Raw genomic sequence first — 56,159 nt, forward strand, 5'->3', positions numbered from 1 at the left:
GCATAGACGCCTCGGCGTGGGCGAGTCCATTCAATTACAGGCAGGTTCGCTCCCACATTTGTTTGCTCAACGAGCTGGTATTTGTGACTACCTGGACGCCCCCTTTCTCTGCTCTACAGCAAGCTGTTTTCATGACAGTTTTGTTTCAATCATTTCTTTAGCTATGCGATGCTGGCGTCCAGACCGTTAGCCAACTACAGCTTAAGTACAGAACGTAGAAGAACGCGGCACCGTCAACTTGCCCCACTGGGGCGCTACCACCACAGGGGGCCTGCATGCTCACCCTGCTCAATTTGTTATCGGCCGTGGCCTTGTTGATCTGGGGCACGCATATCGTCCGAACCGGCATCCTGCGGGTTTATGGTTCCAACCTGCGCCACGTCATCGCCCATAACATGTCCAGACGCTGGCTGGCGTTTCTCGCCGGGATCATGGTGACCGCCATGGTTCAGAGCAGCAATGCCACCGCCATGCTCGTCACCTCGTTTGTCGGTCAGGGCCTGATGGCGCTGACGCCAGCCTTGGCAACCATGCTCGGTGCCGACGTGGGTACCGCCCTGATGGCGCGGGTACTGACCCTCGACTTGTCGTGGCTGTCGCCGTTGCTGATTTTTCTTGGGGTGATTTTCTTTCTGTCGCGCAAGCAAACCCGGGTCGGGCAGATGGGGCGGGTCAGCATCGGGCTGGGGCTGATCATTCTGGCGCTACAGCTGATCGTCGAAGCGGCCGCGCCGATCACTCAGGCGCAAGGGGTGAAGGTCATCTTCGCCTCTTTGACCGGCGACATTCTGCTCGATGCCTTGGTCGGCGCGCTGTTCGCGATGGTTTCCTACTCCAGCCTGGCCGCCGTTTTGCTGACCGCGACTCTCGCCGGTGCCAGCGTGATCAGTCTGCCAGTGGCCATCGGCCTGGTGATCGGCGCCAACATCGGCAGCGGCATTCTCGCCTTCCTCAGCACCAGCATGCAGAACGCGGCCGGCCGTCAGGTGGCGCTCGGCAGCCTGTTGTACAAACTGATTGGCCTGCTGCTGATCATTCCGGTCCTCGACCCGTTGGTGCACTGGATCGACAGCTTCAACTTCAGTGCTCAGGAAATGGTCATCGGCTTTCACCTGCTCTACAACACCGCGCGCTGCCTGATCCTGTTGCCCAGCGTCGAGCTGATGGCCAGGCTCTGTGCGTGGTTGCTACCGGAGCGGCCGGACATCAATGGCACGGCCAAACCGCGGCATCTTGACCCGACAGCCTTGGTCACACCCAGTCTGGCACTGGCCAATGCCGCCCGGGAAACCCTGCGCATCGGCGATCTGGTCGACAGCATGCTCGAAGCCATGCTCGACGTGCTGCGTGGCAAACAGACCGCCGTTACCCAGGAAATTCGTCGCCTGACCGATGATGTCGAAGCGCTCTACAGCGCCATCAAACTCTATCTGGCGCAAATGCCCCGCGAAGACCTCAGCGAGCAGGACAGCCGGCGCTGGGCGGAAACCATTGAGCTGGCGATCAACCTGAAACTCTCCAGCGACCTGATCGAACGCATGCTGCGCAAGGTTCAGCAGCAGAAAACCTCGCAACGCCGGTCTTTTTCCGAGGTGGGCCTGGAGGAGTTGGCGGGGCTGCACAGTCAGCTGATTGCCAACCTGCGTCTGGGGTTGTCGGTGTTCCTCAGTGCCGACCCGGAAAGTGCTCGCCAGTTACTGCGTGAGAAACGTCGCTTTCGCGCACAGGAACGCCGCCTGGCCCATGCTCATGTCAGCCGTTTAAACCGTAAGATCGTACAAAGTATCGAGACCAGTTCGCTGCACCTGGAACTGATTGCCGACATGAGACGCTTGAATTCGCTGTTCTGCAGCAGCGCTTATGCGGTGTTGGGCACTTCGGATACTGGCGCTCTGGCGGTCGACGATATGACTGACATCACGCATTCACCCTGAACGTCCACAGTTGCCTGAAGTCTGTTGAACTTACGCTGGCCGTACGGAAACTTGTTATGCGTTGTCTGCTGTTCGCTTGTCTGTTGCTCGGTTCACTGCCTTCATTTGCCCTGGATCGCTTTCAGGTCGAGGGCTACACCTTGCGCAACGGCCTGCAATTGGTCCTCAAACCGGGTACTGAGCGCGGGCATGTGGCGATCCGGTTGGTGGTTGGCGTGGGCCTGGATGATTTCAGCTGCGCCGACAAGGAACTCCCGCATCTGCTCGAACACTTGCTGTTCAGCGGCATCGACGCCACCGGCGAAGGCGGTCTGGAAGAGCGCATGCAGGCATTGGGCGGTGAGTGGAATGCCTATACCAGTAATGCCGACACGACCTTCGTCATCGAAGCCCCGGCGAAAAACCAGCGCAAGGTCCTCGACCTGTTGTTGGCGCTGCTGACCCAGACCCGTATCGACGACAATGCGATCAACGTCGCCAAGCAAGTGGTCGAGCGCGAAGACGGTGGCCATTACTCGCACCTGCAGCGCTGGCTGGATCGCCAGGACCTGGGCCATACCGCGAGTAATCAGTTGGCGGTGGAGCTGGGCCTCAAATGCCCCGAGCGCGCGCAAGTCGATCACCTGACCCGCGAGCAATTGGAGAAGGTGCGCGAGGACTGGTACGCGCCCAATAACATGACCCTGATCGTGGTCGGCGATCTCGACCGCCTGCTGCCGGCCTATCTGGAACGGGCCTATGGCGCACTCGAAGCGGTTGAGCCTAGCGCTCACCTGCCGCTGCCAGACATTCAGGCCAGCGCGGCCCACGAGCGCAATTTGAGTAACGGTTTCGTCGGTGGCGGTGCCAAGTTGCACTGGCTGGTGCCGGAACCGGTGCTGGAAGATCAGCACGACGAAACCTTCGACCTGCTCAAGGACTATCTCGATTGGGCGCTCTATCGCCAATTGCGCCTGGCCCATGGGCTGTCCTATGGTCCCTCGGCTGAGCGCGAGGTATTTGGCGGGGTGGGCTTCATGAGCCTGAACGCCGACCTTGATCGCGACGACGTGCTGGCAGCGGAACAGGTGCTGGATGAGCTTAAAGCCGATCTGCTCAAGAACGGTCTCGACGCCGCCACCTTCGCCCGTCTCAAGCAAGCCGCCATCGCTCGCCAGGCCTGGGCCGTGCAAGGTAACAGCGCCCTGGCGGACTATTACTGGAGCGCCCTCGGCGACTACGAGGACGGCCATTTCGTCAACCCGGCCAAGGCACTGCAAGACGTGACACTGGCCGAGGCGAACAAGGCAATGCGTGAGTTGCTGCTGCAGCCGGGGTATCTGCGGATCGAGAAGCCGCTGATGAGTTATGACCAGGTGATGTGGGCGATTGTCGGGGGATTTGGCTTGATGGTGCTTGGATTGCTGAGCTGGCGCTTCCATCGCAGAAAGTAAGCGTTCCCTGTGGCAAGCCTCGCTCCCACAGAATTTTCGTCGCTCAAATTTCTTAACTTACCGGCATTGGGGCAAGCCCCCTCGTCACAGGACCTCTCGGGCGGTACCCTGTCGAGGATTTTTCCCACGACTATTGTGAATCGCCGAATGCCGAATCTGACCCTGTACGTACAGCGCATCCTCGAATTGATGAAGCGCTATCCCGGGGTCATTGCGCTTGGCGGTTTCATCTCCGGGGTCGGCAGTTTCATGCTGGTGGATCGCCAACAAGGTCTGGCGACGTGGATCACCACCATCATGCTGATCAGTTGGGTCTGGCTGATGCTGGAAAACAGCCTCACCAAGCTGTTTGCCAGGGTATTCAAGCGCGAAATACCCCAGCCCCTGCTGCGTTATGCGACGCAGATGATCCATCAGGAAAGCCTGTTCTTCGTCCTGCCGTTCTTTTTAATCACCACCACCTGGAACAGCGGTCAGTTGTTCTTCACGGGATTACTGAGCATGGCGGCGCTGATTTCGATCATCGACCCGCTCTACTACAAATGGCTGGCACCGCGCCGCTGGGCGTTCCTGGCGCTGCACACCCTGACCCTGTTCGCGGCCCTGCTGACCGCCCTGCCCGTCATCCTGCACCTGACCACCGCCCAGAGTTTCAAGCTGGCGTTGGGCATTGCCATGGTGCTGTCGTTCCCGAGCCTGGCCTCGATCTTCCCGATTCGCACCGTGCGCAATGCGTTGGCGATCCTCAGCATCACTGTCGGCATCGGCGCCGCCGGTTGGGTTCTGCGCTCCTGGGTTCCGCCGGCGACCCTGTGGATGACCGATGTGGCGATCAGCACCCAAATGCAGGATCGAACCCCCGGCAAGAGCCTGGAAGAAGTCAGCGCCGAGCAGATTCGCGGCGGTGGGCTGTACGCGTACACCGCAATCAACGCTCCGCGGGGGCTGGCCGAGCGGATCTACCACGTCTGGATATTCAACGGTAAAGAGGTCGACCGTATTCCTCTGGACATCCACGGCGGGCGCAAGGAAGGCTACCGCGCCTGGACCCACAAGCAGAACTTCCCCGGTAACCCCGCGGGCAAATGGCAGGTTCGGGTGCTCACTGAAGACGGCCAACTGATCGGCGTTCTGCGCTTCAAGGTCCTGGACAGCACACCCGTCAAAGAAAAGTAACGCGGTTCGTGCTATTAGTCAGATCTGCGTAATAGCCGAACAAGCACGGAGCTTATGACTAGCAGCACATTGCCCGGCAGTGCCCAACTGGACACCTCCCACAGCCCTGCCCTGTTGCGGGTCACGGGTGACTGGACACTCGCCCATTACGCCGATCTCAGCCGCCTGAGCGAAAAGCTGCGTGGCCAATACGACAACGACACCCACATCGATCTCAATGGCCTCGGCGCGCTCGATACGGCGGGTGCGTCATTGTTGGTGGAGTTGCTGGGGGCCGAGCGTCTGGGCAAATCTGCCGAACACCCCGAGTGCACCCTTTCTTCCGCTGATCGCGCCTTGTTGCAGACGGTGTACTGCTCGCTGACCGATTTCTGCGTGCCGATCAAAGAGCCGGAAATCAGCGTCGGCATTCAACTGCTGACCCGCATCGGCCGTGCGGTCGACGCAATCTGGCAGGACACGCTGCAACTGTTGGGTTTCATCGGCCTGATCCTGGAGACCATCGCTCGCGGGCTGTTTCGGCCCAAGCGCTGGCGTATTACCCCGATGGTCGCGCACATCGAACAGACCGGCCTCGACGCCGCCCCCATCGTCGCCCTGCTGACCTTTCTGGTGGGGGCTGTGGTGGCATTTCTCGGGGCGACGGTGTTGGCGAGTTTCGGCGCGAGTATTTTCACCGTGGACCTGGTGGCGTTCTCTTTTCTGCGGGAGTTCGGCGTGTTGCTCACGGCGATCCTGATGGCGGGCCGTACTGCCAGTGCGTTCACCGCGCAGATCGGTTCGATGAAGGCCAACGAAGAAATCGACGCGATCCGCACCCTCGGCCTCGACCCGATGGAGTTGCTGGTAGTACCCCGCGTCCTGGCGTTGCTGGTGGCGCTGCCGATGCTGACCTTTCTGGCGATGGTGTCAGGGATTGTCGGCGGTGGCGTAGTCTGTGCGCTGTCGCTGGATATCTCGCCGGCGATGTTCCTGTCACTGCTGCAATCGGACATCGGCGTTCAGCACTTTCTGGTGGGGATCGTCAAAGCGCCGATATTTGCGTTCCTGATTGCCGCCATCGGCTGCCTCGAGGGCTTCAAGGTCAGCGGCAGCGCCGAGTCTGTCGGCGCGCACACCACGTCCAGTGTGGTGCAGTCGATTTTCGTGGTGATTGTGCTCGATGCTGTGGCTGCGTTGTTTTTCATGGAGATGGACTGGTGAGTCGTTTACCCCGAGCGCCTTCAGAGGCGGTGATTGAAGTCCGCGGTCTGTGCAATCGCTTCGGCCGCCAGAGCGTGCACGAGAACCTCGACCTGGACTTGTACAAGGGCGAGATTCTGGCGGTGGTCGGCGGTTCCGGCAGCGGCAAATCGGTGCTGCTGCGCAGCATTGTCGGCCTGCGTCAGCCCAGCGAAGGGCTGGTGAAGGTCTTCGGCAAGAACTTGCCGAGTCTGTCGGAACACGAGCGCTCGCTGGTCGAACGGCGGTTTGGTGTGTTGTTCCAGAAAGGTGCCTTGTTCTCTTCGCTCACCGTGACCGAGAACGTCGCCCTGCCCCTGATTGAACACGCCGGCCTGAGCCGTGCCGACGCCGAGCACCTGGCGGCGGTGAAACTGGCGTTGGCCGGGCTGCCGTTGTCGGCGGCCGACAAATACCCGGCTTCGCTGTCCGGTGGCATGATCAAGCGCGCGGCCCTGGCCCGAGCACTGGCGCTGGACCCGGACATCCTGTTTTTGGACGAGCCCACCGCCGGCCTCGATCCGATTGGCGCCGCAGGCTTCGATCAACTGATCCTGACCCTGCGCGATGCCTTGGGCCTGAGTGTGTTTCTGGTGACCCACGACCTCGACACGCTCTACACCATCACCGACCGGGTGGCAGTGCTGGCGCAGAAGAAAGTGCTGGTGGCGGACGCCATCGACAAAGTGTCGGAAACCGATGATGCGTGGATTCACGAATACTTCCATGGCCCTCGCGGCCGCGCGGCCATGACGGCCGCTAACCAGCTCAACGAGGTCTGACATGGAAACCCGAGCCCATCACGTATTGATCGGCCTGTTCACCGTCATAGTGGTGGCAGGCGCCCTGCTCTTCGGTCTGTGGCTGGCCAAGTCCAGCGTCGATACCGAATTCAAGGATTACGAAATCGTCTTCAACGAGGCGGTCAGCGGCCTGTCCAAGGGCAGCGCCGTGCAGTACAGCGGGATCAAGGTCGGCGACGTGGTAACGCTGCGCCTGGACCCGAACGATCCGCGCCGGGTGTTGGCGCGGATTCGCTTGGGCGGAGACACTCCGATCAAAGAAGACACCCAGGCCAAACTGGCGCTGACCGGGATCACCGGGACCTCGATCATCCAGCTCAGCGGCGGCACGCCGCAAAGTCCGACGCTCAAGGGCAAGGATGGTAATTTGCCGACAATCGTTGCATCGCCCTCGCCCATTGCCCGGTTGATGAATGACAGCAACGATCTGATGGCGGGCGTGAACGTGTTGATGCACAACGCCAATCAGTTGTTTTCCTCGGAGAACGTCGCGAGCATCAGCAAGACCCTGGAGCACTTGGAGCAAACCACCGGCACCATCGCCGACCAGCGCGGCGACATTCGTCAGGCGATGCAGCAACTGGCTTCGGTTGGCAAGCAGGCCAGCGCCACCCTGGAACAGACCACCGCGTTGATGCGCAACGCCAACGGCCTGCTCAACGATCAGGGCAAGCAGATGTTCGGCAGTGCCGAGCAAGCCATGAAGTCCCTGGAACAGAGCAGCGCCACCATCAACACGTTGCTCTCCGCCAATCAGGACTCCCTCAACAGCGGCATGCAGGGCTTCAATGGCCTGGCACCGGCGGTGCGTGAGCTGCGCGATACCTTGAGTTCGTTGCGGACCATTTCCCAGCGACTTGAGGCCAACCCCAGCGGTTACCTGCTGGGCAGTGATAAAAACAAGGAGTTCACGCCATGAAGCTGGCTCATCTCGCCCTCCTCGCCGGTTTTGCATTGGTCGCGTCCTGTTCGATTTTCCCCAAGACCGAGCCGTCCGATGTCTATCGACTGCCGTCGGCACAGAGCAACGCACCGGCCCATCACGGCACGCCGCAGCGCTGGTCGTTGCGGGTGGCCAAGCCTCAGGCCAGCGAAGCCTTGAACAACCCGAAAATCGCCGTCATCCCTCAGGGTGACCTGATCAGCAGCTACAAGGCTTCACGCTGGAGCGACCCGGCACCGGTGCTGTTGCGCAATCGTCTGCTCGATGGTTTCCAGCGTGACGGTCGTGTGCCGTTGCTCAGCACCGATGACAGTAATTTCCAGGCGGACCTGGAACTGGGCGGCAACCTGCAAGCATTCCAGACCGAGTACCAGGGCACGGTGGCGAGTGTGGTCGTGCGCATGGATGCGTTGCTGGTGCGTGGGTATGACCAGCGAATCTTCGCCAGCCGGCGCTTTGAAGTGCGTCAGCCGTTGAGCGATGTGAAGGTGCCGGCGGTGGTGACCGGTTTTGGCCTGGCCAGCGACCAATTGACGGCGCAAGTGGTGGCCTGGACGGTGGAGCAAGGTCAGAAGGTTGCGCCGCCGCTGAGGCCTTGAAGACCTACACACATCAATGTGGGGGCGAGCAGGCTCGCTCCCACAGGGTTCTCGGTTAGCCGAAGAACCAGTAACAAACCCCGATCGCGCCAAGAACACCCGCCAACTCCGCCAGCAACGCACACCCCACCGCATGCCGTGCACGCTGAATGCCCACCGCGCCGAAGTACACCGCCAACACATAGAAGGTCGTTTCGGTACTGCCCTGGAGCGTCGCCGCCACCAGTGCCGGGAAGCTGTCGACCCCGGATGTCTTCATGGTTTCGATCAGCATTGCCCGTGCGGCGCTGCCGGAGAAGGGTTTGACCATGGCCGTCGGCAGCGCATCGACGAAGCGCGTGTCCCAACCGGCCCACTCCACCAGATGCCGAATCCCGTCCAGACCGAAATCCAGCGCCCCGGATGCTCGCAGCACGCCTACGGCACACAGCATCGCCACCAGATACGGCAGCAGGTTCTTGGCCACCTCGAAGCCTTCTTTCGCGCCTTCAATGAACGCCTCGTAGACCTTCACTTTGCGTAATGCGCCGATCACCAGAAACAGCATGATCAGCCCGAACAGCGTCAGGTTGCCGAGGATCGATGACAGGCTCGCCAGAGCGGTCGCCGAGAGCGTCGCCAGCAGCGCCATGAAGGCGCCGAGGGCCAGGGCACCGGGAATCAGGTAGGCGAGCACCACCGGGTCCCACAGGCGCAGACGCTGCATGAACGCCACCGACAACAGGCCAACCAGGGTCGAGCAACTGGTCGCGAGCAGAATCGGCAGGAACACCAGGGTCGGATCGGGCGCGCCTTGCTGGGCGCGGTACATGAAGATCGTCACCGGCAGCAGGGTCAGGGAGGAGGCGTTGAGCACCAGAAAGAGGATCTGCGCGTTGCTGGCGATGGTGTCGCTGGGGTTGATGTCTTGCAACGCACGCATGGCCTTGAGGCCGATCGGCGTGGCGGCGTTGTCCAGGCCCAGGCCATTGGCGGCGAAGTTGAGGGTGATCAGACCGATGGCCGGATGCCCGGGCGGCACTTCCGGCATCAGGCGCAGGAACAGCGGGCCCAGCGCCTTGGCCAGCCATTCGACGATTCCTGCCTTTTCCGCGATCCGCAGAAACCCCAGCCAGAGGGTGAGGGTGCCGAACAGCAGGATCATGACCTCGACCGACAATTTAGCCATGGCGAAAATGCTCTCCACCATCGCCGCAAAGATCCCGGCGTTACCGCCGATCAGCCATTGCGCCAGCGCCGAAACGGCCGCCACGATGAAGAAGCCAAGCCACAGGCCATTAAGCATCAGTCAAATCCCCCGGAAGATGCGGCGAATGATAGCGGGGTAGCCAGAAACGACAAACCCCGGATTTCTCCGGGGTTTGTTTGAGGCCCTTTGTGGGAGCGGGCTTGCCTGCTCCCACAGGGTTTCGTATCAGTTACTGGAAATCTCGCCAACCGGCAATTTTTCCTTGCTGCGCCAGTGCGGCAGGGAGTTCCAGTAGCGCTCGCCCTTGGCGTCGTCGTACATACCTTCCCAACGTGCGATGACCAGCACGGCCAAGGCATTACCAATCACGTTCAGCGCGGTACGGGCCATGTCCATGATGCGGTCGACACCGGCGATGAACGCTAAGCCTTCCAGCGGAATACCAACGCTGCCCAAAGTGGCCAGCAGTACCACGAAGGACACACCCGGTACGCCGGCGATGCCTTTGGAGGTGACCATCAGCGTCAGCACCAGCAGCAACTGTTGGCTGATCGACAGGTCGATGCCGTAGAGCTGGGCAATGAAGATCGCCGCGATGCTCTGGTACAGGGTCGAACCGTCGAGGTTGAACGAGTAGCCGGTCGGTACCACGAAACTGCAAATGGCTTTCGGCGCGCCATAGGCTTCCATCTTCTCGATCACGCGCGGCAGCACGGTTTCGGAACTGGCGGTGGAGTAAGCCAGGACCAGCTCATCCTTGAAGATGCGCATCAGCTTGATCACCGAGAAGCCGAACAGGCGAGCGATCAGGCCCAGCACCACAAAGGCGAAGAAGGCGATGGCGAAGTAAACCAGAACGACCAATTTGGCCAGCGGCAGCAGAGAGGCGAAGCCGAAGTTGGCCACGGTCACCGCGATCAATGCGAACACGCCGATCGGGGCGTAGTTCATGATCATGTGGGTGACCTTGAACATGCTTTCCGATACGCCCTGGAACATCTTCACCAGCGGCTCGCGCAGGTCCGATTGCAGGCTCGACAGACCGAGACCGAACAACACAGAGAAGAAGATGATCGGCAGCATCTCGCCGCGGGCCATGGCCGCGAAGATGTTGGACGGGATCAGGTTGAGAATGGTCTGGATGAACGCATGTTCATGCTGGACCTCGGCGGCAGTGGCCTGGTACTTGGAAATATCCACCGTACCCAGGGTGCTCATGTCGATGCCGGTGCCCGGATGGACCACGTTGGCCAACACCAGACCGACCAGAATGGCGATGGTGGTGACGATCTCGAAGTAAATGATGGTCTTCAGACCGATGCGACCGAGTTTCTTCGCGTCGCCCACGCCGGCAATGCCGACGATCAGCGAGGAGATCACGATCGGGATCACGATCATCTTGATCAGACGGATAAAGATATCGCCTGCCGGTTGCAGCACGTTGCTGATCCACCAGGCTTTTTCGGCACTGAAATGGTTGAGCAGTGCACCAATTGCTATCCCCAGAACCAGACCGATGAGGATCTGCCAGGCGAGGCTAAGCTTTGCCTTCTTCATATCTTTACCCTTACTTGCGTTTGACTCAGGCTGATGCATGAACTGAAACGCTCAATGGCGAATACGTCTTGCATTGCCCCCGTATAAGGTCCCCGCGAGCGAGCATTTACAGCTCTCAGGCAGCGAAAAAGGCGCAACTATTCCGATGCGGGGAAGCGCCGTCTAATGCCGTAAACGCCTACCCTATGCCGAATCGGCATGAGATTTTCCAACTGAAACCCACGTCCCAAGCGGTTCGAATACGACATTTACGCGGGCATAAGTGCCGTGAACCGGCCATTTCAGCGCAGGTCGATGTTTTTTAAATAGGCGTAAATTTGGGAAAAGGACTACGTTTGGCGGCGAATTATCTTCTAGATAAGGTCGGAGCTTTCTCGATATACGGTCACGAAGAAACACCGCGAAACGGTTTTGCGGAGAATATGCAGCAAGAACAGATGAGCAGAGTGCTCTAGATCAACGTTTTGCACGCTGAAGCTCTCCGCAAGTCCGTCGAGCCGCCCTGGCCCCGGCGAACTTGCGTCGCAGCTTTACCTGACCTGGCCCTTGCGCAGGTACTCCCTGTACCCGTAGGTCACTCCGACCCTGAAGCAGTCAGAACGTCCCGACCCCTTGGTCATGCGTCTACCGTCCTCGGGTAGCGCAGTGGAAAGAAGCGCTGTTGCCTCTTTCATTCGAAACTCAGTACCAATTCGGATCTTTCTTCAGTTGCTCCATCAACAACTTCTGCATGCCGTCGTCCGCCTTGCCGAGGAAGCGGTAATCGGCATGTCGCGTGGGCGACTTGTCGGCCGGCAGGCCCGCTGGCACTTCGACCAGCATGGCGTAGGCATCCTTTTTGTCGAAGCTGAATGCCACGATCAAGCGTTTGTTCAGACATGTCTGCCGGGTTTCGCAGAGCGGTCCGACCACATACTTGTCGCCATCCTCTTCGACGGCATTCATTTGCTCGGCATCGCCGGACAGGTTCATCACCCATTCCGGCAGGCGTTCTTCTTTCTTCACAACGCCTTGCCAGGTTTCCCGGTACTGCGGGTCTGCAGTGAGCAACTCATTGGCCCGCATCTGGCCATCATTGGCCGCCATTGCCATGGCACTGCCGCCCAGAAGCAGGGCGGCTGCCACTGTCTTTAACGAAATGCTCATGTTCAGCCTCGACCACGGCGGCCAAAGAAGAAGGAAGCAATGAACATCACCAGGAATACGACAAAGAGAATCTTGGCGATACCCGTGGCGGTGCCCGCGATACCACCGAAGCCCAATACTGCAGCGATGATGGCAATGATCAAGAATGTGATTGCCCAGCTCAACATGGTGATACTCCTTACGCTTCTATTTGAAGGTGTTGCTTGTGGTGCTTTTCCCGGCGCGTTGAGCGCGCCAAGTTCGTTTGCTTAAAACACCCAACGCTCCTGAGGTGTCTCGTCCACAGGCTGGGCCTGGTCGACGTCCATCATTCGCATCGAGTCGCTGTCAGCCTGGTTGCTGACGGCGCTGAAGTGGGTTTGGGGGGGAGGTGGAATCGACAGGTGCGGCGTCTCTGGCTGCTGGCTCTGCTCCCAACGCAAGAACTGCTGGCCGCCAATAAAGGTGATCAACAATGCCAGCAGGGCGAACAAGCCTTGCTGAATATGCAATGGCGAAATACGCAATTGGGCGGCACCTTGGCGAGTCATCCTGAAGTCCTCCCACTGTGGGTAGTTGGCGGGCACTGATTTATTAAATGCCCTGATTACTCAGACACTTGCAGCCTGCATGCCACCTTTTTGTCGGGTTTAATACGATTGAAATCAATGAGTTAACTGATATGTGAAAATCGGTTTGGACGCATCCTGCACGATGGCCCATTCAAGGCCGTGCGTAATGCACGATGAATTCGCCGAAACTTTCAATATTTTTGGAATTGAACGAAGGGCGCGGATGTCAGAAAGGGACGCAGGCAATCGCCGAAGAACGGTTCATTAATAAAAAATTAAATAAATCAGTGAGTTATCTTGTGGCGAAGTAGATAGCTCCGCTGATATGGCTGAAATCGGCCACAATCAATCATGCAAGTTGCCCGATTTTTTCGGGCATAACCAAAATTCAACAATTAAAGGAGCGTAGGAACATGGAATCAGCCACTGAGCATCAAGGCCGCATTCTTCTGGTGGACGACGAGTCCGCCATCCTCCGAACCTTTCGCTATTGCCTCGAAGACGAAGGCTATAGCGTGGCCACCGCGACCAGCGCTGCTCAGGCCGAAGCCTTGTTGCAGCGCCAGGTTTTCGATTTGTGCTTCCTCGATTTGCGCCTGGGTGAAGACAATGGGCTCGATGTATTGGCCCAGATGCGCATCCAGGCACCGTGGATGCGGGTGGTGATCGTCACTGCTCACTCGGCCGTGGACACTGCCGTGGATGCGATTCAGGCCGGTGCCGCCGACTATCTGGTCAAGCCTTGCAGCCCCGACCAGTTGCGTCTGGCCACTGCCAAACAGCTGGAAGTACGGCAACTCTCGGCGCGACTGGAAGCCCTCGAAGGCGAAGTGCGCAAACCCAAGGAGGGGCTGGACTCCCACAGTCCGGCCATGAAAGTGGTGCTCGAAACCGCGCGCCAGGTCGCCAGCACCGACGCCAATATCCTGCTTCTCGGCGAATCCGGCACCGGTAAAGGTGAGCTGTCACGGGCGATTCACGGCTGGAGTAAACGCCAGAAGAAATCCTGCGTCACCATCAATTGCCCATCCCTGACTGCCGAATTAATGGACAGCGAGCTTTTCGGCCACAGCCGTGGCGCATTTACCGGTGCCAGCGAAAGCACCTTGGGTCGTGTCAATCAGGCCGACGGCGGGACGTTGTTTCTCGACGAGATCGGCGACTTTCCTTTGACCTTGCAGCCCAAATTGCTGCGTTTCATTCAGGACAAGGAATACGAACGCGTGGGCGACCCGGTGACCCGTCGCGCCGACGTGCGAATCCTCGCAGCCACTAACCTCAACCTGGAAGACATGGTTCGCGAGGGCCGTTTTCGTGAGGACTTGCTCTATCGCCTGAACGTCATCACGTTGCACCTGCCGCCGCTTCGTGAGCGCAGGGAAGATATTCTGAACCTGGCTGACCGTTTCCTGGCGCGCTTCGTCAAGGAGTACTCGCGTCCGGCCCGCTGTTTCAGCGACGAGGCCCGCGAAGCGCTGCTGAGCTACCGCTGGCCGGGCAACATTCGCGAGCTGCGCAACGTGGTGGAGCGCGCGAGCATCATTTGTCCGCAGGAGCGGGTAGAACTCAGCCACTTGGGCATGGCCGAGACCCCGACCAACCACACGCCACGCATTGGTGCTGCGCTGAGCCTGGATGAACTGGAAAAAGCTCACATTGGCGCGGTTCTCGCCACGGCCGACACCCTGGATCAGGCGGCCAAGACCCTGGGTATCGATGCCTCGACCCTGTACCGCAAACGCAAGCAGTACAACCTGTGAGTCGTAACTGATGAAACTGGCGATGACGTTGCGCACCCGGCTGTTTCTGAGTATTTCCGCGCTGATCACCGTGGCGCTGCTTGGGCTTTTGCTCGGACTGGTCAGCGTGATGCAGATGGCAGGGACTCAGGAAGCCTTGATCCGTGACAACTTCGTCAGGCTGGATCTGGGCTTGAAGCTGCGTCAGACCCTGGGTGATCAACTGATCATCGTGCTTGACGAAAACTCTGACCCTGCGGCGTTCGAGGCATCCAGGCAACACGCCCTTGAATTGCTTGACGAAGGCATTGCTCGCGAGCTGTCCAGCGAGGATACCCAGTATGGTTTCAAAAAGGCCAAGGCTGATTATCAGAACTTGTTGCAGGCCTTTGATCTTTCCCGCGCTCCGGTACAGGTAGTCAATGATACCGAGGGTCTCACGGAAAAATTCAACGCGTTGCGTAACGGTTTGATCTCTGAACAGAAGCGCGCACTGGAAAACATCACTGAGATCGAACGCAAGGCCCGGGAGCGGGCACTGTTGATTGCCGGCCTGCTTGGGTTGGTCGGGGTGGCGGTGTTGTTTATCGGGTTCATTACCGCCCATGCGATCGCCCGGCGGTTCGGGGCACCGATCGAGGCCTTGGCCGCGGCGGCCGACAACATCGGCCAGGGTAATTTCGAAGTGACCCTGCCGATTTCCTCCGCGGTGGAAATGAACCAACTGACCCGCCGTTTCGGCATCATGGCCGAGGCACTGCGTGAGCACCAAGCTACCAATATCGACGAGCTGCTCGCCGGTCAGCAACGTTTGCAAGCGGTGCTCGACAGCATCGACGACGGTTTGCTGATCATTGATCGCCAAGGTCATCTCGAGCACCTCAATCCCGTGGCTCAGCGCCAATTAGGCTGGGATACCGAGCGTCTCGGCCAAGGTCTGGGCACGGCGCTTGAGCGTCCCGAGCTGGATGAACAACTGCAACTGGTATTGCGCGGCGGCACGCTGGAACGCGCGCCGGACGACTTGAGCATCGAGGTTGATGGGGAGTCGCGATTGCTGACGTATAGCCTGACGCCGGTCAGCCATACCCAGGGCCATATTCTCGGCGCTGTGATGGTGTTGCATGACGTCACCGAACAGCGCGCCTTCGAACGGGTACGCAGCGAGTTCGTCTTGCGCGCCTCCCATGAGTTGCGCACACCGGTTACCGGGATGCACATGGCATTCGGCCTGTTCCGCGAGCGGACGCATTTTGCCGAAGACTCCCGCGAAGCCGACCTGTTGGACACTGTCAACGAAGAAATGCAGCGCTTGATGCAGTTGATCAACGACCTGCTGAATTTCTCTCGCTATCAAAACGGCTTGCAAAAACTCACCTTGGCACCGTGCTCCATCGAAGACTTGCTGGATCAGGCACAGACACGTTTTGCCAGCTCGGCGCAGGAGAAGGGGATTGAGCTGCTGGTGGAAGTGCAGGGACCGTTGCCGCGTCTGCAAGCTGATCAGGCGCAACTGGAAAGGGTGCTCGACAACTTGATCGACAATGCCTTGCGTCATACCTCCCACGACGGACTGATCCGTTTGCAGGCCCGGCGCCATGGTGAGCGGATGATTATCAGCGTCGAGGACAACGGCGAAGGCATTGCCTACGGCCAGCAAGGACGGATCTTCGAGCCCTTTGTTCAGGTCGGCCGCAAAAAGGGCGGTGCCGGCCTGGGTCTGGCGCTGTGCAAGGAAATCGTGCAGCTGCATGGCGGGCGGATGGGTGTTTACTCGCGGCCGGGGCAGGGGACGCAGTTCTACATGGCGCTGGCGATATAAACCGGAACCTTCTCAGGCTTCGTCATCCAGACGTCGTGTGCTCAATCGACGGCCACGGGTAATCAGTTCGATGAACTGCACGGCGCTCAGTGCGTGGGCGAACAGCCAGCCCTGACCGAACTTCACCCCTTCGCTGCTCAGAAACACCGCTTGGGCTTCGTGTTCGATACCTTCCGCAATCACTTTGAGTTGCAGAGCCTGAGCCATGCGAATGATGTGCGGTGCCACGCCGCTGCTGGCGGCATCATGGCCCAGCGCGTCGATAAACGCCTTGTCGATTTTCAAGCAGTCCACCGGTAAGGTTTGCAGGTAGGCGAGGCTGCAATAGCCGGTGCCAAAGTCGTCGATCAGCACCTGATGCCCTACATCCCGCAGGGCTTGCAGGTTTTCTCTGGCCACCACCACATCCACCAATCCGCGCTCGGTCACTTCAAAGGCAATCTGCCTGGCCGCCACTCGGTGCACGCTCAGCAGGCGCGCCATCACCTGACCGATACGCGGCACCATGACATCGCAGGCCGCCAGGTTGACCGAGATGTACAGCTGCGGGTTGGACCGCAACAGTTGCCCGAGCTGTTCAAGCAGGCGTTGTAATACGAAGTCGGTCATCTGGCGGATCTGGCCGGTATTCTCCGCCATCGGAATGAACAGGTCGGGACTGGTCAGCGTGCCGTCCGGCCTTCGCCAGCGCAGCAGGGCTTCGGCACCGACGCAGTTGCGGCTGTCGAGGTCGAAGATCGGTTGATACAACACCTGTAACTCGCCTCGCCGCATGGCGCCTTGCAGTTCGGCATCCAGCGATTGACGCTGGCGTACCAGCAAAAACACCAGAATGCCGACACAGGCACTCAGCGCCAGGCTGGCCGGCAGTAGCCACCACCATACCGCCGGTACATGCATTCCAGTGCGTGGGGTGATCAGTACCAGTTGGTATTCGGGGGTGTTAGTGGGCATTCGGTAAATCAGGCGGGTATGGGTGACTTGCAGCGCATTGGGGCTTTTCGGGGGCCAGGGTTCCGCGGGGGGCCAGGCCTGCGCGACACCGAGTACCGGAATCGCCCGGGTGCCGTGGTCGAGCACCACCAACAGGCTGCTCCCCGGAGACAGATCGACCATGTCGGTCAAATGCCCGCGGGACGTCGCCACCCGGAAATTGCCACGCCCAAGCATCAGTGCGGCGCGGTTCTCATCGGGTTCGGTGGTGGTGTTGAGCCAATAGCTGTAGGTGGGGCCCTTGATGTCCGGCGGTCGGATCAGCGACACCCCTTCCTGGCGGGGGCGGTTGGAGCAGATTCGCGAAGTGTCCATATAAGCGGCTTCATAAACGAAGCGGTAATTGAAGCTGACCTGCTGCAGGGTGGCGATCATGTCATCATCGCAACCTCGCAGCGGCTGGGCTTCCAGGTCATCGAGGCTTTCGCGCAGCTGTCCGAACAGTTGCTCCAGGCGGGCGAGGAAGCGCTCACCTTGGGCATTCATTTCCTGGCTCTCGTTATGCTCGACCTGATGCATCGCCACGAACAAACTGCCGACCGTCAGAAGCGTTGCGCTCAAGGCAGTAGCCAGCATCGCCAAAAACCAAGGGCGATAGAACCAGCTATGCAGTCTCTCCCGAGCAGCAGGCATCATGGAATATCCGAAGAATTACCAATGAGTTATAGCTGCTGATTTGGAAAAAGCGCTGACCGTCGGGCGGGCGTCATTATTTTGTCTGATTCAACACCTGAAGAATCGCCGCGGTTTGTGCGTCCGGTGTACCGTCGAAACGGGAAGGGCGAAAATGCAGCTGAAAGGCTGCCAGCACATTACGTGTCTCTACATCCAGTTCGCCGGTTTGCGGCGTGGCGTAGCCCAGGCGGGCAAGCTGCCCCTGAAACCAACTGATGCTGGGTAATTGCACCGCGAACTGGGCTTGCTGGCGCGCCACGGCCTGCTCGTCCGGCCAGATCCCCAGGCCTTCGGCAGCCAGGCGCTTCCAGGGAAACAGCGGGCCGGGGTCAAGTTTGCGCATCGGTGCGATGTCGCTATGGCCAATGATATGGCGAGGGCTGATGCCTTGACGCTTGCTGATGTCTTTGAGCAGAAAGATCATCGACTGAATCTGGGCTTCGCTGTAGGGATACCAAAGACGCCCGTTCGGGGTGTCCTCAAAGCCCTGATTGACGATCTCGATGCCAATGGAACTGGAGTTCAACCAGGTCCGGCCTTGCCATTCGCTTTCGCCAGCGTGCCAGGCCCGGAAATTTTCATCCATTAGCTTATATATAGTGGCGCGCTTGTCGTCGCTAATCAGGTAGTGGCTGCTGACCTCGCCATGGGTCAGCAATTGCAGCGAGGTCTCCAGGGATGCGGAGGTGTAATGCATCACCACGAACTGAATGCGACTGTCGTGATTGGCTGAAACGTGGCTGGTATCGATTCGGGGGCCACTGGCACAACCGGCTAATAGAAGCAGGGACGCAATAAGAACGAGACATTTCATGGCAAGGGCAATACACGCGAGACAATAATGCAACAGTGTAACGTATTGCCTTGCGGCGCTGACGGCAAAATGCTCCTTTAAACAAAATGGAACAATTGGCTATCAGCCCAGTTCTACTCGATTTCGTCCGGTATTTTTCGCCCGATATAGCGCCTGATCAGCTCTTTTAAGCACAAGATCGCTATGTTCGCCCGGTCTGAAGGCAGTCAGCCCCATGGAAATAGTGATGGTGACTCGCTCACCCTTGAAGTGAAACGGGCAGGCTTCGATCGATGCGCGCAATGTTTCCAGTAGTTTCGCGCCAGCCATCGGTAGTGTGGCTGGCATCAGCAGCACGAATTCCTCGCCGCCAAACCTGGCAATGAAGTCTGTTCCGCGCAGACGCTTGCGCAGCACGTTGGCGATGATTTTCAGCACCTTGTCGCCCGCCAGATGGCCATAGTTGTCATTGATGCGTTTGAAATGGTCGAGGTCAAGCATTGCCAGCAACAGGGTATTGCCATGTTGTTTCCATTGACCGATTTCGTGCTCCAGGCGTTCGCTCCAGGCTGCTCGATTCGGCAGGCCGGTCAAGGGATCGATCAAGGCCTTCTGGCGCTGCTCTTCGAGATGCTCGCGGTAGCCCAGGGCTTCCTGCTCCATGTGAGCAACCCTTTCGGCCAGGCTTTGCAGGCGGGCGGCTACTTCCTTCTCACGTTCGTCGCGTTGCTTCTGGTGCTGATCCATCGTACCGAGCAGGCCTTCGAGATGGTTTTCCAGCATATGCTTGAGATCATCAAGGTCCGCTGCCTCCTGCATGCTGCTTTGCAAGCCGTCGACTTGTTCGCGAATCTGCGTGTCCATCGCGCGCGCGGCAGAGCTGTTGTCGGCGTGGCCTTCGCTGGCGGCCTGCAGATTGCTCTGAAATGACTCGAGGCGTTCGTTGAGGTGCTGTAGATACGCTTCGAATTCGTGCTGGCCGCTGTCGGTAATGGCCAGCATCAAGGTTGCCAGATCATCGAGGATGGGCAGCAGTTCATACCAGTTCAAGCCGTTTTGGAGGCGATGGCGCATTGTTTCGGCTTGCGGTCGATGACGCTCGGGCAGCGTCAGGTCGTCGAGAAGGCCCAGAAGGGTATCTTCGATGTGCTTGGCCACAGAGCTGTAGGACGGTTCAGGCGAGTCCGGCAGGGCATACAGAATGTCGTGTTCAGGCAGTTGCGGATCGACGGCTGCCGGGATCAGTTCGTCTGGGTTGATTGCCGGCGGAGCCTGAGTGGCGGGTATGGCGAACGATGGAGCCGGCTCTTGCAGTTGTTCAATGTTCGACGGGATGTGTAGCTCTGGGGTGTGGCCACTCGTCGTTTCTGGCTCCAGCACGGGCGGTTCGAATGCCACGATTTCAGCTGCGGTGACCGTTGCTGAAGTGGGTGCCGGAATTTCCACTGGCTCAGGAGACGCAATAGCAGGCAGGGTGGCTTCAACGGTTGGCATCACCCCTTGGGGGTCGTCCGCCACTGGCGCGAGATTGACTGTTGCGTGTGGGCGCGCGGCCAGCGGTACTGCAACCGGTTCGACGGGTTTCGGGGCAGGTATTGGCAATTCAGGGGCGGCGATCTTTGGCGCGATTTCATCCGCTTCCCGGTTACCGAACAGGCGCTGCAGCAAACCCGGGCGACCGGGCTCTACCGGGTTCTCCAACAGGCTCAAGGCTTTGCCTTGCAAGCCGCTCAGCTCGCTGAGCAGCAACGGGATTTCACGGGCCTGGCCTACGCGTCCGTCCAGCTGCTTGGCGAAATTTTTCAGCGGCCGGCTCACTTCCCGGGGCAAAGGCAGTGCTTGCAACTGAGAGACCAGTGCCGTCAGGGCGGCACTGACTTGATCGACCCGGGTTTCCCTGCGTTGCTCAGAGTCGAGCACGGCTTTTTCCAGGCGTGGCAGCAAGGCAGCCAGGCCGGCGTCCATGTCATCGGTGCGCACGACTTCGCGCATTTCCTTCATGCATTGATCAACGGCGCGATCAGTACCTTCTGCGGCCAGGGTGCTGCGCACCAACCCACGACGCAGCAGATCAAGCCGGGCGTCCCATCGACGTTCCAGTTTTTCTTGTTGTTCGATGCTTTTGAGGTATTTCTCTTTCCAGCGCTGTACTTCGTCGCTCATTCAGGCAGGACTCAACGCGGGCAATGCATCAGCCGTGAGCGAACCCGGCAGACGAATCTCTACCGCGACCGGCAGGTGATCGGAAATGGGATGTGCCAGCACTTCGACCTTTTCAAGGGTCAGGGTGGGGCTGAGCAGAATATGGTCCAGGCAGCGCTGTGGGCGCCAGCTGGGAAAGGTCGCTTCCAGTTGCGGCGCGAGCAGGCCTAAATCACGCAACGGGGAGTTTTGCAGCAAGTCACTGGCATGGGTATTCATATCGCCCATCAGCACCTGGTGTTTATAGCCGCCGATCAACTCGCGGATGTAAGCCAGTTGCATGCTCCGGGCGCGAGCGCCCAGCGCCAGGTGCATCATCACCACCACGAGTGCCTCCGGACCTTCGCCGAAGCGCACCAGAATGGCCCCGCGACCCTTGGGTCCTGGCAGTGGATGATCTTCGATCGCCCACGGGCGCAGGCGGCTGAGCACGCCATTGCTGTGCTGGCCGAGATGACCGAGATTGCGATTGAGTTGTTGATACCAATAAGGGAAGGCGCCGAGCTGCGCCAGGTGTTCGACCTGATTGACGTAGCCTGATCGCAGGCTGCCGCCATCGGCTTCCTGCAAGGCGACCAGATCGAAGTCACCCAGCAGATTACCGATTTTTTGCAGGTTGTCGGCGCGCCCGGTGTGCGGCAGCAGATGCTGCCAGCCGCGGGTCAGATAGTGCCGATAGCGCTCGGTACTGATACCGACCTGGATATTGAAACTGAGCAAACGCAGACGGTTGTCCACGGGCAACCCCGTCGATTCCAGGTGATGCTCGTTGACCCGCGGGTGATGCAGGCCAACGATGCGTTCAGTTCCCCAGCGGCGCATGGCAGGTGCCGCGCTTAGTTGGCGACGGCCTTGGTTGCCGCTCGCTCTTTGGCAACCAGTTGGTCGGCCAGTTTGAGCGCTTGTTCAGCTCCGCCAGCAGAGCCGATGTCAAAGCGATACTTACCGTTGACGACCATGGTAGGCACGCCGGAGATTTCATATTTCTTGGCAAGCTCTTTGGCTTTGTTGATCTGGCCCTTGATAGCGAAGGAGTCGAAGGTGGCCAGGAACTTGTCCTTGTCTACACCTTGGGTCGCCAGGAAGTCGGCCATGTCTTCTTTGTCGGTCAGTTTCTTGTGTTCTTTCTGAATCGCCTCGAAAACTGCCGCGTGCACCTTGCTCTCGACACCCATGGCTTCGAGGGTCAGGAACATTTGGCCGTGTGCGTCCCAAGGGCCGCCAAACATGGCCGGAATGCGCACGAAGTTCACATCCGAAGGCAGCTTTTCAGCCCATGGGTTAACAACAGGTTCGAAGGCATAGCAATGCGGGCAGCCGTACCAGAACAGCTCCACGACTTCGATCTTGCCAGGCACGGCCACCGGGACCGGATTGCTCAGCTCGACATAGGGCGCTTCAGGTTTTTCGGCGGCTTGGGCAGTCATGCCGAACAGGCTGGCAGCGACGAGCGCGGCGCTGATGATCAGATTACGCATGCTTTACTCCTGGACAATTGGGTCGCCTCGCGCGACCTGTTTTCAGACAGATCCTGGCGGGCTTGAGTTTGTAGTGTAACGGCAGCGGCCACAAAAAAGGGCAGCCAAAGCTACCCTTTTTATGTTTGCATCGACGGATTAATCGAGTGTTAACGTTGCAAGAGATGTACACCACTCACAACACTCGATCACAGGCCTTAGTGCAAGCCTTGAATATAGCTGGAGACTGCGGCGATATCTTCGTCGCTCAGCTTTTTAGCGATGCTCTGCATCGGTTTGGTGTCGCCGTCGTTGGTGCGGCCGCCTTCTTCCTTGCGGAATTCGGTCAGTTGCTTGGCGACATATTGAGCGTGTTGCCCGCCCAGATGCGGGAAGCCCGCTGCGGCGTTGCCGGTGCCATTAGGCGAATGGCAGCCGGTGCAAGAAGGCAGGCCCTTGGCCAGATCGCCACCACGGAACAGTGCTTCACCGCGAGCCACGACTTTCGGATCGGCGGCGCCGACGCTGCCTTTCTGGCTGGCGTAGTAGGCGGCGATATCAGCCAGATCCTGATCACTCAGATTGGTCAGCAGGCCGGTCATTTCCAGTACCGTGCGTTTGCCGGACTTGATGTCGTGCAGCTGCTTGTTCAGATAACGCTCGCCCTGACCTGCCAGTTTCGGAAAGTTAGGCGCCATGCTATTGCCATCCGGGCCATGACAGGCGCCACATACTGCGGCTTTCGCCTGACCAGCAGTCGCATCACCTGCAGCATGGGCAATGCCGGAGATCCCCACGGTCAACAGCAGACTCACGATCAATTTGTTCATCAGCTAATCCAACTACGGCTAAGGGTTAAAGAGTTATGGGCCGGGTTTACTCGCTCATCCAGTGGATGATGGCTCGGTAATCCTCGGCACTGCAGTCCATGCACAAACCACGCGGCGGCATCGCCTTGAAACCCTGGGTCACGTGTTGCACCAGCGTCTCCATACCTTTCGCCAACCTCGGCGTCCAAGCTTCCTGATCGCCCTTGCGAGGCGCCATGGGTAGTTGGCCGGAATGACAGGCACCACAAACACGGTTGTACACAGCTTCCGGATCCTGTGTAGCCTGAGCGCTGTAAAGCGGCATCAAGACACCGGCAGCTAGCAGCCATTTCGTCATAAAACGACCTTTTCAGGGTTGAGAGCGTGCTGCGTTCTAATGCGCAATCAAGGTTAATCGCTCTCGTGAACTTCATCCTACGCTGGGACAAAGCGCACACAAAATCTGCGGCATTATATACTGGCGTCACTGAAACGGAAACGACACTGCTTGCCGCGTCCATTCCCGGCGCCGCCCACATCGGAAATCCCATGCAACTCAAGAACCCCATCCTCGGTCTGTGCCAACAGTCCACCTTCATGCTCAGCGCCGCCAAAGTCGATCAATGCCCCGACGACGAAGGCTTTGAAGTGGCCTTCGCCGGGCGTTCCAACGCCGGCAAATCCAGCGCGTTGAACACTCTGACGCACGCCAGCCTGGCGCGGACCTCGAAAACACCGGGGCGCACACAGCTGTTGAACTTCTTCAAGCTAGACGATGAACGCCGTCTGGTCGACCTGCCGGGTTACGGTTACGCGAAAGTACCGATCCCGTTGAAGCTGCACTGGCAGCGTCACCTCGAAGCCTATCTGGGCGGTCGCGAGAGTTTGAAAGGTTTGATTCTGATGATGGACATCCGTCATCCAATGACTGACTTCGACCTGCTGATGCTCGATTGGGCCATGGCCAGTGGCATGCCGATGCATATTTTGCTGACCAAGGCAGACAAGCTGACCTATGGCGCGGCGAAAAACGTGCTGCTCAAGGTTCAGGCGGAAATCCGCAAGGGCTGGGGCGATACGATCACTATCCAGCTGTTTTCGGCGCCGAAACGAATGGGCCTGGAAGACGCCTACACTGTATTGGCGGGCTGGATGGAACTGGCGGACAAGGGCAGCGAGACTGCCGAATAAGGCTTGCAGGGAAAAAAGCCAGGCAAAAAAAACCCCGGACTTCATATGGGGAGGGAGAAGTTCCGGGGTTCAAGTTCCGGACCGCTAGGGCGGGGTCCAGATATCTGCCAACACTTAACACAACATAGGAGCATCGAAGGGCTTCACCAGCCATTCAGTATCTCTGAGTGGCGGTTCACGGATTTAGTTCAGACTATTTTCAAAAACCATTGGAAATAATCGTCGTTATTTTCCGCACTATAGCCCTTCGTTATTTTGTGCTGCGGCAAGAGGCCGCAGCACACACGTCCCTCAGGCGACTTAGTGCGCCTCATCCCAGTTGTTGCCTACACCTACCTCGACCAGAAGCGGTACATCCAGCTGTGCGGCGCTGCTCATGTGCACGCGAATTTCCTCACGGACCTGGTCGACCAAGTCCTCTCGCACCTCGAGCACCAATTCATCATGCACCTGCAGGATGACTTTGGCGTCAAGGCCGGACGATGTCAGCCAGTTATCCACCGCTACCATGGCTTTTTTGATGATGTCCGCCGCGGTGCCTTGCATCGGGGCGTTGATCGCCGTGCGCTCGGCAGCTTTGCGCAGGGCCTGGTTTTTCGCGTTGATTTCCGGCAGGTAGAGACGACGGCCGAAGATGGTTTCGACGAAACCTTGCTCGGCGGCCTGGGCGCGCGTGCGCTCCATGTATTCCAGCACGCCGGGATAGCGGGCGAAGTAACGGTCGATGTAGGCCTGGGATTGTTTACGGTCGACGCCGATCTGCTTGGCCAGTCCAAACGCGCTCATGCCGTAGATCAGGCCGAAGTTGATGGCTTTGGCACTGCGACGCTGATCGTTGGTGACCGCGTCGAGCTCGACGCCAAACACCTCCGCTGCTGTAGCGCGGTGTACATCGAGGTTGTTGCGGAAGGCGTGCAGCAAGCCTTCGTCCTTGGCCAGATGCGCCATGATCCGCAGTTCGATTTGCGAATAGTCCGCAGCCAGCAGCTTGTAGCCTTTGGGCGCGACGAACGCCTGACGAATCCGACGACCTTCGGCGGTGCGAATCGGAATGTTCTGCAAGTTCGGATCGATCGACGACAAACGTCCGGTGGCGGCAACGGCTTGCTGGTAAGACGTATGAATGCGCCCGGTGCGAGCGTTGATTTGCTCGGGCAAACGGTCGGTGTAGGTGCTCTTGAGCTTGCTCAGTGAGCGATATTGCATCAGTACTTTGGGCAGCGGATAGTCCTGTTCGGCCAACTCGGCCAACACCGCTTCGGCGGTCGAGGCCTGGCCCTTGGCAGTTTTGCTGAGTACGGGCAAACCGAGCTTTTCATAGAGGATCACGCCCAGTTGCTTCGGCGAGCCGAGGTTGAACTCTTCACCGGCAATGGCAAAGGCCTCACGCTCAAGGGCGACCAGTTTCTCGCCCAGTTCGACGCTCTGGATGCCCAGCAAGTTGGCGTCCACGAGTGCGCCTTGGCGCTCGATACGGGCCAGAACCGGCATTAGCGGCATTTCAATCTCGTTGAGCACCTTGCCCAGGCTTGGCGTTGCTGCCAGTTTTTCCTGCAAAGCCAGGTGCAGCCGGAAGGTGACATCGGCATCTTCGGCAGCATAGGGGCCCGCCAGCTCAAGCGAGATCTGGTCGAAGGTCAGCTGCTTGACGCCTTTGCCCGCGATCCCTTGAATGTCGGTCTTGCTTTGGCCCAGGTACTTGAGCGCCAGGCTGTCCATGTCGTGACGGGTGGCCGTCGAGTCCAGTACGTAAGACTCGAGCATGGTGTCGTAGGCGATGCCCTGAACAATAATCCCGTTGCTCTGATCACCACCGATGGCGCAGTTGGCGAGGATATTGGTTTCGAACTTGGCGTGTTGGCCGACTTTCAGCTTATTCGGGTTTTCCAGCAGCGGTTTCAGCGCCAGCAGTACAGTGTCGCGATCCAGCTGTTCCGGCACGCCCATGTAGGAATGGGTCAGCGGGATGTAGGCTGCTTCGTTGGCCGCGACGGAAAACGCCAGACCCACCAATTGCGAATGTTGAGCATCGGTGCCATTGGTTTCGGTGACGAAGGCGATCAACGGTGCCTTGTCGAGCTTGTCCAGCCAGGCCTCGAAACGCGCCCGGTCGAGGACGGTTTCGTACTTCGCTTCGGCTGCTCCCGGCTGCTCCTGGACGACTTCAACAATGTCCTGACCTGCGCGCTTGGCATCGCGCTGGTTTTCTTCGAACCAGCTTTTGAACTCCAGCAGGGAATACAGCTCGGCGAGTTTTTCGTGATCCGGTGGGCCCATATGCAGGTCGTCGAGGCCGAAGTCCAGCGGTACGTCGATCTTGATGGTTGCCAACCGATAAGAAAGAAAGGCCATTTCCTTATGCTCTTCGAGCTTGGCCGGCAGTGTCTTGGCGCCGCGAATCGGCAGGGTCGGGACGATGTCGAGCTGCGCATAGAGCTCGGTCAGACCACCGTTCACACCGACCAGCAGACCGGAAGCGGTCTTTGGACCGATACCCGGAACGCCCGGGATGTTGTCGGATGAATCGCCCATCAGTGCCAGGTAATCGATGATCTGCTCGGGAGCGACGCCGAATTTCTCCTTCACGCCTTCCACGTCCAGCGCGCTACCGGTCATTGTATTGACCAAGGTAATGTGCCCGTCGACCAGTTGCGCCATGTCCTTGTCGCCGGTGGAGATCACCACCGGACGGTCGGCGGCCGCGCTGCTGCGGGCCAGAGTGCCGATCACGTCGTCCGCTTCGACGTTGTCCACGCATAGCAGTGGAAAGCCCAGGGCCTTGACGCTGGCGTGCAGCGGCTCGATCTGGACCCGCATGTCGTCGGGCATGCTTGGGCGATTGGCCTTGTATTCGGCGAACATCGCGTCGCGGAACGTCCCGCCCTTGGCGTCGAATACCACGGCGAACGGGCTGTCCGGGTACTGCTTGCGCAGACTCTTGAGCATGTTCAATACGCCCTTCACCGCACCGGTCGGCAGGCCTTTGGACGTGGTCAGCGGTGGCAGCGCGTGAAAGGCGCGGTACAGATAAGAAGAACCGTCCACCAGGACGAGGGGGGCTTGGCTCATGAGCAGGATCAACCTTTTCGGCGGGTCCGGCGCTAGAATAGCGGGACCGTTGACGACAAAGGGACAAGGTTATCATGCGCACACTAAATCGCTTGTTGCTGGCTGGCTTGTTTGCAATCACTCCATTGGCTGTCATGGCGGCGGACGACGCCCCCTCGGCAGACCCGGATGTAACAATCCGCACGGAAGGTGACAAAACCATTCAGGAATATCGGCAAAATGGTTTTTTGTATGCCATCAAGGTGACCCCGAAAGTCGGTAAACCGTATTTCCTGGTGCGCGCTGATGGCTCGGACGGTAACTTCATTCGCTCGGATCAGCCGGATATGTTGATTCCGTCGTGGAAAATATTCGAGTGGTAAGCCGCTCCTAACTTAAATCGGCGCCGGCAGTCGCGGCGCCCGTACTGGCAGTTTTAACCATGTCTGTGTTCACCCCCCTGGCTCGGCCCGAGCTGGAAACCTTTCTCGCCCCTTACGGGCTTGGCCGCCTGCTTGATTTCCAGGGGATCGCCGCCGGTAGCGAAAACACCAATTTCTTTATCAGCCTGGAGCAGGGCGAGTTTGTCCTGACCTTGGTCGAGCGCGGTCCGGTGCAGGAGATGCCGTTTTTCATCGAGCTGCTCGACGTGCTGCACGACGCCGATCTGCCGGTACCTTATGCCCTGCGCACCACCGACGGCGTCGCGTTGCGTGAACTGGCCGGTAAACCTGCGCTGTTGCAGCCCCGTCTGGCCGGTAAGCACGTCAAGGACGCCAACGCGCAGCACTGCGCTCAGGTCGGCGAGCTGCTGGCTCATTTGCACCTGGCGACCCAGGCCAACATGATCAAACGCAAAACCGATCGCGGCCTGGACTGGATGCTGGAGGAGGGCACGCAGTTGCTTTCGCATCTGAATGCCGAGCAAAGCGATTTGCTGCAACGGGCGCTGGATGAAATCACACAGCAGAAGACGAAAATTCTGGCGCTGCCGCGAGCCAACATCCACGCCGACCTGTTCCGCGATAATGCGATGTTCGAAGGCACGCACCTGACCGGGTTGATCGACTTCTACAACGCCTGTTCGGGGCCGATGCTCTATGACGTGGCGATTGCCTTGAACGATTGGTGTTCGGACGAGCAAGGGCAGCTCGATGGCGCTCGGGCGCGGGCGTTGCTGGGCGCCTATGCCGCGCTGCGACCGTTTACCGCTGCCGAAGCCGAGCTATGGCCGACCATGCTGCGCGTGGCGTGCGTACGGTTCTGGTTGTCGCGGTTGATCGCCGCGGAGTCTTTCGCCGGGCAGGACGTGTTGATTCACGATCCGATGGAGTTTCAGTTACGGCTGACGCAACGGCAGAAGGTCAACACGCCACTACCTTTCGCCCTCTAAAAGCATCGCGGGCAAGCCGCTCTCCCACAGGGTTTGTGTCGTTCATAATATTGGCGAACGACACAAACCCTGTGGGAGCGTGGCTTGCCCGTGATTGGGGGCGACACAATTTTCGGAACTACAACGACTCCAGACACCCCGCCAAATCATTCCCCAGCTTTTCCAGCAACTGCTCATACCCCTGAGCGGTCGCTGGCGTGTATCCGCCCAGCGCATCCAGCTCCGCCAGTTTCACCGGCAGCCCGGCCACCAGGGTTTCTGCCAGGCGTGGGCGCAGCGGAGGTTCGCTGAACACGCAGGTCTTGCCGACTTCCTGCAACCGCGTGCGCATCGCTGCCACGTGTTGGGCACCGGGCTGCACTTCGGCAGCGACACTGAACACGCCGGTGTGCTTGAGGCCGTAAGCGTCTTCGAAGTAGTCGAAGGCTTCGTGGAACACGAAGTAAGGCTTGCCCGCGATACCCGCCAGACGGGCCTTCAGGCGCAGGTCCAAAGCATCGAGACGCTGATCGAACGCCTTGAGGTTGCTCTGGTAGCGCGCCGCGTTGGCCGGATCTACAGCACTCAGATCGTTGGCCATTTTGGTGGCGATCACGCGGGCGTTGATCGGTGACAACCACAAATGCGCATCCAGGTTGCCGGGGCGGTGATCGTGATCATGCTCATCGGCTTCTTCGGCGTCGGAGTGGTTATCTTCGGCGAAATGTCGCAGTTTCAGGCCGGGCAAATCCTGCACCGCGATGCTGGGCAGCGTACGACCTTTCAGCACGCGAGGCAGGAAACCTTCCATGTCCGGGCCGATCCAGTACAGCAGCGCCACCGATTGCACTTTCCGTACGTCGGATGGGCGCAAGGCATAGTTATGCGGCGAAGCGCCGGGCGGCAGCAAGACTTCCGGAACCGCTATACCGTCCTGTACCGCAGCGGCGATCAGCTGCAGGGGCTTGATGCTGGTGAGGACTTTGACTTCGGCTTGAGCAGAGCCGATCAGCAGGAAAGTTGCTAAAAATGCGACGAAGATAGAAAAAATTCGGGACACGATGACCACTCGAAGAGGCGAGAACGGGTAACATAATAACGTCTCTCACAAAACTCGTCGCCGCTCATGCCTAAAACACCGATTGCCAGCCGTCCCCACGACCACTCTCATTGCGTTCATAGCGCATTGTCTGAGGCCGATGCCTTGTGCGCACGTCAGGGGCTGCGTCTGACCGCTTTGCGTCGACGGGTGCTGGAACTGGTATGGCAAAGCCACAAACCGTTGGGTGCCTACGACATTCTGGCGGTGCTCAGCGAGCAGGACGGCCGCCGCGCCGCGCCTCCGACCGTGTACCGCGCGCTGGATTTCCTGCTGGAAAACGGCCTGGTACACCGCATCTCCTCGCTGAACGCCTTTGTCGGCTGCAATCACCCGGAACACGCTCACCAGGGCCAGTTCCTGATCTGCCGCGAATGCCACGCCGCCATCGAACTCGAACAGAAATCCATCAGCGACGCGATCATCAATAGCGCCAAAGATGTTGGATTTATCGTCGAGGCCCAGACCGTTGAAGTGATCGGTCTCTGCTCGGGTTGCCAGGGGGCGTGATGAGCAACGCGCTGATTCGCCTCGAGCAGGTGGCTGTCACCTTTGCCGGGCAAAACGTGCTGGACAACATCGAGCTGAGCGTCGAGCCGGGGCAGATCGTCACCTTGATCGGCCCCAACGGTGCCGGCAAAACCACGCTGGTGCGCGCGGTGCTTGGCCTGTTGAAACCGGACAGCGGCAGCGTCTGGCGCAAGCCAAAGTTGCGCGTTGGTTACATGCCGCAAAAACTCCATGTCGATCCGACCCTGCCGCTGTCGGTGCTGCGCTTCTTGCGTCTGGTGCCGGGCGTGGACCGCGCTCGGGCGTTGGCCGCCCTCAAGGAAGTCGGCGCCGAACAGGTCATCGACAGCCCGGTACAAAGTGTTTCCGGTGGCGAAATGCAGCGGGTGCTACTGGCGCGTGCATTGCTGCGCGAGCCGGAACTGCTGGTGCTGGATGAGCCGGTGCAAGGCGTCGATGTGGCCGGTCAAGCCGAGCTCTACAGCTTGATAACACGCTTGCGCGACCGTCATGGTTGCGGCGTTTTGATGGTCTCTCACGATTTGCATCTGGTGATGAGCACCACCGATCAGGTGGTGTGCCTGAATCGCCATGTCTGCTGTTCCGGGCATCCCGAGCAGGTCAGCGGCGATCCGGCATTCGTCGAGCTGTTCGGAAAAAACGCACAAAGCCTGGCGATATATCACCACCATCACGACCACGCCCACGACCTGCATGGCTCGGTGGTCAGCGCGGTCCCGTCGACTCACGTTCATGGAGATAGCTGCAAGCATGGCTGATTTTCTGCTTTATGCCCTGCTTGCAGGTCTGGCCCTGGCGCTGGTCGCGGGTCCGTTGGGTTCCTTCGTGGTCTGGCGGCGCATGGCCTATTTTGGCGACACCTTGTCCCACGCGGCGCTGCTCGGCGTGGCGCTGGGTTTTCTGCTGGATGTCAGCCCGACCGTTGCGGTCACTGTAGGCTGCTTGTTACTGGCGGTATTGCTGGTGACGTTGCAACAACGCCAGCCACTGGCCTCCGACACGCTTTTGGGAATTCTCGCACCGAGCACGCTCTCTCTGGGCCTTGTGGTACTAAGCTTCATGCATGAAGTGCGGATCGACCTGATGGCCTATCTGTTCGGCGACTTGCTGGCGATCAGTCCGACCGATCTGGCCTGGATCCTCGGCGGTAGCGCGGCGGTGCTGGTATTGCTGGTCACGCTGTGGCGACCTTTGCTGGCTATCACGGTGCACGAAGAACTGGCCAAGGTGGAAGGTTTGCCCGTGGCGTCGTTGCGTCTGGCCCTGATGTTGCTGATCGCGGTAGTGATCGCGGTGGCGATGAAGATCGTTGGTGTTTTGCTGATTACTTCGTTACTGATTATTCCGGCGGCTGCGGCACAGCGTCACGCCCGCTCGCCGGAGCAGATGGCACTGGGCGCGAGCCTGCTGGGCATGCTCGCGGTGTGTGGCGGGCTGGCGTTGTCCTGGTTCAAGGACACACCGGCCGGCCCGTCGATTGTGGTGACGGCCGCCGCGCTGTTTCTGCTGAGTTTTGTCCTGCCCCGTCGAGGGGTGTAGACTTGCTCGTTTTTTGCGCAAATAGAGAGTCGCAGGAATGAAGCCGTTCGCCTCCCGTTATCTGCTCCTTGTCGCATTTTCGCTGCTGCTGGGCGCTTGCCAAAGCACGCCACCGGCGGCCACCGAGGCCCCCGATGCGCGGGCCACGGCTATCGCACAGCTGGAACAAAGCCTGGCCAGCAGCGAACTGGCCACCGCCGAAGGACAATTGGCGGCTTTGCAGGCCGAGTCGCCCAACGATCAATCCCTTGAGCAATACCAGCGGCAATTGGCTGAAGCCTATTTGCTGCGTAGCCAGATCGTGTTGCAAAAAGGTGATGTGAATGCAGCAGCCACCGCCCTCAGCCGTGCCCGGGTATTGATGCCCAAGGCCCCGGCGCTGACCGGTGGCGTCAACAGCGCCATCGTCCATGCGCGCAAGGCTGAACTGGACAAAGCCGAAGCGGCTCTCAAGGCTGCGGAAGCCAAACCTCAGGCCAAAGTCATCGACCCGACGGCTGAAAGCACCACGGTGGCATTAAACCTCACCGATATCAGCAAGCTGCGTCGTCAACTGGATGCCATCGCCGCCGATGTGGTGAATTACCAGTGCGATGTGAGCATCCAGGCGCCGCGCACCCAGGATTACCCATGGCTGGCCACGCTGCTGACCAAACGGGTGAAGAAGCTGGATTCGGAGTTTGATCTGAAGCTGGAGAAGCAAATTCTGCGCAATATTCCGGCGCAGATGGTTCTGAGTCCGCGCAAGCCTTAAACGCTTCGCGGGCAAGCCTCGCTCCTACAGGATTTACGCTGCACCTGTGGGAGCGAGGCTTGCCCGCGAAGGCGTCCTCCTACTCGATAAAGGCCCTCAAGCCGGAACCGCCTTGGCCTTAGGCTCCCTATCCCACACCCGATGCTGCCCGATCGCGGCAAAAAACGCCTTGAACAGCTTGGCATCGTTACCCACGATCAACCCCGCATCAGCCTCCAGCTTCAACACATCCAGCAACTGCTTTGCTTCGCCATACAACGCGATTGCCTTTAAATGCTTGTACGCCTCCAGCAGGTAATGCAGCGCTACACCATCGGTATTCAGCGCCTTGATCGACGCTGCGCCACCCGGCACGAACACCGCGTCAAATGCCACCGACGGTAAACCTTCCATCGACGCATCCACCGGCAGCGCTTTGCCATCGGCGGTTGTCACGGGGGCTGAGGTCGGGCCGAGCAGTTTGGCGTGCGCGCCTTCGGCCATCAGAGCCTTCTTCATCGCATCAATCGCCGCGCCATCCACCCCGTTGGCCGCCAGAATCGCCACTTTTCGGGTTTTGATATCCCCCGAGAGCAAGTTGGCCTGGCTCAGGGCGGGGGAGTGGTCGAGTGACGTTTTGCGCACCTCGATCGTTCCGGCCTTAGGTACCGGCAAGCCCAGGTTCTGTGCCACGCGTTTGGCCAGTTCCAGATCGATATTGGCCAGGATCTCATTCACCTGTCGCGCGCGAATAAATTCGCGTTCGACCTTGCCCAGCTCAAAACTGTAAGCGGCGATGATGTGTTCCTGCTCGTGCTTGCTCATGCTGTGGAAAAACAGCCGCGCTTGAGAGAAGTGATCGCTGAACGACTCGCTGCGCTGACGGATTTTCACAGCGTCGATGCGCTCCGGATAAGTCTCGAAACCGCCGTCCTGCGCGGCTGGTGGGGTTTCCTTCGGCCAGCCGCTGTCGATGGAGTTCGGCTCGTAGGAAGCGCGTCCCTTGTCGATGGTGGTGCGGTGCTGCGCATCCCGTTGACCGTTGTGGAATGGTGAAACCGGACGGTTGATCGGGATCTCATGAAAATTTGGCCCACCCAGTCGGCTGATCTGCGTATCGGTGTAGGAAAACAACCGACCTTGCAGCAACGGGTCATTGGAGAAATCGATCCCCGGCACGATATGCCCGGGGCAGAAGGCGACCTGCTCGGTCTCGGCGAAGAAATTGTCCGGGTTGCGGTTGAGCACCATCTTGCCCAGCGGAGTGATCGGCACCACTTCTTCAGGGATCAGTTTGGTCGGGTCGAGGATGTCGAAATCAAAGGCATGTTCGCTTTCTTCCTCGATAACCTGTACGCCCAATTCCCATTCCGGGTAATCCCCCGTCTCAATGGCCTCCCAGAGATCACGACGGTGGAAGTCGGTGTCTTTGCCGGCGAGCTTCTGCGCCTCATCCCACACCAGCGAGCAGGTGCCAGCGGCAGGGCGCCAGTGGAATTTGACGAAGCGTGCTTTGCCTTCGGCATTGATCATGCGAAACGTGTGCACGCCGAAGCCCTGCATGGTGCGCAGGCTTTTGGGGATTGCCCGGTCGGACATGGTCCACATCACCATGTGTGCGGATTCCGGCACCAGAGAAACAAAGTCCCAGAAAGTATCGTGGGCCGAACCACCGGTAGGAATCTCGTTGTGGGGTTCGGGTTTTACCGCATGTACGAAGTCAGGAAACTTGATCGCATCCTGAATGAAGAACACCGGCATGTTGTTGCCCACCAGATCGAAGTTGCCTTCGTCGGTAAAAAACTTCACCGCGAAACCTCGTACGTCCCGCACGGTATCGCCTGATCCGCGCGGACCTTGCACCGTGGAAAAGCGCACAAAAACCGGAGTCTTTTGATGTGGGTCTTGTAGGAACCCGGCCTTGGTCAGTACGGAATGGGTTTCATATGCCTGGAAGTAACCATGGGCGCCGGTGCCACGGGCATGGACGATGCGCTCGGGAATGCGTTCATGGTCAAAGTGCGTGATTTTTTCACGCATGATGAAGTCTTCCAGCAACGACGGCCCGCGGGCGCCGGCCTTCAACGTGTTCTGATTGTCCGCGACCTTCACGCCCTGGTTGGTGCGCAAGGCCTGTTCGGTGGCATCGGAGCGAAATTTTTCCAGGCTGTCGAGCTTGGCGTTGGTGTTGCTGCGGTCCAGGGTATCGGTCCCGGCCAGTGCGCCTTTGGGAGCGGCAGGCTTTTTAGTACTCATCAGACGTAAACTCCTCGTTGCGATTCCCGCCGTAGCCAGGACTCTTGAGCAATACCCCAGACACGGCATCGGGGCGTTTTCGAGTTGCCTAATTAGTGACTGATGAGGTTTTTAGCCGTTCCTTTTTTATGACCTTTGATCGCGTTATTGCCAAATGGAAGGTTGAATGCGGAATAAATGCTAATAACCTCTATACGGACAGGCTAAAATGCGCGCCCGGCTAACCGCTGATCCTTTTCTAACGCGCCCCACAAGGTTCGCTACGTGATCGAGTTTCAAAACGTCCACAAAACTTACCGCGTCGCCGGTAAGGATATTCCCGCCCTGCATCCGACCAGTCTGACGATTGAGAATGGTCAGGTCTTTGGCCTGATCGGCCATTCCGGCGCGGGAAAAAGTACCCTGCTGCGTCTGATCAACCGCCTGGAAAACTCCAGTGGCGGCAAGATCATCGTCGATGGCGAAGAAGTCACCGCGCTGGACGCCAATAGTCTGCGGCGTTTCCGTCAGCAGGTCGGGATGATTTTCCAGCACTTCAACCTGCTGGCGTCCAAGACTGTGGCCGACAATGTCGCGTTGCCGCTGGCCCTCGCCGGTGAACTGTCCCGTAGCGAAATCGACCGGCGTGTGGCGGAGTTGCTGGCGCGGGTCGGCCTGTCTGACCATGCGAAGAAGTACCCGGCGCAACTGTCTGGCGGTCAGAAGCAGCGTGTCGGCATCGCCCGCGCCCTGGCAACCAAACCGAAGATCCTGCTGTGCGATGAAGCCACCAGTGCCCTGGACCCGCAAACCACGGCGTCGGTCCTGCAACTGTTGGCCGAGATCAACCGCGAGCTGAAACTGACTATCGTCCTGATCACCCACGAAATGGATGTGATCCGTCGGGTCTGCGATCAGGTGGCGGTGATGGATGCGGGCAAGATCGTGGAGCAAGGTTCGGTGGCCGAGGTATTCCTGCATCCCAAGCACCCGACCACCAAGCGCTTCGTGCAGGAAGACGAGCAGATTGACGAAAGCGAACAGCGCGACGACTTCGCTCACGTACCGGGGCGCATCGTGCGTCTGACCTTCCAGGGCGAAGCGACCTACGCGCCGTTGCTGGGCACCGTCGCCCGGGAAACGGGTGTGGACTACAGCATCCTGGCCGGTCGTATCGATCGCATCAAAGACGTCCCTTACGGGCAATTGACCCTGGCCGTCACCGGTGGCGACATGGAAGCGGCGTTTGCGCACTTCACTGCGGCTGACGTCCACATGGAGGTGCTGCGCTGATGGAAGTCCTGACGAGTTTCTTTTCCAATATCGACTGGTACGAAATCTGGCTGGCCACCGGCGACACCCTGCTGATGCTCGGCGGTTCGCTGTTGTTCACCGTGCTTTTGGGATTGCCGCTGGGCGTGCTGTTGTTCCTGTGCAGCCCGCGCCAGTTGCTGGAAGCCAAAGGCGTGTACGCGATGCTGTCGCTGGTGGTGAACATTCTGCGTTCGCTGCCATTCATTATTTTGCTGATCGTGATGATTCCGTTCACTGTGTTGATCACAGGCACCTCCCTGGGTGTCGCCGGTGCGATTCCACCGCTGGTGGTGGGGGCCACGCCGTTCTTCGCACGACTGGTGGAAACCGCCTTGCGTGAAGTGGATCGCGGCATCATCGAGGCGACCCAGGCCATGGGCGCGACGACACGTCAGATCATCATCAATGCCTTGCTGCCAGAAGCCCGCCCGGGCATCTTCGCGGCGATTACGGTGACAGCGATTACACTGGTGTCCTACACGGCAATGGCCGGTGTGGTCGGCGCTGGTGGCCTGGGCGATCTGGCAATCCGTTTTGGTTACCAGCGTTTCCAGACGGATGTGATGGTTGTGACGGTTGTGTTGCTGCTGATGCTGGTACAAGTGCTGCAAACCGTTGGTGACAAATTGGTTGTCCACTTCTCACGTAAATAAGTCATGAGCCGGCCATTCGCTGGCAGGCGCCAAACGGGCGCCTCACAAGGAGTTAGCTGAATGAAAAAACTACTCGTCGCGTTCGCTGCCGTTGCAGCCTTCTCCGCACACGCTGCCGACACCCTGACCGTCGCGGCCACCCCGGTACCACACGCGGAAATCCTCGAGTTTGTTAAACCGGCCCTGGCCAAAGAAGGCGTGGACCTGAACGTCAAGGTGTTCACCGACTACATCCAGCCGAACGTGCAGGTGGCCGAGAAGCGTCTGGACGCCAACTTCTTCCAGCACCAGCCGTACCTGGATGAGTTCAACAAGGCCAAGGGCACTAACCTTGTCAGCGTTGCCGGTGTGCACCTGGAACCGCTGGGCGCTTACTCCAGCAAGTACAAAGCGCTGACCGAGCTGCCGGGCGGCGCCAACGTGGTGATCCCGAACGACGCCACCAACGGCGGTCGTGCGCTGTTGCTGCTGGCGAAGGCTGGCCTGATCAAGTTGAAGGATTCGAACAACATCCTGTCGACCGTGAAGGACATCACCGAGAACACCAAGGACCTGAAATTCCGCGAACTGGAAGCCGCGACCATCCCGCGCGTGCTGACTCAGGTCGACCTGGCGCTGATCAACACCAACTACGCGCTGGAAGCCAAGCTCGATCCGTCCAAGGACGCGCTGGTCATCGAAGGCAACGACTCGCCATACGTGAACATCCTCGTTGCTCGTCCAGACGACAAGGACAGCGCCGCGATGCAGAAACTGGTAGCTGCCCTGCACAGCCCGGAAGTGAAAGCCTTCATTCTCGAAAAGTACAAAGGCGCGGTATTGCCGGCGTTCTGACGTTGAAGGGGACGCAGAGCATCCCTGGCTGCATTCCCACGCGGAGCGTGGGAACGATCAAAAAAACGGGGACGCATTGATTGCGTCCCCGTTTTTTTATGCCTGAAATACCATCCCTGTAGGCGCCAGGCTTGCCGGCGAAGGCGCTCGCGAGATTGCCTTCGCCGGCAAGCCTGGCTCCTGCGGGGCGGTGTCGGTTATTCGCGCTTGAGCATCACCGGCAACTGCGCCACCAGTTTCTGGTTGTTCAACGGTGCGCGTATGAACCCGCGTTGAGTCCCGTCCGGTCCGATCACCGCGAGGTTGCCGCTGTGATCAACCGTGTAATTAGGCTTGCTGGTGTCCGCTGGAATAAACGGAATACTCACCGCATTGGCCAGTTTCTGAAGGTCTTCGACCGAGGATGCGGTCAGCCCGATGAATTGCGGATCGAAGTAGCCCAGGTACTGTTTGAGTTGCTTGGGCGTGTCGCGGTTCGGGTCGACGCTGACCAAAACGATCTGCAACTTGTCCACAGCATCCGCCGGCAGTTCGCTCTTGATCTGCCGCAGCTGGGCGAGGGTGGTCGGGCAGATGTCCGGGCAGAAGGTGTAGCCGAAGAACAACAGACTCCATTTGCCTTTCAGCTCGTTGACCGCCACCGGCTTACCGTCCTGATCGGTCATCTTCACGTCTGGCAGGTTACGGCTTTGGGGCAACAGGATGATCCCCGCATCGATCAGTGCCGTCGGGTCGCCCTGGTTTTTTCCGGTCAGAACTTTATTAATGGTCAGGCCCAGGATCAGCGCGATCAAGGCGACGAGAATGAAGACGGTTTTCTGGGTTCGAGTCATAGGTTCAACAGTAAGTAGTGGTCAACGAGCAGCGCGATAAACAGCAGGAACAAGTAGTAAATAGAGTACTTGAACGTGTTGATCGCCGCGTGCGGCCGAGTGCCACGGTACAGCACCACGGCCCATTGCAGAAACCTCGCGCCCAGTGCGAGGGCACAAATCAGGTAGAGCACGCCGCTCATGTGGATCACGTAGGGCATCAGGCTGACGGCCAGTAGTGCAAAGGTATAAAGCAGGATGTGGACTTTGGTGTAGTGCTCGCCATGGGTCACCGGCAGCATCGGAATGTCAGCCTTGGCGTATTCCTCCTTGCGGTGAATCGCCAGTGCCCAGAAGTGCGGCGGGGTCCAGGCGAAGATGATCAGTACCAGCAGCAACGGTTCGGCGGTGACATGACCGGTGGCGGCGGTCCAGCCGAGCAGCGGCGGGGCCGCACCGGCGAGGCCACCAATGACGATGTTCTGCGGCGTCGCGCGTTTCAGGAAACCGGTGTAGACCACGGCATAACCGAGCAAGGACGCGAGGGTCAGCCACGCCGTCAACGGGTTGGTGAAGGCTAGCAGCAGAGCTTGGCCGAGCACCGCCAGCACCAGAGCGAAAGTCAGCGCAGCGGTAGGAGAAACCCGACCTTCGGCCAAGGGCCGTTTGTGGGTCCGAGCCATGACCGCATCGATGCGCCGGTCCACCACATGGTTAACCGCCGCCGCACCGCCGGCGCACAAGGCAATCCCCAGATTGCCGAACACCAGCACCGTCCACGGCACCCCGGCGCGCGTCGCGAGAAACATGCCGACCAGCGAGGTGATGAGCATCAGCACCACCACTTTCGGCTTGGTCAGCTCCAGGTAATCGCGCCAGATTGCCTGACTGTGACGTTCACCGATCAGGGTCGCCATGGCATTTCTCCTTTTATTGTTATGGGCCCAGCCGAGTGTTTACGCAGGCTGAGACGCCAGCGTACTGGGGGCTGATGCTTGACCCGAACCAGGCTGGTTCGCGCGTGATAATTGACCAGCACCATTGTCAGCAACAGCGCTGCACCGCAGGCGTTGTGGGCGACGGCCACCGGCAGCGGCAAGTGGAACACCACATTGCTGATGCCCAAGGTGATTTGTACGGCAAGGGCGATCAGCACCATGGCGGCCAGTCGCGTCATGCCGACAACCTTCAGTTGCCAGGCCAGACCAAGCAGCACAAGGGTGACCAATAGCGCGCCGATGCGGTGAGTCAGGTGAATCGCGGTGCGGGCATCGCTGTCCAGTTGCCCGCCCAGGTAATTGGGGCCGATGTGTTGGGTCAGGTGAAAGCCGTTGGCGAAATCAGCCGGTGGCAGCCATTGCCCGTGGCAGGTCGGAAAGTCGATGCAGGCCACCGCCGCGTAATTGGAACTGACCCAGCCACCAAGGGCAATTTGCAGGATCACCAGCAACAATCCGGCGGTCGCCCAGTGCTGCAAGCGTCGAGGCACGGTCAGCGCCGGCAACACACCGGACAGGCGCAAGGTCAGCAGAAACAACAGGCTCAAGGTCGCAAAGCCGCCAAGTAAATGCCCGGTGACCACTTGCGGCCAGAGCTTGAGTGTCACCGTCCACATGCCGAACGCCGCTTGGGCGAACACCACCGCCAGCACAAACAACGGTAGTTTCACCGGCTGCCCCGGGTGATGACGATGGGTCCAGGCGCGTCCCGCCAGCACCGCGATCAATAGCCCCAACGTGCCGGCGAAGTAGCGATGAAGCATTTCGTTCCAGCCTTTGTGGGCTTCTACCGGCGCGTCGGGGAAATGCAGTTCGGCATGGGCCAGTTGGGCTTCGCTGTTCGGCACGCTGATAAAGCCGTAGCAGCCGGGCCAGTCCGGGCAGCCAAGACCCGCATGGGTCAGGCGCGTGTAGGCGCCGAGCAACACCACAATCAGTGCCAGCAAGGTGGCAAACAGCGCGAGGCGAAATCCAGGTTTGGCCATGACGATGCCCTTATCCGATGTTCGACAGTTTCAGCAAATGGCGCAGGTCGTTGAGCAGGTCCTTGCCCTTCACCGTCGGGTCGTAGCGCAGCACCAGATTGCCGTGAGGGTCGATGATCCACAGGTGCGGCGTGTCATTGCTCTGAGCGCCTTTGATGTAGGTCGGCGGGTCCAGTGAATAACGTTGCAGCTGCGGATATTCACGTTGAAGTTTAGTCTCGTAATCGCTGTTCAGCGGCTGTGCGATGGCCAGCGCATGGCTGGCGCGGGAGGCATCGCGACCGAGGCCGATCTGGATCTGGCGCGCCAGATACACCAGCTGCTGGCAGTCCACCGAACAGTCCTTGGGCGCTGTCACCAGTAGCTGCCAGCGGTCTTCTTGCGCCGGTACGCCGATGTCGGCGCGGGTCTGGCCATTGCCGATCAGTTCGCCGTGATAACTGCGGCCCTCCGGCACCCAGAACTGCAATTTGTACATGCCGGTGGCGAGGATCATCGGACCGATCACTCCCAACAGGATCAGTAACAGCTGCAAGCGCCCGCGCCGACGATTTACCGGCGTTTTCGCCTCAGACATGCCGGGTGGATTCATGACCGCTCCCATTATTGTTCTCCTTTGCGTTGTGCCAGCCGAGATAGAGGTAAAGGCCGAGCAGGGCTGTCGACAGGGCGAACCACTGCACGGCATAAGCCACGTGTTTTTCCGGTCCCATGGCCACCACCGGCCAATCGGCCTGGTAGGTCGCGGGACCGCTTTGCGCGCGTAATTCGTAGGCGAAACCGTCACGGTCAAGCGCCGCCCAGAGCCTGGCCGGTTCAATGGCGGTGACCAGTTGTGGCCAGGTCGTGGCGTCTGGGTCGGCGTGCAACTGGAACGTTGCGCCGGGGGAGACGTAGACCCAGGCGTCGAGGCTCAATGCCTGGGTCGGTGTGGTGAATGACGGCGGTGTGCGCCGATCCGGCCACGGCAACCAGCCGCGATTGACCAGCAGCCACAGCCCGGTTGCCCGGTCCTGAAACGGTTGCAGCAACTCGACCCCGACCTTGCCGTCGCGCTGACGGTTGTCCAGCAGCAGGCTGTGTTCGGCATCGAACTGGCCGTGCAGGCGAACCCGGCGGAAGGCCGGATCTTCGGTGTGTTGCAGTTCGGTGCTGGCCATCGGTTCGGCCGCCCGGCGTTCGGCATAGCTTTGCAGCAGTGCGCTTTTCTCCGCGCCCCGGCTCAACTGCCAGAACCCGAGTGACACCAGCAAGGGCAGCAGTACCGCGACCACCAGAGTCGGCACGAGGCCCGGCCGGAAGCGTTTCATGGCGTCGCCAGAAAGTCGGTAATCGCGATAGCTATACTCAAATGCATCGCCTGTCCCCCGGAGTGTCACCATGCTCAAAGCAGCCATCGTCCTGATGCTGATTGCCACGGTTGTCAGCCTGTTCAGCGGCCTGTTTTTTCTGGTCAAGGACGACAGCCACTCGAATCGCCTGGTCATCGCCTTGAGTGTTCGTGTTGCGCTGGCCGCCACCACTGTCGGCTTGATCGCCTGGGGTTTTTTCAGCGGCCAGTTGGTGTCTCACGTGCCTTGGTAGTCATGCGAACCAAGGCTCAGAGCACGTAGACGAAAACGAACAGACCGATCCACACCACGTCCACGAAGTGCCAGTACCAGCTCGCCGCCTCGAAGCCGAATTGATGGTCGGCATCGAAGTGCCCGCGCATGACCCGCATCAGCATCACGAACAGTATGATGGTGCCCATGGTCACGTGGGCGCCGTGGAAACCGGTGAGCATGAAGAACGTTGCGCCGTAGATGCCGGAACCCAGAGTCAGGCCCAGTTCGTGGTAAGCGTGGATGTACTCTTCGGCCTGGAAACCGAGGAACGCGCAACCGAGCAACACGGTCAGCGCCAGCCAGATTTTCAGTGCGCCGCGATGGCCTTTCTTCAAGGCGTGGTGAGCAATGGTCACGGTGACGCTGGAACTCACCAGCAGCACGGTATTGAGCAGCGGCAGGCCCCAGGGGCTGATGACTTCCTTGGGGGGAGGAAAGAGTTTCGGGTCCGGGTTGTTCAGCAGCGGCCAGGTGAATTCAAACGTTGGCCACAGCATATGAGCGAGGCCTTTGGTGCCTTCACCGCCCAGTGCCGGGCCCGTGATGTTGCGCACATAAAACAGCGCACCGAAAAAGGCGATGAAGAACATCACCTCCGAGAAAATGAACCAGCTCATGCCCCAGCGGAACGAGCGGTCCATCTGTGCGCTGTACAACCCCGCGCGACTTTCCTTGATCACCGTACCGAACCAGCCGAACAGCATGTAGGCCAGCAGCAGGCTGCCGACGAAAAAGATCAATGGGCCATGGGATTCCGGACGCGCAGCCTTCAGGTCGTTGAACCAGGTGCCCAGGCCGAACACCGTGACGAACATGCCGACCGTGGCGATAATCGGCCATTTGCTCTGGGCTGGAACGTAATAATGTTCGTGAGTTGCCATTTATTGTTCTCCTTATCGGGCACGCTTTAACGCCTAGCCACCGGTGCTTGTTGCAACAGCCACGGGCGGATGACGTGCGGTGATATCGAACAGCGTGTAGGACAGCGTCAGGTGCTTCACTTCCTTGGGCATGTCGCGGTCAACAATGAACCGTACCGGCATCTCGATTCGCTGACCGGGCTGCAGCACTTGCTGGGTAAAGCAGAAACATTCGGTCTTGTGGAAGTACGCGGCTGCGTTGCTGGGCGCGATGCTTGGTACCGCCTGCGCGCTCATCGGGCGATCAGTCGGGTTGTGGGCGATAAAAATCATCTCGTTCACCGCCCCCGGGTGAGCGGTCAGCTCATTACTCTTGGGATAGAAATCCCAAGTCATGTCGGCCGCGTTGGTCGACAGAAACTGCACGCGAACCTGCCGCGAGACGTCGACCGTTTGCTCGCCTTCATACTGCCCGGAGGTTTTGCCATTGATGCCGAACGCCTGGCACATCACGTCGTAGATCGGCACCAGGGCAAAGCCGAAAACAAACATCGCCACCACCACCAGCAACAGGCGGGTGACCAGTTTCTTCGTCGAAATCGAATCAGCCATGATTTCCAACCTCCACCCACGATCCTGTGGGAGCGGGCTTGCCCGCGATAGCGGTATGTCTGACACACCGCGCTGGCCCTATCGCAGGCAAGCCAGCTCCCACAGGACCGAGGCGTTTCATTTCACTTCCGGCGGCGTGGTGAAGGTGTGATAGGGCGCGGGTGACGGAATGCTCCATTCCAGGCCTTCGGCGCCATCCCACGGCTTGGCCGGTGCCGGCTCGCCGCCGCGAATGGTCTTGATCACGATGAACAGGAAGAAGATCTGCGTGGCCCCGAACATGAAAGCACCGATCGACGACACCATGTTGAAGTCGGCGAATTGCAGGTTGTAGTCCGGAATCCGCCGCGGCATGCCCGCCAGGCCCACGAAGTGCATCGGGAAGAACGCCAGGTTCATGCCGATGAACGAGAGCCAGAAATGCAGCTTGCCGAGGGTTTCGTCGTACATGTGGCCAGTCCATTTCGGCATCCAGTAGTAGGCCGAGGCGAAGATCCCGAAGATCGCCCCCGGCACCAGCACGTAGTGGAAGTGCGCGACCACGAAGTAGGTGTCCTGGTACTGGAAGTCCGCCGGGGCAATGGCCAGCATCAACCCGGAGAACCCGCCAATGGAGAACAGAATGACGAACGCCACGGCGAACAGCATCGGCGTCTCGAAGGTCAGCGAGCCTTGCCACATGGTGCTGGCCCAGTTGAACACCTTGACCCCGGTGGGCACCGCGATCAGCAGCGTGGCGTACATGAAGAACAACTCGCCCACCAGCGGAATGCCGACCACGAACATGTGGTGCGCCCAGACGATGAACGACAGGAACGCAATACTCGCCGTGGCGTAGACCATCGAGGTGTAGCCAAACAGTGGCTTGCGCGAAAAGGCCGGAATGATCGAGCTGACGGCACCGAAGGCCGGCAGGATCATGATGTACACCTCGGGGTGACCGAAGAACCAGAACACATGCTGGAACAACACCGGGTCTCCGCCACCGGCGGCACTGAAGAAGCTGGTGCCGAAGTGGATGTCCATCAGCATCATGGTCACGCAGCCGGCCAATACCGGCATCACCGCGATCAGCAGGAACGCGGTGATCAGCCAGGTCCAGACGAACAGCGGCATTTTCATCAACGTCATGCCGGGGGCGCGCAGGTTGAGGATGGTCGCGATCACGTTGATCGCCCCCATGATCGAACTGATCCCCATCAAGTGGATGGCGAAGATGAAGAACGTCACGCTTTCCGGCGCGTAGGTCGTCGACAACGGTGCATAGAAGGTCCAGCCGAAGTTCGGCCCGCCGCCGGGGGTGAACAGGGTCGATACCAGCAGCAGGAACGCTGCCGGCAACAGCCAGAAACTGAAGTTGTTCATCCGCGGCAGGGCCATGTCCGGCGCGCCGATCATCAATGGGATCATCCAGTTGGCGAGGCCGACGAAGGCCGGCATCACCGCACCGAACACCATCACCAGGCCGTGCATGGTGGTCATCTGATTGAAGAATTCGGGCTGGACGATTTGCAGTCCCGGCTGGAACAGCTCGGCACGAATCACCATGGCGAACGAGCCGCCCAGCAGGAACATGGAGAACGCAAACCACAGGTACAGCGTGCCGATATCCTTGTGGTTGGTGGTCAGCACCCAGCGCATCAGGCCTTTGGCGGGGCCGTGGGCGTGGGCGGTGCCGGTATGAACATGGTCATCGACTACAACTGTCATGGCCTGTCTCCTGCAAACGGATGGGCTGGGCGGGCCGGGGCGTCATGCCCCGAGCGGTTCCTTACGTGCGCAATTAACCGGGTCATTTGCTTTCCGCCTGTTTCAGCTCCAGCACTTCTTTAGGGGTGACCATGTCGCCTTTGTTGTTGCCCCAGGCGTTACGTTCGTAGGTCACGACCGCTGCGATATCGACTTCCGACAGCTGTTTGCCGAACGCCGCCATGGAGGTGCCGGGCTTGCCGTGGAAGACGATGTTCAGGTGATCCTTGATCGGGCCGGTGGCGATTTTCGAGCCCTTGAGCGCCGGGAACATCGGCGGCAAGCCCTGGCCTTCGGCCTGGTGACAGGCCACGCAGGTGGTGTGATAGACCTTGTCGCCGCGCTCCTTGAGCTCATCGAGGGTCCATTCCTTGCTGGTCAGCTCTTTGAGCTGTGCGGCTTCCGCCTTGCGCTCGGCCAGCCAGGTTTCGTAATCGGCCTTTTCCTTGACCTCGACCACGATCGGCATGAAACCGTGATCCTTTCCGCACAGCTCGGCGCACTGGCCACGGTAGATGCCGGGCTTTTCGACACGGGTCCAGGATTCATTGACGAAGCCCGGAATCGCATCGCGCTTGACCGCGAAGGCCGGCACCCACCAGGAGTGGATGACGTCGGCAGAGGTCACCAGAAAGCGCACCTTGGCACCGATAGGCAGCACCAGCGGCTTGTCGACCTCCAAGAGGTAATGCTCGCCTTTGGTTTCCTTGTTGTGGATCTGATCGGCGGGGGTGGTCAGGTTGCTGAAAAATTCGACGTCCTGACCCAGGTATTTGTAGTGCCACTTCCACTGATAACCGGTGACCTGGATATCGATATCCGGCTCAGTGTTGTCGTACATCTGGATCAGGGTGGCGGTTGCGGGGACCGCCATGGCCACCAGAATAAGCAGGGGCACGATGGTCCAGAGAATTTCGACGGTGGTGCTTTCATGAAATTTTGCGGCCACCTGCCCGGTAGAGCGGCGGTGGACCATCATCGACCAGAACATGGCGCCGAAGACGATGATGCCGATCACGACACAGATCCAGAAAATGGTCATGTGCAGATCGAATACTGCGTGACTGATTTCAGTCGCTCCAGGCGCCATATTCACAGTCCAGGCCGCTTGCGCCTGACTGAAAATCGACCACAACAGGAGGCCCATCCAGACTTGTGGATGTCGCATCATTGCGGGTTCCCCTTATAGTTCTTTTTATCCCGCCGGCTTTCACCTGCGGCAAGGGAGCGGCTTTTTCAGACTACGAACTTGAATCGCCGAGCCTTGCTGCATATGCAGTCGGGCGTCATCAGCTAACTCCATTCAGAACCGAGTATAGACAGCGACTGCCACCTCGCAATGTGATGGCGTAAATCGGCTGAAACAGGTTGAGCTTGCGTTCCAGGTCACGAATGGAGAAGGATGCAGACGAGTGGTGGCAAATCGATATAACGTAGATGTCTCAAGGATGAAATAATTATGACAAATACGTCTTAGGCTTTTTCATAAGCCAGCTACGTTATGTCTTCCCCTATTTCACTGCCTTTGTTTCCTGGAGTTTTCATGAACACCGCCGCATTGCGCGAGCAGATCCAAAAAGCCCAACAACATGAGGCCGAGACCGGCCTGTTGACTCGTCAGTTGGAAACTCAATTGCCGCACCTTCACTCCGCCATCCAATTGCCGGATGTCGATGCCAATGGCGTAATGACGCGTTTTGTGGCCGCGTATATAGAACAAGTGCCGGACCTGCTGGATGCAGCCAATGAAGTCGCCAGGGAAGCGGGCATTGAATCGCAGATCAAGCCGGTATTGAAAATCGCCGAGCAGTTCTTTCTCCAGCCGCCGGCGATCATGGCCGGTCACGTTGGCCTGGACAGCCTGCTGGACGAAGCTTATCTGGCACATCGATTGGTCGAAGAGGTCAACGATCTGTACATCAAGCATCTTGGCCAGCCATTGATCCCCTTGGACATGACTGTTGCCAACCTGATTGCTCACCAATTGATCGGCGAGGAATTTGCCAATCAACTGGATGAGGCGGTGCATCACGCCGTGGATGAGATGCTTAACGATGAAAGTTTCGCGCTGGAATCGGTAGAGGCCTACCGCGAGAAACTCAGCAGCCCGGACACCGGCGCCGCGTGGAAGCGCTGGCCGTGCCTGTCGCGTCAATTGGGCGTGGGCCTTGAGCTGGATCAGCCAGCGGCTTGATTCAACGGTAGCAATTGAACACCTGTGGGAACGGGCTTGCTCGCGAAAGCGGCGGATCAGTCGACATTAATGTTGAATGATTGACCGCATTCGTGAGCAAGCCTGCGCCCACATTGTTTTTAAGCGGCTGAGCCTACTCCGGTTGTGGTACGTAACCGTCCTTCAAGCCTGCGCTTCAGCCCCCGTGCTTCGATTAACAACTTCGAACCCTTGGCCGCATTGGCCCGGCCCCACTCCTCAAGCAACTCCAGGCACGAGTGATCGATGTAGCTCAGGTTATTGAGCGGCACATGCACCGTTGCACCTGCAGGAATGCTCCCCAGCACTTGGGTCAGCGCCGGTACCTTGAGGAAGGTCGCCGCCCCCACCAGTCGCAGCTCCATCTCACCGTCCGCCGGCAGATCGATCAGGCTGATTTTCAGGCGCGAAGCCTTCCAGGCCAGTTTGGCCAGCGTCAGGCCGAAGCCAATCAGCACGCCGGTCAGCAGGTCGGTGAAGATGATCGCCAGTGCGGTCGCCGCATAGGTGAACATCGGCATCCGGCCATAACGGCCCAGGCCGCGAAAGGCCTTGAGGTCCACCAGTTTGAAACCGGTATAAACCAGAACCCCCGCCAGACTCGCCACCGGAATGCTTTGCAGCACGCTCGATAGCAGCAGCACGAAAGCCAGCAACCACAGGCCATGAAACACTGTCGACAGTCGGGTGGTGGCGCCGGCCTGGACGTTGGCCGAACTGCGCACGATCACCCCGGTCATCGGCAGCGCGCCGAGCAGACCGCACAACATATTGCCCACACCTTGCGCTGACAATTCGCGGTCGAAGTCCGAGCGCTGGCCGCTGTGCATGCGATCCACGGCGGCGGCCGAGAGCAGGGTTTCGGCGCTGGCGATAAAGGCCACGGCGAAAGCGGCGATCAGCAGAGCCGGGTCTGCGAGATTGAGCAGATCCGCCGGGCGCAGCCAGTCGATGGCTTCTGCCAGGTTGGCCGGGACTTCCACGCGTTTGACCTGCAATGCGAGCACCAGGCTAGCGACCGTTGCCAGGCCGACCCCCAGTAATGCTCCAGGAACGAAACGCAGGGAGTGCGGGCGCAGTTTTTCCCACAGCCACATCACGGCAATGGTCGACAACCCGAGCAAACCTGCTTGCCAGCCAAACGAAGGCAAAGCCTGAATCACTGCTGCGGGGAAAGCCGCCAGATTATCCAGCCCCGAAGGCTTGGGCACGGCATCGAGCATCACATGCACCTGTGACAGCACGATCAGTACCCCAATCCCGGCGAGCATGCCGTACACCACTGCCGGCGCCGTGACCCGAAACCAGCAACCCAGCTTCAAACGCCCGGCCACCAACTGCAGAAAACCCGCCAGCAGCAGGATCGGCCCGAGCATGGCGATACCATGCTGGCGCACCAGTTCGAACACCAATACCGCCAGACCCGCCGCCGGGCCGCTGACTTGCATCGGCGATCCGGCAAGCCAGCCAACCACCAGACCACCGATGATGCCGGTGATCAGACCTTTGGACGGTGGCAGCCCCGAGGCGATGGCGATACCCATGCACAAGGGCAGGGCGACCAGAAATACAACCACCGAAGCCAGCAGCTCCCGTGGCAGAACAGCTTTTAATTGAGCAGCACGCATGGTGACTCTCCCGAAGTTTTCTTCAGGCGTGGCAAAGCCAGGCTGCCTGATCAGCAGCCTCGGCTAAACCACACAGGGATCTGGTGTACTGTCTCGCAACTACTGCGAGACAGTACACAAAGAGGATTTAGAAGCGCGCTTTGGGCGTCGCCACCGGAATCGGATGGCTGCCATCAAGCGGCAGGAAACAACCCTGATCCGCGTCGTAAGCTTTGATTTCGCTGGTTTCGATGCTGTAGACCCAACCGTGGATGAACAGCTGTCCATTGGCTATGCGCGAGGCCACCGACGGGTGCGTGCGCAAATGCTGCAACTGAGCGATCACATTCTCCTCGGTGAGGATGTGCATGCTCTCGTTTTCGTCAGTGCAATGGCAGTTGTCCTGAACCATGGTTTTCGCCACTTCCGCATGACGCAGCCAGGCCTTTACCGTCGGCATCTTTTCCAGGCTTTGCGGGTTGAGCACTGCACGCATGGCGCCACAGTCAGAGTGCCCGCAGATAATGATGTGCTGCACGCCGAGCGCCAGCACTGCATATTCGATGGCCGTGGAAACACCGCCGTTCATTTGCCCATAAGGCGGCACGACGTTGCCGACATTACGGGTCACGAACAAGTCACCGGGGGCGCTTTGGGTAATCAGTTCGGGAACGATGCGTGAATCGGCGCACGCGATGAACATCGCCCGAGGCCGCTGGGCCGTGGCGAGTTTTTTGAAGAGTTCTTCCTGCTGCGGAAAGATCTCGTGATGAAAGTGCAAAAAGCCGTCAACGATATGCTGCAGCGCTGCATCGGCGGTTTCCGCCTCGGGTTGGGCTGAAGCCGACACAGCCAACGGCTGTTTATCCTTGTCACTCATGATTCATCCTCTTTGGCGGAGTCAGGGAGTTTTCCCGTTTTGTCCGATGTGAAGCCAGTGGCTGTTTAAAAAACATCCAGGTCGAAAAGCAAGACCCGTCAGTCACTCGATGAACAAGGTAGCTGTTGAAACTTAACTCAAACTGAATAAACCGCTCTAGAACGAGTGTTCCAGGTCGCAAAAAACGTGACCAGCCTCAACGCGGTGTATCGTTTTCTCAGCTCAACCATAGGGCCAATTGTCTTTAAATCAATGACATTTGGCGACCCGGCGGACAAAAGGCTTCGCAATTCAGATTGAAACCTTCCTGACTATTAAGCCCCAGGCGCTTGATGGCTTTGGTAAAGCGTTGCGCCAACAGGTCGGCAAACGGCCCTTCACCGCGCATTCGCGCGCCAAACCGGCTGTCGTAGAGCTCGCCTCCACGGCTTTGGCGGATCAGGCTCAACACATGAGCTGCACGCTGAGGGTAGTGGGCGGCCAGCCACTCTTCGAACAGCGGCGCCACTTCCAGCGGCAGGCGCAACATCATGTAGGCCGCACTTTGCGCGCCGGCCGCATGGGCTTCGGTCAACAGCCTTTCGAGTTCGCTGTCATTGATCATCGGAATCATTGGTGAACACAAAACGCCCACCGGAATACCGGCTTCGCGCATTACCCGGATCGCTCGCAGCCGTGCCTTGGGTGCTGCGGCGCGAGGTTCGAGGGTTCGTTTGAGTTCGTCATCCAGCGTGGTGAGGCTGATCATCACCGCTACCAGCCTTTGCTCGGCGAGTTCGGCCAGCAGGTCCAGATCGCGAAGAATCAGCGAGCCCTTGGTGATGATGGTCACCGGGTGGCGGTAGCGCAGCAGCACTTCCAGGGTTTTGCGGGTGATTCTGTGTTCACGCTCGATCGGTTGATAAGGGTCGGTGTTGGAACCCAGATTGATCGGCGCGCATTGATAGCCGCGCTTGGACAGTTGTTCTTCCAGCACGTCGGCGGCGTTGGTCTTGGCGATCAGTTTGGTTTCGAAATCCAGCCCCGGTGACAGGTCCCAATAGGCGTGGCTGGGCCGTGCGTAGCAATAGATGCAGCCGTGTTCGCAACCGCGATAAGGATTGATCGAGCGGTCGAAGGGTAAATCCGGCGAATTGTTGCGGGTGATGATGGTTTTCGCGGTCTCGATGCGCACCTCGGTGCCTTGGGTTATCGGCGCTTCCTGATACCAGCCGTCATCCTCGGCCACCGAGCGGTTAGGCGCGAAACGGTTGTGCGGGTTGGTGGCGGTGCCGCGACCGCGGGGTGGCAGAGGCGTGTTCATCGAAAAGGTCCAATAGCTGTATGTGTATACAGTATCTGAGGGGCGAGCAACAAACCAGTGCCGTTCGGCAGCTTTATATACGAGACAACAGTAATAAATTAATGAGTAATTACTGGATCAAGTGCGTCCCGAACAGTCATCACCAGAAACAGATGCCCAGTGGCGCGATTATAAAAACTGACAGTACTATCCCGTCACACGAAGTTGTCGTGGATTAATAATTAAAAGGATTTAATCATGTCATTTTTTAACCAGCGCGGTATTTTTTTACAACTATTGGCTCCAAGCATAACCAATCCTCGCGAAGCACAAGTATCGATGCAGCTTGCCCGTAAAGAGTTGGGATGGGATGCGGTAAATGAAGTACAGACAGAAGCACTAGTTGATTCCGTCTATGTGACAGCGGTTTCCAGCGATGGTGGCCAGTCCTTCACGATCAAGACCATTAACAGCGATGTAGACGGTGATGGCGACATCGATGGTGACGACAAGGCTAAACTGCTGGCCCTGGCCAAGGCTTATTCCAGTATCGTAAATCCCTGAAGTTGATAGTTGCGGCCAAGCCTGCATGAGACTACTTGCAGGCTTGGCTTTATAGGCTTCTATTAACTCCATCCGAATGTTTGATTCACAATTCTTTGACAGCGTCCTCACAGACCTTTGATTGTCCAACGCTCAGACTGTCGGTCATTTATTCACCACCTCACGGTCACCTGAGCATGTCTCCACTGTGCCTTTTACCCGCGACACTTCTCTTGTCGTTGGCCTCACTTTTCAACCTGACGCTTGCCTATGCTGACGATACTGCTTTACCCCGTTCTGCAGAATGGGCTCAACTGGTGGAGGCGAAATACAACCTCTTTCAAATGTCTCCGACGCTGTACCGCAGCGCATTGCCCGATCGCGGAGCGGTAGCGCTATTGGAAAAACTCAAGGTCGACACCGTTATCAACTTCCTGCCAGAGGCGGATTCAACCTGGTTGTCCACGCCAGGTATCACCCAAATACAGCTGCCCTACCGCACCAATCACGTGGATGACAGTGATGTACTCAAGGCCCTTCGCACAATTCAGACCGCCGAGGCCAAAGGCCCTGTGTTTATGCACTGTAAACACGGCTCGGATCGTACCGGCCTGATGGCCGCGATGTACCGGGTGGTAGTACAAGGCTGGAGCAAAGAAGATGCCTTGAACGAAATGACTCAGGGCGGCTTTGGTGACAGCACCCATTTCAAGGACGGTGTGCGTTACATGATGCAGGCCGATGTCGACAAACTTCGTACGGCGCTGGCCAATGGTGATTGCAGCACGAGCCCATTTGCCAGTTGCTCGATGAAGAACTGGTTCAAATCGGCCCATGTCCAGTAGCTAATACCTCCCACTGCAGGGCGCAGTGGAAGGTGGTTGCCAGCACTCAGTGTTGCTCGTCTGGCTTCTTCTTCAACTTCGGGTTCGGGAAAAACTGCACCGCCTGGACCTTGGCGTCCGGTACCTTGAGTGCCGAGGTATTGACCCGCGTGCCCAATTCCTTGGGTACCGACAGACCTTGTTCATTCAGCGTGTCGGAATAACCGCATGCCACGCACTCGCGATGCGGAACTGTGTCTTCGTTCCACATCATCAACTTATCCGGCTCGCTGCAGGCCGGGCAGACCGCCCCGGCGATAAAGCGTTTTTTGGTAATCACAGGTCCCTCACTCATGCTGCCGCGTCCTCACTCAGGCCGCTGTGGCGCAAGAGTGCGTCAATCGATGGCGCACGGCCACGGAAGTCGACGAACAGCACCATTGGCTCTTGGGAACCACCCCGCGCCAGGATTGCTTCACGGAACGCGCGACCGGTCTCGGCATTGAGCACGCCGTCTTCTTCGAATTTCGAGAAGGCATCGGCCGACAATACTTCAGCCCATTTATAGCTGTAGTAACCCGCCGCGTAACCACCGGCGAAGATGTGAGCGAAGCTGTTGGGGAAGCGGTTGTAGGCCGGCGGACGCATGACCGAGACCTCGTCGCGCACGCCTTCGAGCACTTGCAGCACGCTGCGACCGTCACCGTGGGTGGCATGCAATTCGAAGTCGAACAGCGAGAACTCCAGTTGACGGGCCATCATCAGGCCGGACTGGAAGTTCTTCGCCGCGAGCATTTTCTCCAGCAGATCCTGAGGCAACGGTTCGCCGGTTTCATAGTGACCGGAAATCAGCGCCAGACCTTCCGGCTCCCAGCACCAGTTTTCCATGAACTGGCTTGGCAGCTCGACCGCATCCCAAGCCACGCCATTGATGCCGGACACGCCAGCATGCTCGACGCGGGTCAGCAGGTGATGCAGGCCATGACCGAATTCGTGGAACAGGGTGGTCACTTCGTCGTGGGTCAGCAGGGCCGGCTTACCACTGTCGGCCGGGGTGAAGTTGCACACCAGATTCGCCACCGGGCTTTGCAGCACGCCATTGATCGTACGGCGATGATCGCGGGCGCCGTCCATCCAGGCACCGCCGCGCTTGTTGGCGCGGGCATACAGGTCGAAGAAGAAACGACCGACGTGCTGGCCGTTTTCCTTGATTTCGAACAGGCGGACGTCCGGGTGCCAGGTGTCGAAGCCTTTCAGCTCGGCGATCTCGATGCCGTACAGGCGCTGGACGATGCTGAACAGCCCACCCAAAACCTTGTCGATCGGGAAGTAAGCGCGAAGGGTTTCCTGGGCAACGCTATAACGCTGTTCGCGCAGTTTTTCACCGTAAAAACCGCTGTCCCAGCTTTGCAGATCCGCGCAACCCTGTTCGGCGGCATAGGCCTTGAGTTGCTCCAGATCCTGGATGGCGAACGGCTTGCTGCGCTTGGCCAGGTCACGCAGGAAACTCAGCACCTGATCGTTGGACTCGGCCATTTTGGTAGCCAGGCTCAGCTCCGAGAAGCTGGCGAAGCCCAACAGTTTTGCCAGTTCCTGACGCAGGTCGAGGATTTCTTCCATGACCGGGCCGTTGTCATTCTGACCGGCATTCGGGCCTTGGTCCGACGCGCGGGTGCAGTAGGCGGCGTAGACTTCTTCACGCAGGGTGCGGTCCTGGGCGTAGGTCATCACCGCGTAGTAACTCGGGAATTCCAGGGTGATCAGCCAGCCGTCCAGGTCTTTGGCTTGCGCGGCGGCGGCCATTTGCGCCTTGGCCGAATCGGTCAGACCGGCGAGGGCGGCTTCGTCGGTGATGTGTTTGGTCCAGGCCTGGGTGGCGTCGAGCAACTGGTTGGAGAAGCGACTGCCCAGCTCCGACAGTTTGCTCTGCACGTCGGCGTAACGTTTTTGTTCGGCTTCGGGCAGGTCGATACCCGACAGGCGGAAGTCACGCAGGGCGTGCTCCAGGATGGTTTTCTGCGCCACGTCGAAACCGGCGGCCTCGGGACTGTTGGCCAGCGCTTCATAGGCCTGGAACAGTTCACGGTTCTGGCCCAGCTCGGTGGCGTAGGCGCTCAGGGCCGGCAGGCAGGACTCGTAGGCCTCGCGCAACTCAGCGCTGTTGCACACGGCATTGAGGTGGCTGGCCGGGCTCCAGGCGGCGCCCAGACGATCGTTGAGTTCGTCCATCGCCAGCACCAGGCCGGCCCAGGTCGGTTGTTTGCCCTGGGTCTTGAGGATTTCGACAATGGCGGCGCGGTTGTCAGCCAGGATCTTTTCAATGGCCGGTTGCACGTGTTCGGCACGGATCGCCGAGAACGGCGGCAGGTCGTAGGACTGCAGAAGAGGGTTGTTCACGCTCACGGTTGGCACCTTGGCTGGAAAACATGCGGGAAGAAACATGCGCCCATCTTAATTACAATCGACGCTCACCGCAGCTATCGGCAACAGAGAGAAACCCTATCGTGACCCTTCGCAAGTATCAGAATCACACGCCACTGCTGGGTAAAGGCGCCTTTATCGACGGCTCGGCGGTGGTGATTGGCGACGTCGAAATCGGCGAAGACAGCTCCGTCTGGCCACTGACGGTGATCCGCGGTGACATGCACCGCATCCGAATCGGTGCGCGCACCAGCGTGCAGGACGGCTGCGTATTGCACATTACTCACGCCGGGCCATTCAACCCCGATGGCTTTCCATTACTGATCGGTGACGATGTGACCATCGCGCATAAAGTCATGCTGCATGGTTGCGCCGTGGGCAACCGGATTCTGATCGGCATGGGCAGCATCGTCATGGACGGTGCGGTGGTCGAGGATGATGTGATTATCGGTGCCGGTAGCCTGGTGCCACCGGGCAAGCGCCTGGAAAGCGGTTTCCTCTATGTCGGCAGCCCGGTGAAACAGATCCGGCCGCTGACCGACAAGGAAAAAGCCTTTTTCACCTACAGCGCGGCGAACTACGTGAAGCTCAAGGATCTGCATCTGGCCGAAGGCTACGACCAGCTCTAAGCCTTCTTTGAATACGGTAAGCGTCTCGCTATTGCCCAGGAATTTTCATGCATTACCAAACCGTACTGTTCGACCTCGATGGCACGTTGACCGACCCGCGCGAAGGCATCACCCGCTCCATCCAGTTCGCCCTGGGCAAATTGGGCATCGATGAGCCGGACCTGACCAGGCTTGAGCACTTCATCGGCCCGCCGTTATTGCAGGCGTTCATGCAGTTCTACGACTTCGACGAGCCCAAGGCCTGGGAAGCGGTGAACTTCTATCGCGAGCGCTTCAAGGTCACCGGCCTGTATGAAAACCGCGTGTTCGACGGCGTCACGCCGCTGCTGGAAACCCTCGGTGGGCAAGGACGACAGCTGTACATCGCGACTTCCAAACCATGGGTTTTCGCCCGGGAAATCGCCCGGCACTTCGACTTCGCCAGGCATTTCAAGGTGATTTACGGCAGTGAGCTGGATGGCACGCGGACCAACAAAGTCGAGCTGATTGCGCATTTGATGGCCGAAGAAGGCCTGGACCCGGCCAATACCCTGATGATCGGCGACC

The 56,159-nt window shown here is 59.1% G+C and carries 54 protein-coding genes (1 of these 54 running past the window's edge); 25 read left to right on the forward strand and 29 right to left on the reverse strand.

Annotation, left to right across the window (positions count from 1 at the left end):
* The first annotated feature begins 275 nt into the window (after positions 1–275).
* The 7 genes from MMG91_RS26460 (at position 276) to MMG91_RS26490 (ending at position 8,109) form a co-directional block, all read left to right on the forward strand.
* The gene (locus tag MMG91_RS26460; RefSeq protein WP_310661192.1) at positions 276–1,934 is read left to right on the forward strand and encodes a Na/Pi cotransporter family protein; all 1,659 of its coding nucleotides are present in this window, start codon (positions 276–278) and stop codon (positions 1,932–1,934) included.
* Positions 1,935–1,990: 56 nt separating this feature from the next.
* Positions 1,991–3,367, forward strand: coding sequence for an insulinase family protein (locus MMG91_RS26465; RefSeq protein ID WP_310661193.1), 1,377 nt, complete (start codon positions 1,991–1,993; stop codon positions 3,365–3,367).
* 147 nt (positions 3,368–3,514) lie between these two features.
* Positions 3,515–4,543 carry a DUF5924 family protein gene (locus tag MMG91_RS26470; protein ID WP_310661194.1) on the forward strand — a complete coding sequence of 343 codons (1,029 nt, stop codon included), beginning with the start codon at positions 3,515–3,517 and terminating at the stop codon, positions 4,541–4,543.
* A 54-nt stretch (positions 4,544–4,597) separates the two neighbouring features.
* Positions 4,598–5,746, forward strand: a complete 1,149-nt coding sequence (locus MMG91_RS26475) for an ABC transporter permease (RefSeq protein WP_310661195.1) — start codon at positions 4,598–4,600, stop codon at positions 5,744–5,746.
* Positions 5,743–6,546 (forward strand): ABC transporter ATP-binding protein, encoded by an 804-nt coding sequence (locus tag MMG91_RS26480; RefSeq protein ID WP_305447634.1) that lies wholly within the window; start codon positions 5,743–5,745, stop codon positions 6,544–6,546. Before MMG91_RS26475 ends, MMG91_RS26480 begins: the two co-directional genes overlap by 4 nt.
* Before the next feature lies 1 nt (position 6,547).
* Positions 6,548–7,486, forward strand: coding sequence for an MlaD family protein (locus MMG91_RS26485; RefSeq protein WP_305504005.1), 939 nt, complete (start codon positions 6,548–6,550; stop codon positions 7,484–7,486).
* Positions 7,483–8,109, forward strand: a complete 627-nt coding sequence (locus MMG91_RS26490) for an ABC-type transport auxiliary lipoprotein family protein (protein WP_310661196.1) — start codon at positions 7,483–7,485, stop codon at positions 8,107–8,109. Before MMG91_RS26485 ends, MMG91_RS26490 begins: the two co-directional genes overlap by 4 nt.
* 55 nt (positions 8,110–8,164) lie before the next feature.
* Here the strand turns inward: MMG91_RS26490 and MMG91_RS26495 are convergent, their stop codons facing one another.
* The 5 genes from MMG91_RS26495 to MMG91_RS26515 all read right to left on the reverse strand — a co-directional run bounded on the left by MMG91_RS26495 (position 8,165) and on the right by MMG91_RS26515 (position 12,531).
* A complete protein-coding gene (locus tag MMG91_RS26495; RefSeq protein ID WP_310661197.1) occupies positions 8,165–9,394 on the reverse strand; it encodes a nucleoside recognition domain-containing protein in 1,230 nt (409 codons plus the stop codon).
* Between the two features lie 129 nt (positions 9,395–9,523).
* A complete protein-coding gene (gltP, locus tag MMG91_RS26500) occupies positions 9,524–10,855 on the reverse strand; it encodes a glutamate/aspartate:proton symporter GltP (RefSeq protein ID WP_310661198.1) in 1,332 nt (443 codons plus the stop codon).
* A 681-nt stretch (positions 10,856–11,536) separates the two neighbouring features.
* Complete coding sequence (locus MMG91_RS26505) at positions 11,537–12,001, reverse strand: inhibitor of vertebrate lysozyme family protein (RefSeq protein WP_310661199.1); 465 nt, start codon at positions 11,999–12,001, stop codon at positions 11,537–11,539.
* Between the two features lie 2 nt (positions 12,002–12,003).
* Entirely contained in the window at positions 12,004–12,168 is a 165-nt protein-coding gene (locus MMG91_RS26510; protein WP_003177151.1) for a DUF1328 domain-containing protein, read from the reverse strand.
* Between the two features lie 81 nt (positions 12,169–12,249).
* On the reverse strand, positions 12,250–12,531 hold the full coding sequence (locus MMG91_RS26515) for a hypothetical protein (RefSeq protein WP_310661200.1): 282 nt from the start codon (positions 12,529–12,531) through the stop codon (positions 12,250–12,252).
* Positions 12,532–12,965: 434 nt separating this feature from the next.
* Between MMG91_RS26515 and algB the strand changes: the two genes are divergently transcribed.
* Positions 12,966–14,312: a sigma-54-dependent response regulator transcription factor AlgB gene (algB, locus tag MMG91_RS26520; RefSeq protein ID WP_305504007.1), complete on the forward strand. Its 1,347-nt coding sequence runs from the start codon at positions 12,966–12,968 to the stop codon at positions 14,310–14,312.
* 10 nt (positions 14,313–14,322) lie between these two features.
* The gene (locus MMG91_RS26525) at positions 14,323–16,113 is read left to right on the forward strand and encodes an ATP-binding protein (RefSeq protein WP_310661201.1); all 1,791 of its coding nucleotides are present in this window, start codon (positions 14,323–14,325) and stop codon (positions 16,111–16,113) included.
* A 12-nt stretch (positions 16,114–16,125) separates the two neighbouring features.
* Here MMG91_RS26525 and MMG91_RS26530 read toward each other — a convergent pair whose 3' ends face one another.
* From MMG91_RS26530 to MMG91_RS26560, 7 genes are all read right to left on the reverse strand, one after another.
* On the reverse strand, positions 16,126–17,742 hold the full coding sequence (locus tag MMG91_RS26530) for an EAL domain-containing protein (protein ID WP_305447642.1): 1,617 nt from the start codon (positions 17,740–17,742) through the stop codon (positions 16,126–16,128).
* Between the two features lie 73 nt (positions 17,743–17,815).
* Entirely contained in the window at positions 17,816–18,595 is a 780-nt protein-coding gene (locus tag MMG91_RS26535; protein ID WP_305449888.1) for an N-acetylmuramoyl-L-alanine amidase, read from the reverse strand.
* Between the two features lie 102 nt (positions 18,596–18,697).
* Positions 18,698–20,737, reverse strand: coding sequence for a diguanylate cyclase (locus MMG91_RS26540; RefSeq protein WP_310661202.1), 2,040 nt, complete (start codon positions 20,735–20,737; stop codon positions 18,698–18,700).
* Positions 20,738–21,598, reverse strand: a complete 861-nt coding sequence (locus MMG91_RS26545; RefSeq protein ID WP_305424432.1) for an endonuclease/exonuclease/phosphatase family protein — start codon at positions 21,596–21,598, stop codon at positions 20,738–20,740.
* A 14-nt stretch (positions 21,599–21,612) separates the two neighbouring features.
* Positions 21,613–22,254: a thiol:disulfide interchange protein DsbA gene (gene dsbA, locus MMG91_RS26550; RefSeq protein ID WP_310661203.1), complete on the reverse strand. Its 642-nt coding sequence runs from the start codon at positions 22,252–22,254 to the stop codon at positions 21,613–21,615.
* Between the two features lie 197 nt (positions 22,255–22,451).
* Positions 22,452–23,063: a cytochrome c4 gene (locus tag MMG91_RS26555; RefSeq protein ID WP_310661204.1), complete on the reverse strand. Its 612-nt coding sequence runs from the start codon at positions 23,061–23,063 to the stop codon at positions 22,452–22,454.
* A 46-nt stretch (positions 23,064–23,109) separates the two neighbouring features.
* On the reverse strand, positions 23,110–23,400 hold the full coding sequence (locus MMG91_RS26560) for a cytochrome c5 family protein (RefSeq protein ID WP_038980343.1): 291 nt from the start codon (positions 23,398–23,400) through the stop codon (positions 23,110–23,112).
* A 191-nt stretch (positions 23,401–23,591) separates the two neighbouring features.
* On the opposite strand from MMG91_RS26560, the gene yihA reads away from it, so the two are divergent.
* Positions 23,592–24,233, forward strand: coding sequence for a ribosome biogenesis GTP-binding protein YihA/YsxC (gene yihA, locus MMG91_RS26565; RefSeq protein ID WP_305504011.1), 642 nt, complete (start codon positions 23,592–23,594; stop codon positions 24,231–24,233).
* A gap of 300 nt (positions 24,234–24,533) precedes the next feature.
* Here yihA and polA read toward each other — a convergent pair whose 3' ends face one another.
* Positions 24,534–27,302, reverse strand: a complete 2,769-nt coding sequence (gene polA, locus MMG91_RS26570) for a DNA polymerase I (RefSeq protein WP_305504012.1) — start codon at positions 27,300–27,302, stop codon at positions 24,534–24,536.
* 74 nt (positions 27,303–27,376) lie between these two features.
* Between polA and MMG91_RS26575 the strand changes: the two genes are divergently transcribed.
* Both MMG91_RS26575 and MMG91_RS26580 read left to right on the forward strand, forming a co-directional pair.
* Positions 27,377–27,664: a DUF2782 domain-containing protein gene (locus MMG91_RS26575; protein WP_008076254.1), complete on the forward strand. Its 288-nt coding sequence runs from the start codon at positions 27,377–27,379 to the stop codon at positions 27,662–27,664.
* Between the two features lie 59 nt (positions 27,665–27,723).
* A complete protein-coding gene (locus tag MMG91_RS26580) occupies positions 27,724–28,674 on the forward strand; it encodes a homoserine kinase (RefSeq protein WP_305447648.1) in 951 nt (316 codons plus the stop codon).
* A 118-nt stretch (positions 28,675–28,792) separates the two neighbouring features.
* Here the strand turns inward: MMG91_RS26580 and MMG91_RS26585 are convergent, their stop codons facing one another.
* Entirely contained in the window at positions 28,793–29,713 is a 921-nt protein-coding gene (locus tag MMG91_RS26585; RefSeq protein ID WP_310661205.1) for a metal ABC transporter solute-binding protein, Zn/Mn family, read from the reverse strand.
* A gap of 66 nt (positions 29,714–29,779) precedes the next feature.
* Here MMG91_RS26585 and zur point away from each other — a divergent pair, with 66 nt between their 5' ends.
* Genes zur through MMG91_RS26605 form a run of 4 tightly spaced genes read left to right on the forward strand, consistent with a single transcriptional unit; the run spans position 29,780 to position 32,576 of the window.
* Positions 29,780–30,262: a zinc uptake transcriptional repressor Zur gene (zur, locus tag MMG91_RS26590; protein WP_007902861.1), complete on the forward strand. Its 483-nt coding sequence runs from the start codon at positions 29,780–29,782 to the stop codon at positions 30,260–30,262.
* Entirely contained in the window at positions 30,262–31,041 is a 780-nt protein-coding gene (gene znuC, locus MMG91_RS26595) for a zinc ABC transporter ATP-binding protein ZnuC (protein ID WP_008076246.1), read from the forward strand. Before zur ends, znuC begins: the two co-directional genes overlap by 1 nt.
* Positions 31,034–31,822, forward strand: coding sequence for a zinc ABC transporter permease subunit ZnuB (znuB, locus tag MMG91_RS26600; protein ID WP_310661206.1), 789 nt, complete (start codon positions 31,034–31,036; stop codon positions 31,820–31,822). Before znuC ends, znuB begins: the two co-directional genes overlap by 8 nt.
* Positions 31,823–31,859: 37 nt before the next feature.
* Positions 31,860–32,576 carry a PA5502 family lipoprotein gene (locus tag MMG91_RS26605; protein ID WP_310661207.1) on the forward strand — a complete coding sequence of 239 codons (717 nt, stop codon included), beginning with the start codon at positions 31,860–31,862 and terminating at the stop codon, positions 32,574–32,576.
* Between the two features lie 96 nt (positions 32,577–32,672).
* Here the strand turns inward: MMG91_RS26605 and katE are convergent, their stop codons facing one another.
* Complete coding sequence (gene katE, locus MMG91_RS26610; RefSeq protein ID WP_310661208.1) at positions 32,673–34,811, reverse strand: catalase HPII; 2,139 nt, start codon at positions 34,809–34,811, stop codon at positions 32,673–32,675.
* 264 nt (positions 34,812–35,075) lie between these two features.
* Here katE and MMG91_RS26615 point away from each other — a divergent pair, with 264 nt between their 5' ends.
* The 3 genes from MMG91_RS26615 to MMG91_RS26625 are packed head-to-tail and all read left to right on the forward strand — an operon-like array spanning position 35,076 to position 37,591.
* Complete coding sequence (locus MMG91_RS26615) at positions 35,076–36,083, forward strand: methionine ABC transporter ATP-binding protein (RefSeq protein ID WP_310661209.1); 1,008 nt, start codon at positions 35,076–35,078, stop codon at positions 36,081–36,083.
* The gene (locus MMG91_RS26620; RefSeq protein WP_305447653.1) at positions 36,083–36,757 is read left to right on the forward strand and encodes a methionine ABC transporter permease; all 675 of its coding nucleotides are present in this window, start codon (positions 36,083–36,085) and stop codon (positions 36,755–36,757) included. The genes MMG91_RS26615 and MMG91_RS26620 overlap by 1 nt, the downstream gene beginning before the upstream one ends.
* 60 nt (positions 36,758–36,817) lie before the next feature.
* A complete protein-coding gene (locus tag MMG91_RS26625; RefSeq protein ID WP_305447654.1) occupies positions 36,818–37,591 on the forward strand; it encodes a MetQ/NlpA family ABC transporter substrate-binding protein in 774 nt (257 codons plus the stop codon).
* 197 nt (positions 37,592–37,788) lie between these two features.
* Here MMG91_RS26625 and MMG91_RS26630 read toward each other — a convergent pair whose 3' ends face one another.
* The 5 genes from MMG91_RS26630 to MMG91_RS26650 are packed head-to-tail and all read right to left on the reverse strand — an operon-like array spanning position 37,789 to position 41,697.
* Positions 37,789–38,424, reverse strand: coding sequence for an SCO family protein (locus MMG91_RS26630; RefSeq protein ID WP_258618624.1), 636 nt, complete (start codon positions 38,422–38,424; stop codon positions 37,789–37,791).
* Positions 38,421–39,320, reverse strand: a complete 900-nt coding sequence (cyoE, locus tag MMG91_RS26635) for a heme o synthase (RefSeq protein WP_305447656.1) — start codon at positions 39,318–39,320, stop codon at positions 38,421–38,423. Before cyoE ends, MMG91_RS26630 begins: the two co-directional genes overlap by 4 nt.
* Positions 39,308–40,387, reverse strand: coding sequence for a COX15/CtaA family protein (locus MMG91_RS26640; protein ID WP_310661210.1), 1,080 nt, complete (start codon positions 40,385–40,387; stop codon positions 39,308–39,310). Before MMG91_RS26640 ends, cyoE begins: the two co-directional genes overlap by 13 nt.
* Before the next feature lie 10 nt (positions 40,388–40,397).
* Positions 40,398–40,991: a hypothetical protein gene (locus tag MMG91_RS26645; RefSeq protein WP_305504018.1), complete on the reverse strand. Its 594-nt coding sequence runs from the start codon at positions 40,989–40,991 to the stop codon at positions 40,398–40,400.
* Positions 40,957–41,697: an SURF1 family protein gene (locus tag MMG91_RS26650; protein ID WP_310661211.1), complete on the reverse strand. Its 741-nt coding sequence runs from the start codon at positions 41,695–41,697 to the stop codon at positions 40,957–40,959. The genes MMG91_RS26645 and MMG91_RS26650 overlap by 35 nt, the downstream gene beginning before the upstream one ends.
* 70 nt (positions 41,698–41,767) lie before the next feature.
* On the opposite strand from MMG91_RS26650, the gene MMG91_RS26655 reads away from it, so the two are divergent.
* Positions 41,768–41,971, forward strand: a complete 204-nt coding sequence (locus MMG91_RS26655) for a twin transmembrane helix small protein (RefSeq protein WP_030129650.1) — start codon at positions 41,768–41,770, stop codon at positions 41,969–41,971.
* Positions 41,972–41,987: 16 nt separating this feature from the next.
* On the opposite strand, the gene MMG91_RS26660 is transcribed toward MMG91_RS26655, so the two are convergent.
* The 4 genes from MMG91_RS26660 to coxB form a co-directional block, all read right to left on the reverse strand.
* Positions 41,988–42,875: a cytochrome c oxidase subunit 3 gene (locus MMG91_RS26660; RefSeq protein ID WP_305447660.1), complete on the reverse strand. Its 888-nt coding sequence runs from the start codon at positions 42,873–42,875 to the stop codon at positions 41,988–41,990.
* A gap of 33 nt (positions 42,876–42,908) precedes the next feature.
* Positions 42,909–43,466: a cytochrome c oxidase assembly protein gene (locus MMG91_RS26665; protein ID WP_310661212.1), complete on the reverse strand. Its 558-nt coding sequence runs from the start codon at positions 43,464–43,466 to the stop codon at positions 42,909–42,911.
* A gap of 117 nt (positions 43,467–43,583) precedes the next feature.
* Positions 43,584–45,176, reverse strand: coding sequence for a cytochrome c oxidase subunit I (ctaD, locus tag MMG91_RS26670; protein WP_030129647.1), 1,593 nt, complete (start codon positions 45,174–45,176; stop codon positions 43,584–43,586).
* Positions 45,177–45,258: 82 nt separating this feature from the next.
* Positions 45,259–46,386 carry a cytochrome c oxidase subunit II gene (gene coxB / locus MMG91_RS26675; protein WP_305504022.1) on the reverse strand — a complete coding sequence of 376 codons (1,128 nt, stop codon included), beginning with the start codon at positions 46,384–46,386 and terminating at the stop codon, positions 45,259–45,261.
* Between the two features lie 372 nt (positions 46,387–46,758).
* Between coxB and MMG91_RS26680 the strand changes: the two genes are divergently transcribed.
* Positions 46,759–47,409, forward strand: a complete 651-nt coding sequence (locus MMG91_RS26680; RefSeq protein WP_310661213.1) for a hypothetical protein — start codon at positions 46,759–46,761, stop codon at positions 47,407–47,409.
* 119 nt (positions 47,410–47,528) lie between these two features.
* Here MMG91_RS26680 and MMG91_RS26685 read toward each other — a convergent pair whose 3' ends face one another.
* The 3 genes from MMG91_RS26685 to MMG91_RS26695 form a co-directional block, all read right to left on the reverse strand.
* A complete protein-coding gene (locus MMG91_RS26685; protein WP_310661214.1) occupies positions 47,529–49,055 on the reverse strand; it encodes a SulP family inorganic anion transporter in 1,527 nt (508 codons plus the stop codon).
* 127 nt (positions 49,056–49,182) lie between these two features.
* Entirely contained in the window at positions 49,183–49,914 is a 732-nt protein-coding gene (locus MMG91_RS26690; protein WP_052963582.1) for a carbonic anhydrase, read from the reverse strand.
* Positions 49,915–50,158: 244 nt separating this feature from the next.
* The gene (locus tag MMG91_RS26695; RefSeq protein WP_310661215.1) at positions 50,159–51,217 is read right to left on the reverse strand and encodes a PA0069 family radical SAM protein; all 1,059 of its coding nucleotides are present in this window, start codon (positions 51,215–51,217) and stop codon (positions 50,159–50,161) included.
* Between the two features lie 237 nt (positions 51,218–51,454).
* On the opposite strand from MMG91_RS26695, the gene MMG91_RS26700 reads away from it, so the two are divergent.
* A complete protein-coding gene (locus MMG91_RS26700) occupies positions 51,455–51,760 on the forward strand; it encodes a hypothetical protein (protein WP_019651194.1) in 306 nt (101 codons plus the stop codon).
* A gap of 176 nt (positions 51,761–51,936) precedes the next feature.
* Positions 51,937–52,584, forward strand: a complete 648-nt coding sequence (locus MMG91_RS26705; RefSeq protein ID WP_310661216.1) for a dual specificity protein phosphatase family protein — start codon at positions 51,937–51,939, stop codon at positions 52,582–52,584.
* A gap of 46 nt (positions 52,585–52,630) precedes the next feature.
* Here the strand turns inward: MMG91_RS26705 and MMG91_RS26710 are convergent, their stop codons facing one another.
* Complete coding sequence (locus MMG91_RS26710; protein ID WP_018927249.1) at positions 52,631–52,918, reverse strand: YheV family putative zinc ribbon protein; 288 nt, start codon at positions 52,916–52,918, stop codon at positions 52,631–52,633.
* The gene (prlC, locus tag MMG91_RS26715) at positions 52,915–54,966 is read right to left on the reverse strand and encodes an oligopeptidase A (protein ID WP_310661217.1); all 2,052 of its coding nucleotides are present in this window, start codon (positions 54,964–54,966) and stop codon (positions 52,915–52,917) included. The genes MMG91_RS26710 and prlC overlap by 4 nt, the downstream gene beginning before the upstream one ends.
* Before the next feature lie 101 nt (positions 54,967–55,067).
* On the opposite strand from prlC, the gene MMG91_RS26720 reads away from it, so the two are divergent.
* Both MMG91_RS26720 and MMG91_RS26725 read left to right on the forward strand, forming a co-directional pair.
* The gene (locus MMG91_RS26720) at positions 55,068–55,613 is read left to right on the forward strand and encodes a gamma carbonic anhydrase family protein (protein ID WP_305447668.1); all 546 of its coding nucleotides are present in this window, start codon (positions 55,068–55,070) and stop codon (positions 55,611–55,613) included.
* A gap of 47 nt (positions 55,614–55,660) precedes the next feature.
* Positions 55,661–56,159, forward strand: partial view of an HAD family hydrolase gene (locus MMG91_RS26725; protein ID WP_305447669.1) — the 5' portion only. Its footprint extends 152 nt past the window's final position; only the first 499 of its 651 coding nucleotides appear in the window; it begins with the start codon at positions 55,661–55,663; its stop codon lies beyond the right edge, outside the window.

Source organism: Pseudomonas sp. JL3, from assembly GCF_031570575.1.
GTDB classification, from domain to species: Bacteria; Pseudomonadota; Gammaproteobacteria; order Pseudomonadales; family Pseudomonadaceae; genus Aquipseudomonas; species Aquipseudomonas cucumis.

Excerpts from the sequence above, each read along its gene's own strand:
- MMG91_RS26690 (WP_052963582.1), bottom strand. The coding sequence starts at position 49,914 with ATGAGTGACAAGGATAAACAGCCGTTGGCTGTGTCGGCTTCAGCCCAA.
- MMG91_RS26535 (WP_305449888.1), bottom strand. The coding sequence starts at position 18,595 with ATGAAATGTCTCGTTCTTATTGCGTCCCTGCTTCTATTAGCCGGTTGT.
- MMG91_RS26685 (WP_310661214.1), bottom strand. The coding sequence starts at position 49,055 with ATGCGTGCTGCTCAATTAAAAGCTGTTCTGCCACGGGAGCTGCTGGCT.
- dsbA (WP_310661203.1), bottom strand. The coding sequence starts at position 22,254 with ATGCGTAATCTGATCATCAGCGCCGCGCTCGTCGCTGCCAGCCTGTTC.
- MMG91_RS26640 (WP_310661210.1), bottom strand. The coding sequence starts at position 40,387 with ATGGCCAAACCTGGATTTCGCCTCGCGCTGTTTGCCACCTTGCTGGCA.
- MMG91_RS26620 (WP_305447653.1), top strand. The coding sequence starts at position 36,083 with ATGGAAGTCCTGACGAGTTTCTTTTCCAATATCGACTGGTACGAAATC.
- MMG91_RS26660 (WP_305447660.1), bottom strand. The coding sequence starts at position 42,875 with ATGGCAACTCACGAACATTATTACGTTCCAGCCCAGAGCAAATGGCCG.
- MMG91_RS26630 (WP_258618624.1), bottom strand. The coding sequence starts at position 38,424 with ATGACTCGAACCCAGAAAACCGTCTTCATTCTCGTCGCCTTGATCGCG.
- znuB (WP_310661206.1), top strand. The coding sequence starts at position 31,034 with ATGGCTGATTTTCTGCTTTATGCCCTGCTTGCAGGTCTGGCCCTGGCG.
- MMG91_RS26515 (WP_310661200.1), bottom strand. The coding sequence starts at position 12,531 with ATGACTCGCCAAGGTGCCGCCCAATTGCGTATTTCGCCATTGCATATT.
- katE (WP_310661208.1), bottom strand. The coding sequence starts at position 34,811 with ATGAGTACTAAAAAGCCTGCCGCTCCCAAAGGCGCACTGGCCGGGACC.
- MMG91_RS26705 (WP_310661216.1), top strand. The coding sequence starts at position 51,937 with ATGTCTCCACTGTGCCTTTTACCCGCGACACTTCTCTTGTCGTTGGCC.
- MMG91_RS26525 (WP_310661201.1), top strand. The coding sequence starts at position 14,323 with ATGAAACTGGCGATGACGTTGCGCACCCGGCTGTTTCTGAGTATTTCC.
- MMG91_RS26680 (WP_310661213.1), top strand. The coding sequence starts at position 46,759 with ATGAACACCGCCGCATTGCGCGAGCAGATCCAAAAAGCCCAACAACAT.
- cyoE (WP_305447656.1), bottom strand. The coding sequence starts at position 39,320 with ATGGCGACCCTGATCGGTGAACGTCACAGTCAGGCAATCTGGCGCGAT.
- MMG91_RS26605 (WP_310661207.1), top strand. The coding sequence starts at position 31,860 with ATGAAGCCGTTCGCCTCCCGTTATCTGCTCCTTGTCGCATTTTCGCTG.
- MMG91_RS26710 (WP_018927249.1), bottom strand. The coding sequence starts at position 52,918 with ATGAGTGAGGGACCTGTGATTACCAAAAAACGCTTTATCGCCGGGGCG.
- polA (WP_305504012.1), bottom strand. The coding sequence starts at position 27,302 with ATGAGCCAAGCCCCCCTCGTCCTGGTGGACGGTTCTTCTTATCTGTAC.
- MMG91_RS26495 (WP_310661197.1), bottom strand. The coding sequence starts at position 9,394 with ATGCTTAATGGCCTGTGGCTTGGCTTCTTCATCGTGGCGGCCGTTTCG.
- MMG91_RS26475 (WP_310661195.1), top strand. The coding sequence starts at position 4,598 with ATGACTAGCAGCACATTGCCCGGCAGTGCCCAACTGGACACCTCCCAC.
- MMG91_RS26470 (WP_310661194.1), top strand. The coding sequence starts at position 3,515 with ATGCCGAATCTGACCCTGTACGTACAGCGCATCCTCGAATTGATGAAG.
- gltP (WP_310661198.1), bottom strand. The coding sequence starts at position 10,855 with ATGAAGAAGGCAAAGCTTAGCCTCGCCTGGCAGATCCTCATCGGTCTG.
- MMG91_RS26625 (WP_305447654.1), top strand. The coding sequence starts at position 36,818 with ATGAAAAAACTACTCGTCGCGTTCGCTGCCGTTGCAGCCTTCTCCGCA.
- ctaD (WP_030129647.1), bottom strand. The coding sequence starts at position 45,176 with ATGACAGTTGTAGTCGATGACCATGTTCATACCGGCACCGCCCACGCC.
- MMG91_RS26695 (WP_310661215.1), bottom strand. The coding sequence starts at position 51,217 with ATGAACACGCCTCTGCCACCCCGCGGTCGCGGCACCGCCACCAACCCG.
- MMG91_RS26505 (WP_310661199.1), bottom strand. The coding sequence starts at position 12,001 with ATGAGCATTTCGTTAAAGACAGTGGCAGCCGCCCTGCTTCTGGGCGGC.
- MMG91_RS26665 (WP_310661212.1), bottom strand. The coding sequence starts at position 43,466 with ATGGCTGATTCGATTTCGACGAAGAAACTGGTCACCCGCCTGTTGCTG.
- coxB (WP_305504022.1), bottom strand. The coding sequence starts at position 46,386 with ATGATGCGACATCCACAAGTCTGGATGGGCCTCCTGTTGTGGTCGATT.
- zur (WP_007902861.1), top strand. The coding sequence starts at position 29,780 with ATGCCTAAAACACCGATTGCCAGCCGTCCCCACGACCACTCTCATTGC.
- MMG91_RS26560 (WP_038980343.1), bottom strand. The coding sequence starts at position 23,400 with ATGACGAAATGGCTGCTAGCTGCCGGTGTCTTGATGCCGCTTTACAGC.
- MMG91_RS26645 (WP_305504018.1), bottom strand. The coding sequence starts at position 40,991 with ATGGGAGCGGTCATGAATCCACCCGGCATGTCTGAGGCGAAAACGCCG.
- MMG91_RS26655 (WP_030129650.1), top strand. The coding sequence starts at position 41,768 with ATGCTCAAAGCAGCCATCGTCCTGATGCTGATTGCCACGGTTGTCAGC.
- MMG91_RS26575 (WP_008076254.1), top strand. The coding sequence starts at position 27,377 with ATGCGCACACTAAATCGCTTGTTGCTGGCTGGCTTGTTTGCAATCACT.
- yihA (WP_305504011.1), top strand. The coding sequence starts at position 23,592 with ATGCAACTCAAGAACCCCATCCTCGGTCTGTGCCAACAGTCCACCTTC.
- MMG91_RS26545 (WP_305424432.1), bottom strand. The coding sequence starts at position 21,598 with ATGCGCCGCTGGGGAACTGAACGCATCGTTGGCCTGCATCACCCGCGG.
- MMG91_RS26460 (WP_310661192.1), top strand. The coding sequence starts at position 276 with ATGCTCACCCTGCTCAATTTGTTATCGGCCGTGGCCTTGTTGATCTGG.
- MMG91_RS26700 (WP_019651194.1), top strand. The coding sequence starts at position 51,455 with ATGTCATTTTTTAACCAGCGCGGTATTTTTTTACAACTATTGGCTCCA.
- MMG91_RS26650 (WP_310661211.1), bottom strand. The coding sequence starts at position 41,697 with ATGAAACGCTTCCGGCCGGGCCTCGTGCCGACTCTGGTGGTCGCGGTA.
- MMG91_RS26465 (WP_310661193.1), top strand. The coding sequence starts at position 1,991 with ATGCGTTGTCTGCTGTTCGCTTGTCTGTTGCTCGGTTCACTGCCTTCA.
- MMG91_RS26490 (WP_310661196.1), top strand. The coding sequence starts at position 7,483 with ATGAAGCTGGCTCATCTCGCCCTCCTCGCCGGTTTTGCATTGGTCGCG.
- algB (WP_305504007.1), top strand. The coding sequence starts at position 12,966 with ATGGAATCAGCCACTGAGCATCAAGGCCGCATTCTTCTGGTGGACGAC.
- MMG91_RS26540 (WP_310661202.1), bottom strand. The coding sequence starts at position 20,737 with ATGAGCGACGAAGTACAGCGCTGGAAAGAGAAATACCTCAAAAGCATC.
- znuC (WP_008076246.1), top strand. The coding sequence starts at position 30,262 with ATGAGCAACGCGCTGATTCGCCTCGAGCAGGTGGCTGTCACCTTTGCC.
- MMG91_RS26510 (WP_003177151.1), bottom strand. The coding sequence starts at position 12,168 with ATGTTGAGCTGGGCAATCACATTCTTGATCATTGCCATCATCGCTGCA.
- MMG91_RS26530 (WP_305447642.1), bottom strand. The coding sequence starts at position 17,742 with ATGATGCCTGCTGCTCGGGAGAGACTGCATAGCTGGTTCTATCGCCCT.
- MMG91_RS26580 (WP_305447648.1), top strand. The coding sequence starts at position 27,724 with ATGTCTGTGTTCACCCCCCTGGCTCGGCCCGAGCTGGAAACCTTTCTC.
- MMG91_RS26555 (WP_310661204.1), bottom strand. The coding sequence starts at position 23,063 with ATGAACAAATTGATCGTGAGTCTGCTGTTGACCGTGGGGATCTCCGGC.
- MMG91_RS26485 (WP_305504005.1), top strand. The coding sequence starts at position 6,548 with ATGGAAACCCGAGCCCATCACGTATTGATCGGCCTGTTCACCGTCATA.